A 55031-nucleotide genomic window follows, 5' to 3' on the forward strand; every position below is an offset into this window, starting at 1 on the left:
ATGGTTCCACAGCCGCGCCGTCCGGGCACCGGCTGATGCCGGTCGGTGCGTGGCGGGCGAACCTGCCGATCGCCTGGTGGAAGGCGTCCGAGTACGCCGCGTGACCGCTCGGGAGGACCCGCCGGCTCCGGGGCGAGGGCTCGCGGTTCGGGTCGGCGGTCAGGTCCATCACCCGGGCGATCGGGAATGATGGGGGTCATGAGCAACGATGCAGGGGTGGCTGTGCTGGAGGTCGGCGGCAGTCACGTGGCAGCGGCGGTGGTCGCGGCGGGATCGTGGGAGGTCGCGTCACTTCAGCGTACGCCGCTGGACTCGCAGACCACGGCCGACCGGATCGTCGCGCAGCTCGCGGAGGCGGCGGCACAGTTGCCGTTGGCAAACGGGTTGGCGCTGGCGATGCCCGGGCCGTTCGACTACGCCGCCGGGGTCGCGTGGTACCGCGGGGTCGACAAGTTCGACTCGCTGTACGGCTTCGATCTCGGTCAGAGCCTGCGCTCGCTGCTGGACCTCGACCGCGTCGTCTTCGTCAACGACGCCGAGGCCTTCAGCGTCGGCGAGTGGACGACCGGGACGCTCCAGGGCCTGGAGCGTTGCTGCGGCGTCACCATCGGCACCGGCATCGGTACGGCGTTCCTGGCCGACGGCCGCGTCGTCCGCACCGGCGACTCGGTCCCACCCGGCGGCGAGCTCTACCGCACCTCCATCCACGGCAAGCCGCTCGAGGACTGGATCTCCTCCCGAGCCATCCTCCGCACGTACGGCGAGGCGCCCGGCGTCAAGGAGATCGCCGACGCGGCCCGAGCCGGCGACGAACGAGCCCACCAGGTCCTCCAGGACGCCTTCGCCGTACTGGCCGAAGCCCTGACCCCGTGGCTCGACCGCTTCGCCGCCACCCGCGTCGTCCTCGGCGGCTCCATCTCCGGAGCCTTCGACCTGGTCAAGGAGGTCTTCACCTTCGACGTAGCGGTCACCGAAGACACCGAACACTCAGCCATCATCGGTACGGCGGTTCGTTCTGTTTCGTGACCTGTCCGACGGGCCGGATACGGTGCAGCGGTGAACAAGAAGCTCGCGGCACCTCGGCTCCGGAACGATCTCCAGCGAGCCACTCCGTCGGTGGACGAGATCGAGGACGAGGACCGGTTGCTCGATCTGGAGCTGGAGGACGTGGAGCTGCGGGATCTCGAGGCCGAGCACCTGGAGATCAGCGGCTGCCGGCTGACGCGGTGTGATCTCGGCGGGTCCGAGCTGGAGAAGGCAATCCTCGTCGACGTCGTGCTGGACCACTGCGATCTCGCCAACGCGCGCTGGTCGGACGCCTCGGCGACCCGCGTGCAGGTCAGCTCCTCCCGCCTCACCGGCTTCGCCGGCCCGGCACTCAACCTTCAGCACGTGGCCGTGCGGGACAGCGTGCTCGACTTCAGCTCGTTCCGGTTCGCCAAGTTCGTGCGGGCGGAGTTCACCGACTGCCGGCTGCAGAGCGCCGACTTCGTCTCCGCCGACCTGTCCGGCACCGTGTTCCGCAACTGCGACCTGACCGGCGCCGAGTTCTCCCAGGTGAAGGCGAAGGGCGCGGTCTTCGTCGACTGCACCTGGGACGGCACCCGCGGCATCACCAGTCTCGGCGGCGCGACGATCGCGAACTCCTCCCCGATCGACGCACTCGCCGTGACGCTGGCGATGGCCGCGGCCCTCGGGATCACCCTCGGCGACCCCGACGACTTCAGCCCGAACTGATCAGCTGTTGTACGGATCCACCAGCAACTTCAGCGTCCCACTCACGTTCGCGGTCACCGTGACCGTCCGCGACTCCCCCGGCAGCAACCAGAAGTAGTTGTCGCTGTAGATCGCCGGCAGCACCCGCTCACCGTCGCGGTCCCGCAACGACAACCGGATCAACGGCGCGACGGCCTTCCCGTCGTTCCGGATCACCGCGGTCAACTTTCCACGAGCCGTGGTCGTCCTCACGGTCAGCCGAGCCTTCCCCAACGCGTTCAGCTGCTGTACGTCGGACGCCGCCCGGTACCGCCAGTACGTGTTCTCCGACAACACCTTGCCCCGGGCATCCGTCAGCGTCAGCCGCAGCAGGTGCAACGCCGGCAACTCGTCGCCAAAGGCAACCACAAATCCATCAGCCTTGCCCGAGGCCTCCGCCGTCAGGGCCTGCTGCCTCGTTCCCAGCCGCTTCCCCTGCAGGTCGTACAGGTCCGCGGTCACCGTCGCCGTCAAGGGCGACGTCGTGTGGTTGATCGCGGCAACCTTCCAGCCCGGCTGACTCGCCTGGACGTGGATCGCCTCGCACCCCTTCCGCGCCCCGTAGTAGCTCCCGTTCACATCGAGGTCGTAGTCGTAGGTCTGCCACACCGTGCTGTGCCACGCCGGGTGCGACATCCACAGCAGCAACGCCGACGCGTCCTCCCACAGGTGCGCGTTCCAGGCCTCGAACATCGCCCGCATGTTCTCGTAGTTCACCAGCTGCGCCTTGCGGGTGAACTCCTCCAGCCCGCTCGACGACCCGAGCCGCTCGTCGATCGCCCCCAGGTAGGTCTCCGGCTTCTGGTTCCCGTGCGTCGACCAGTCGTGGTGGTACCAGGGCGTCCCGATCGGCCACCCCTCGTCCCCGTCGCCGACCAGGTTCCGCATCGACTCCACCACCGGAATCGTCGGCATCCCGATCTCGGTGTGGAACCCGAAGTTGAACGTGTCGTAGGTGTTCGCGTCGAAGTACTTCGCCGGGTCCACCCAGTAGTACGGCCCGTGCCCGGACACGAACCCGGCCGCCGAGTCCGGCAGGTACAGGATCTCGTCGTCCTCCTCCCGGACCGCGGCGCTGATCCCCGCCTCGATCCCCGGCGGCGGGTGCTGCTCGTTGGCGCCGCACCAGATCACGATGCTCGGGTGCGTCCGGTACCGCACGATCGTGTCCCGCGCGATCTCGACGTACCCGGGCAGGTCGTCGGAGAACTCACCGGCCTCCCAGAAGTCGTTCCAGACCAGGATCCCGTTCTCGTCACAGGCCTGGTAGAACTCCTCGCGGGTGCTGGAGCCGATCCAGTTGCGGATCATCGTGAAGTTCATGTCGCGGTGCAGCCCGACCAGCTCTCGCATCCGTTCCGGCGTGACCCGGCGCAGCAGTTCGTCGTACCCCCAGTTGCCGCCACGGCAGAAGATCTGCACCCCGTTGACGCTGATCTTCAGCGGCACCGGCGCGTTGCTGACCTCCTGCACGTCGGCCCAGTCCTCGCCGTCATCAGAAACCTGTACGACGAACAGCACGGCGTACGCCGTCTCCCAGAGCAGCTCGATCCGGTCGAACGTCCTGGGCGCCCCGAGGTCGACCTGGATCCACTGGTCGTCGCTGTACTGCGACGCCCAGCGCGACCGGTCGTCCCCGTCGATCGCGTTCGCCGCCGGGCTGCCGTCGTCGGACGACGCGGTCGCCGTCCCGGTGCGCGCGAGGTCGGCACCGGCCGCGGAGTCCTTGATCGCCAATGTCCACAGCGAGTAGCCCCACCCCGTCGCCCGGCGCTTGCCCTGGATCCGCACGAACCGTTTGGTCTGCTGGGGGATCTCGACGGTCTGCGCCGCGGAGTTGGTGGCCGGGTCGACCGTGATCGGCAGGTCGTAGCTGTACCCGAACTCGCGGATCCCGAAGGTCGTCCGGCGGCTGTCGCTGGTCCGGCCGCCGATCGCGACGGTCGTGGTCAGCGCGTGCAGCGCCGGGTCGCCGTACCCGTTGGGCCACCAGAGCTCGGGATTCGTCACCGTGACCGCGTCGAACGCGACGTTCGCGCTCTCACCGGCCTCGAGCGTCACCGTCTTCGTCAGCGTCGTACCGTCGAAGGCCGCTCGGACGTTGACCGTCCGGTCGACGCTCGCGGCGTTCCGTACCGGGACGGTGACGGCGACGGTCGCCATGGAACGGTTCGGGACCTTCGTGACCACGCGCGCGTCACCGAGTACGGCGTCGCCCGTGGAGCGCAGCCGGACGTGGTTCCAGATCCCGGCGGCCCGGTCGCGGACCGCGGGCATCCAGTCCCAGCCGGACGCGGAGAGCAGCGTCGGCGAGTCCTGCCAGAGCTTGCCGGACTGGACGAACGCCTGGCCGGCGTCGCCCTTGTCGCCGGGCTGACCGGGGTGCGGCATCGGGGTGATCTGCACGGCCAGCGCGTTCTTGGCCTTCAGCGCGGCGGTGACCTCGAAGGCCGCCCGGGCGAACGGCGACTTCACCGTGCCGACCTGGACACCGTTGAGCCAGGCGTCGGCCTGGTGGTTGACCCCGTCGAACTCCAGCCAGACCCGCCGACCGGCGCTGACGTCGAGACCCTTCGGCAGGTCGAAGGCGCGGCGGTACCACCAGCGGTGCCGGCTCAGTGCCTCCGGGATCTCCAGGTTGTTCATGCCTTCGACCGGGTCGGGTAAGTGGCCCTGCTCGACCAGAGTGGCCAGCACAGTGCCCGGTACGGCGGCCGGAAGCCAGCTGGACGTGTCCTGACCGGCCTTGCTCAGTGCAGCGCCGTCCTGCGTAGCTGCGAAGTCATCCATCGTCAGGGACCAGCCGGACTCCAGCGGGACCGTGCCGTCGGGGTCTGCCTTCAGCGCGGGCGGTGTGCCGTGGTGAGTGCCCCAGGAGGTCCACCCGGTCGCAGGCGGACGGCTGCCGCTCGCAGTGCCGTACACCTGGAAGCCGTTGAGCCCGAGCGGGTTGGCGTTGGCCTGCTTGGTACCGGTCAGCCGCACGTAGCGGGCGTTGACCGGAGTGGTCAGCGGGACCTCGACCTGGCCACCCGGGCTGTTCGTGGCCTGGTGCACCGTGCGCCACGTCGTACCGTCGGTGGAGGTGTCGACCCGGAAGTCCAGGGCCGAGCTGGACAGGACCTCGTGGCCCTGTGTCTGGCCGTACGGGTTGCCGCCGGACAGGTCGAAGGCAGGGTCACCAGCCGTGCCTTCGAAGGTCAGCGTGACCGCCTCGACCCGGCAACGCGCCTGGAGGTCGACAACGATCCACTGCGGGTCACCGGTCGCGGCCCGCCAGCCGGAGCCCTTCACACCGGTCTGCGCCAGCCCGTCGACGGCGAACTGGGCCGGCGTCGCGGCGTACGCGGTCGAGGACACCCGGACCGGGCGGTTGAGGGCGAGGTCGGTGCTCGCGACGTCGGGTCCCGCCACGGCTTGCTCGATCGATCCGACGGAGATGCTGGCCAGCACCCCGCCGGTCCCGGCCATGAACGTCCTTCTCGACAGCGTCATCTCTACTCCCAGGGGCGGTGGGCTTACTTCAGTCGATCAAGTATGTTCCCACCCGGGCCGCTGTCCAGACCTAATTTATGAATTTTTCAGAGCTCGAGCGGAACCGGCCGGCCCCAGGTGTCCTCGGCGTCGTCCGCCGTCGCCCGCAGCTCCAGCTCCGCACACTCCCCCGCCGGTACGGCGAACGTGAACTCCCCACGCTCGGCGTCGGTCGAGGTCTGCGCCAGCTCCGACCAGTCCCCGCCGCAGCGCTTCTCCACCTTCACGCCGACACCGCCGTACGGCTCCAGGCCCTTGGCCTCCGGCGAGTACCGCAGTACGACGTACGTCGCCTCCACTCCGCCGTCGTCCTGCGGCAGGCTGGCGATCGACTGGATGTCGGTGCCGAGCCGGATGTCGACGTCCACCGCCCGGAAGTCCACGCCCTGCGGCCCTCGCCAGGTCCGCACCCCGAGCGGGTCGCCGTCGTACACGTGCACCTTGGCCAGGTCCGACTCGACGAACTCGATGCCGTCCAGGTGCTGACTTCCCTGCCAGCTCTCCCACATCCCGGCGTCCGGGCAGGTCGACTTGGCCATCAGGAACGCGGCCGGCGTGAACACGTGCCCCTTCACCAGCCCCGAGTCTTCCTTCGTCACCATCAGCGGAGGCTCCTCGCCGTCACCACGTCCCGCCTCCGGCGGCGCACCCTCGAGCAGCAGCTCGCACTGCTCACTCCCGGCCCGCTCGTCGACCGCGTTCCCGTGCCCGGCCGCGACCCCCGCCATCGCAAACGCCAGCACGAACAGCCCCGCCGCCACGCGCTGCCTCACGCCACTCACCTCCACGCGCCCACCCGACGCACCTACCCTGGCACACGCCACCCCCAGGCCGCTGCACCCACGCCCCCGTGTGATCCCAGCCCTTCGGGCAGCAGTGGGCGATGAGCACCTCTCCCTCGACGGCAGCTCTGACATTTGATCAGGTGTAACGTGACTCACACGCCCGCGCCGTTCGCGCCGGGCGACGACGCCCCGGGGGTGACTCGCCGTGGATCATGGCGTGCCGGAACAGTTGATCAGTACGGGTGGTGCCGCGTTGATGATCGCGGTGGACGACTCCACCGCGGGCATGGCGGTCGTGACCCTGACCGGTGCGTTGTCCCTGGCCGCCGCGCCGCGGGTCCGCGACACGTTGATGAAGTGCGTCGCCGAGCAGCCGTCGGCCATCGTCGTCGACCTCAGCCTGGCCCGGGTGGAGCAGGCCTACGTCCTGAACGTCTTCAGCATGGTCGCCCGCCGGGCCGAGCTGTGGTCCGGCGTACAGCTCATCCTGGTGTCCGGCGCCGCGCTCGAGGGCGGCCACAGCCGCGCCGCCAGGGCGCTCGGGCAGTTCGTCCGGATCTGCCCGACGCTGCCGCAGGCCCGCGCCGCGGCTCGGCGCGCCCCGCTGCGCCGCCTCGCGGTGATGATCCTGCCGCCGTCCGAGGTCAGCCCGCGCACGGCCCGCACCTACGTCACCGACGTCTGTACGACGTGGGGCTGCACCACCCTGCTCGAGGACGCCGTACTGGTCGCCAACGAACTCGTCTGCACCGCCCTGCACCGTTCCGTCGGCGACCTGGTCCTCCGCCTGGAGCTCCGCCGAGGCCTCCTCACCGTCGCCGTCACCGACGACTGCCCCGACCCACCCGACCTCACCGAGTACCCCGGCGGCCCACCCGTCGACCCGATCAGCCTCCGCCTCCTCACCGAGCTCGCCAAAGCCTGCGGCTCCTCCCCCACCCGCAACGGCGACCGCATCAACTGGGCAGTCCTCCGGGACCCCACCCTCCACCCCGAAGACCCCACCCTCGGTTCATTGCACCGCCCCCAGCTCCCACCCACAACGCACCACACCGGCCGCAGCCGCCTCATCCCGTGGCAGAACCACCCCTAGTCATTGCCTGAAGCAACCACTGCCTACAACCGGTCGCCGGGCTTCCAGTTGTCTTCGGGCTGATTGTCGTTGCGCAGAGTCGGATGGTCGGACTTGAGCTTGGCAATGAACTTCTGTGCATTCTCAATCGTCTTCAGGGCGAATGTCTTCTCGTACGGCTCGACCTGAACCCTCCATTTCTCGACATGCGTCCGCACCGTGTTCCGTTGGCTCTTCAGCTTGTCCCGTGTTCCCGACAGGTTGTCAGCCACATCTGCTCCTCGATATTGATTTCGAACAGTCAGCCTTCATTCAAGTAGCTGAAGCCCTTGACGAAATCCGACACGGTGTCGAAGCAAGTCTTCAGCGCGGCACCGCGCGGCGTGTCTTCCTTGCCCATCCACAGCATGGAGAGTTCCATGCACCAGATGCCGAGCGGCTCGACATACTTGCGATACATGTAGTCATCCGGGAGATCGCCGAGCACGATGTACGTGCTCAGTATTGAGCGAGCTTTCTCAACGATCTCGTCCGCCGCCTCGGTCGGCGACGCGAACCTACCCTCCAGAATGCCTCGTTGCAGTTCGCCGATACGGTCGGCCGCCGCCTGCAGTTCTTCGTTCGTCTTGTACACAGAACCTTCCCCCCTGAAAACTAACCACCACATTGAAGACTCGAGTGCCGCCCCAAGAACTTCCTCGGTGGCCGGCAGATCTCCGTGACGGCGCGTGAGCCGAACTATGCCGCCCTCGGGCCACGCCTGCCAAGGGCTCGGGTGGTCACACATTTAATGGACCAGCGATATTTCCGGATATGCAACACCCGTTTGTATGAGCGGCGCAGGAACGATTCCGGGAAATGTAACGTGCTGGCACCCGTGGCCGATGAACGACCAACAACCGGAAAGCTGACCCGTGCGGGACTGGAGGACCCGGCTCTTGAACCGGGACACTTCCACCGGTTGAGCCTCGATGGGAGCTCAGCGGGGTACGAGCTGCGCCGGCCGTCCGCGGGCCTCGACGCCATCCACACGGGCCAACCGTCCCCAGCCGCGCCCGAACCATCCTCGGCGGCCGAAACCGCCCCAGACACCACAATGGCCGCCCCGTCACCGGGAGCGGCCAATTGGTTGTTCTACAACACCTGTCTGGTGGAGCTGAGGGGATTCGAACCCCTGACCTTCTCATTGCGAACGAGACGCGCTACCAACTGCGCCACAGCCCCAGACCGTGTCACCGATGTTCCTGGCGACCGCGAAACTCTAACACGGTGACGGGGTGGAGCTGAAATCGGATACTGCCTCGCGGGAGAGACAGATCTGCCCGCCGCGGTGAGGCGGCGGGCAGGCTGACGACGTCGCGGCGTCGGCGTACGAAGTACCGGCTTCAGTCGCCGACAGCGCGCTTGATCTCTGGCTCCACGACCGGCTCCTCGACGATCTCGTCGGGGACGATCGGCGGGGCCGTCGGCTCCGGCTCGACGATGCGGGCCGACGAGAAGACCTCGGGTCCGGACAGGTTGATCGTGCGGACCGTCCGGTCGGGGGCCTTCTCCTTCAGCACGTACGTCGGCAGCGTGACCGGTACCGGGTCCCACAGGCCTTCCGACGAGATCGGCTTCGGCTCGGGCTTCGGCGGCTCGGCGACCGGCAGCTTGACCTCGACCGTCATCTCGTTGTCCGGCGACGACGGCGGGGCGACAGCCGGGCCGCGGTCGTGGCGGGCAGCGGTCCGCGCCCGGCGCTCGGCGACGAAGGCCGCACGCTCCCGCGCCTGCCGGCGCAGCTGGACACGGGTCAGTACGACGAACGCCACGATCATCCCGGCCGGGATGGAGACGCTCCACCACAGCAGCATCCCGAGTCCGGCCAGTGCGGTCATCGACAGCAGTGAAAGGGTCAGGATCGACAGCACCCGCCGGCGGCGCATGGCGGCCACCCGGCGGGCTCGGTTCGGGACGTAACGGTGCGGCGGCGGCTCGGCCTGCGGCACGCCGGCCGCGCTGACCGTCGCGCCGTGCGCCGACGTACCGGTCACTGTCGTCCCGGCCGGAGTCGTCACCCCCGTACCGGGAGCTCGTACGGCGTACCCTCCGTCGGTTCGCGACAGCACGCGCGCGGCAGACGACGAGTACGCCTCCGCCGAGCGGCGCCTGCTGGCCTCGTCGTTGCGCTTCAGCATCATCGGGACGAGGTAGGCAGCCCACGCGGCGACGATCGCCACATAGATCAGCCCTGTCGTCCCCATGCGACGACGCTAAGACCCCGGACGGGTCAGGTGGGGTACGTGGGACGGTGTGTCGCAAGAAGACTCGTGTGACTGGTGTGAACAACCACGGAGCGTGATCAGGTCAGCCGGGCCACCAGCCCGGGCCCGACCTCCTCGGCGTTGAGGGCGAAGATCCGGTGGTCGCGCCACTCGCCGTCGATGTGCAGGAACCGCGGCCGCTCGCCCTCGTAGCGGAAGCCGAGCTTGTCGACGACGCGCAGACTGGCCTTGTTCTCCGGGCGGATCGCCACTTCCAGCCGGTGCAGCCCGAGCGTGAACCAGCAGTGGTCGGCCGCCATCGCCACGGCTGCCGGGACGATGCCGCGGCCGGCGTACTGCTCGTCGACCCAGTAGCCGAGGTTCGCCCAGCGCGCCGAGCCGTAGGTGATTCCGGACACGGTCAACTGCCCGACCAGCGGCCACTTGGCCCGGGCACCGGCGCCCGCTGCCCCGCCGTACGTGATGACGAACGGCAGCATCCGCCCGTACCGGGCCTGCCGGTTCCAGTCGCGCGCCATCGCCCGGAAGGTGCGTGCGCCGTCGTCAGCGCCAGGCGGCTGGGTCGCGTCCCACGGCCGCAGCCAGCTGATGTTGCGCTGCCGGGCCGCGCTCCACTCGGTCCCGTCACCGGCCCGGAGCGGCCGCAGCCCGACCTGCCCGTGCTGCAGCTCGACCGGCCAGTGGACGACTGCCATCAGGCGTCGTCCGTCCGCACATGGTCACCGCCGGCGACCTGGTCGACAGCGTGCCGCAGCAGCGGCTCCAGCACGGTCAGGCCGTCCTTGACTCCCCCACGGGAGCCAGGGAGGTTCACGATCACGGTCTTGCCCGCCACTCCGGCCACACCACGCGACAGCGCGGCAGTCGGCACGCCCTGCGCGATGCCGTAGGCCCTGATGGCCTCGGCGATGCCAGGGATCTCCTTCTCGATCACTCCGGCGGTCCGCTCGGGTGTCTCGTCGGTCGGCGAGATCCCGGTCCCACCGGTCGTCACCACCACGTCGTACGCCGACTCGACCGCAGCCAGCAACGCCTCACCGACCGGAGCGCCGTCCGGCACCACCTGCGGCCCGTCGACGCTGAAGCCCCAGGCAGCCAGCCGCTCCGCGATCAGCGGCCCGGTGGTGTCGGAGTAGATCCCCGCGGCCGCGCGGTTGGAGATGCTGACGACAAGGGCTCTCACGCGCGCTCCCAATGACCGGTCTTGCCGCCGTCCTTGGTCTCCACCCGTACGTCGGACAGCACGGCGGCCGGGTCGAGTGCCTTCACCATGTCGATCAGCGCGAGCCCGGCGACGCAGACGGCGGTCAGCGCCTCCATCTCCACACCGGTCCGGTCGGTGGTCTTCACCACGGCCTCGATCAGTACCGCGTCGTCGGCGACCTCGAGCGCGACCTTCACGCCGGTCACCGCGATCGGGTGGCACAGCGGCACCAGGTCGGGCGTCCGCTTGGCGCCCATGATCCCGGCGATCCGGGCCACCGCGAGCGCGTCACCCTTCGGGACGCCATCGCCACGCAGCGCCTCGACCACCTCGGCCGACACATAAACCTTGCCGGAGGCAACAGCTCGCCGGGCGGACCCGGTCTTGTCCGACACGTCGACCATCCGGGCCGCGCCGGAGGCGTCGACGTGGGTCAGCCCACCGGCGCCTGCACCGTCCTGCGTCATCCGGTCTCCTCGTCCAGCAGCCAGAGCTCGACCCGCTCGCCGGCCCGGACGGCGGTGACGTCCTCGGGCACCACGATCAGGGCGTTCGCGCGACTCAGCCCGCCGAGCAGGTGCGAGCCGTGCCCGCCGACTGTACTGGCCATCCACCCCTCGTCGCCGGAGGTGGCCGCGGCGCGGACGAACTGGCGCCGCCCGGCCGGTGAGTTGAACCCGTCCAGGCTGATCCCCTGGACCGGCGTCCGCCGGTACGGCATCTGGCCCATCAGCTTGCGCAACGCGGGCCGGACGAACACCTCGAACGACACGTACGCCGACACCGGGTTGCCGGGCAGCGTGAAGATCGGCACCTCGTCGTCGCCCATCACGCCGAAGCCCTGCGGCTTGCCCGGCTGCATCGCGACCTCGGGGAAGTCGATGGTGCCGAGCTTGGTCAGCACCTCCTTGACCACGTCGTACACGCCCTTGCTGACGCCGCCGGAGGTGATCACCAGGTCGGCCCGGACCAGCTGGTCGGAGAGCGTGTCCATGATCTTCTTCGGGTCGTCGTCGACGATGCCGACCCGGTAGACCACCGCACCGGCCTGCCGCGCCGCGGCCGCCAGGGTGTAGCTGTTCGAGTCGTAGATCTGTCCGTCGCCCAGCCGCGTACCGGGCTCGCGCAGCTCGGCACCTGTCGACACCACGACCACTCTGGGGCGCGGACGCACCCGCACCCGGGCCCGCCCGACAGCAGCCAGTACGGCGACCTGCCGCGGGCCCAGCACGGTGTCGGCCTCCAGCACCTTGTCGCCGGCCTTCAGGTCCTCACCGAACCGCCGTACCGACGCGCCGAGGGCCGGCTGCTGAGCGATGCGCACGTGCGCCGCTCCCCCGTCGGTCCACTCGACCGGTACGACGCTGTCGGCGCCGCGGGGCATCGGTGCGCCGGTCATGATCCGCACGCAGGTCCCGGCGGTCACCACGATCGGCTCGCTGCGTCCGGCCGCGATCTCGCCGACCACCGGCAGCGTGATCGGCTCCTCCTGCGAGGCCCCGGCCAGGTCGGCCATCTGCACGGCGTACCCGTCCATGGCCGAGTTGTCGAAGCCCGGCAGGTTCACACCCGACACGACGTCCTCGCAGAGCACCAGCCCGAGCGCCTCCATCAGCGACTGCTCAAAGGGAGGCAGGGCCCGAACCCTGCCGAGTACTACGTCCAGGTGCTCGTCAACGCTGCGTCTCACGCAGTTGACTCTAGTCGCTCGGGATGAGCGCCCCAGACCATCCTCACGTCGGGCGCCTTCTCCTCGTTGGCGCTGCCGTCAGTACGGCGTACTTCGGTGAAGCCGTGGTGGCTGTAGAAGGCCTGGGCCCGCGTGTTGGTCTGGAAGGTCCACAGCGCGAGCCCTCCGGGCCGCAGGTCCTTGGCCAGGTCGACCAGCGCGGACCCGATGCCCTGTCCGGCGACGGACGGCTCGACGTACAGCTGGTCGAGGTCGTCACCGTCCAGCGTCAGGACGGCGACGATCTGGCCGTCGTCCACCGCGACCCAGCTCTGCCCGTCCGGCAGCAGCACGTTGCCGAACCACGCCCGGACGGCGGCCTCGGTGTGGATCGCCGGCGGCAGCTGCGCGCCGTCCGCGTGCCGGGCGGCCCACCACACCCCGGCCGCCTCGTCGGTGTCCCACGGCTCCAGCGGCCGGATCAGCAGGTCCTCCAGCATCGGCTGCGCTCAGCCGCGGAGCTCGGTACGGTCGGCGATCTCGAGGCGCTCGCCCTCGGGCGCGCTCACCTCGACCTCGCCGACCACGACCACGTCCTTGCCGAAGGCAACATCACCGCGGACCTCCAGCCGGTCGGCGCGGACCAGCGACGGCGGACCGGCCGGGAACCGCGCCTCGAAGTCGGCCAGGATCTTGAAGTGGTCGGCGTCCAGGTCGACGTACGGCTCGTCGCCCTCGTGCGTCGTGGTCAGGTCGCCGGACTCGTCCAGCTCGTAGACGTCCGAGCGCAGCACCAGCAGGTCGTTGGTGGTCTTCACCGGCTTGAACCGGCTGCGGTCCACGATCACCGCCTGCGAACCCTCGAAGGTCTCGATCGCGGTCCCCATCCCGGTCTCCAGCTGGATCACCTTCGGCGAGGTGGGGTCGGCCGGGTCGACGGTCTTGCGGTTCACGAGGATCGGCAGGCCGAGGATCCCGTCGTGGCCGTCCATCAGCTCGGCCAGCCGGTCCAGGTCGATCCACAGGTTGTTGGTGTTGAACGTCTTGTGCAACTTGGTGTCCTGGAAGGAACCGACGTCGTCGGGGTGCACCTGCGCGCTGTCGCGCAGGATCAGCCGGCCGTCGGACTTGCGGACCGCGACGTGCCCGCCCTTGCGGTCCGAGCGGGTCCGGCGGCAGACCTCCATGCCGAACGGGACGTCGTGCTCGGCCATCCAGGCCGCGATCCGTCCGTCGGGAGTCGCGCCCAGGTTGTCGGCGTTGGAGATGAACGCGTGCCGGAAACCGTGCTCGCGCAGCGTGTCGAGCATGCCGGACGCGACCAGCGCGGTGAACAGGTCGCCGTGCCCGGGCGGGCACCAGGCCAGCTCGGGGTCGGCCGGCCACTCCGCCGGGGTCAGGTCGTCGGCGAGCAGCTTGGGTTCCATGTTCTGCTGGAAGTCCAGCGGGATCCCGTCGACCGGCAGGTCGCCGTACTCGCCGAGCACGGCCAGCGACTCCTCCTTGGTCCGGAACGAGTTCATCAGGACCAGCGGCAGCGGGACGTCGTACTCCTTGCGGGTGGCGAGGATCTGCCGCGCGATGATGTCGAGGAAGCTCAGGCCGTCCTTGACGGGCAGCGCCGACTTCGGCCCGGTGACCCCCATCGAGGTGCCCAGGCCGCCGTTCAGCTTGATCACCACGGTCTCGGCGAGCGCCGCGCGCATCGCCTCGGCGTCGGTGTCCAGGTGCTCCAGGTGCGGCAGGTCCCCCACCGGCTCGATCTCGTCCTCGCGGATCGTGCCCTGCTGACCCGCCTCGAGCAACCGGTAGTAGTGCGAGAAGACCCGGATCGCCACCTCGGCCGCGCCGGCCGCGCGCATCTTCTCCTGTGCCTGCTGAAGCCCTGCCTCACTCATGTCCCAACACTAGGGGACGGTGTGTGAGGCGCCGATGGCGAGTGGCGTGCTTCATACAATCCAGGGGTGATCCCCACCAAGGCTGCCGTGCGGCAGTCACTTCTGGACGCCCGTCGCTCGCTCCCGGCCGGTCAGGGCGTGATGGACGCTGCCCGGGCGACCCAGCAGGTCCAGCAGGCCGGACGAGTGGCGCTGTACGTGTCGATGGGCCCGGAGCCACAGACCGGTGGGCTGATCGACTGGCTGCTGGCCACCGACCACGAGGTGCTCCTGCCGATCCTGTACGCCGACAACGACCTCGGCTGGGGCCTGGCGCCCGGTGCGGCCGACCTGGTCCCGGGCCGGCTGGGCATGTCCGAGCCGCGGGTCGACCTCGGGCCGGAGGCGATCGCCACGGCGGACCTGGTGATCTGCCCGGCGCTCGCGGTCGACCGGACCGGCGTACGGCTGGGGCGGGGCGGCGGCTCGTACGACCGGGCGCTGGTCCGCGTGCCTGCCGGCGTACCGGTGTGGGCGGCGGTCTACGGCCACGAGATCTTCGATCACCTGCCCTGCGACCCGCACGACCGGCCGGTCCACGCAGCACTCACACCCAGTGGCCTAATCCAGCTGACCTGAGCCCTCTCCGCTGGTTGGATGGGCGGATGACTACGGAACGTACACCTCAAGCAGCAGAGGCCTCCGCAGCCGCTGGGCGCGAGCTGGGCCTGACAGTGACCGAGCCGACCGTCCTCTACGACCTGTTCTCGGCCGTCGTCCACCTCACGCCGTCTCCGGTCGTGGCACGCATCCCGCTCGTGCTCCAGCTGACTCCGGCGGAGGCCGGCGACCGCCAGCAGCGTGAGCTCGACGTGGCGCAGTGGGTGTACGAGCAGGGCGGGCAGGTCGTCCGGCCGAGCCCGCTGGTCCCGCGGCGCCCGGTGCAGCGCGACGGCTTCTCGATGTCGTTCTGGGAGTACGTCGAGCACGACAAGTCGACCGACCCGGACTACGAGCAGGGCACGGTCCGCTCGGTGGCGCTGCACGCGCTGCTGGCCGAGTACCCGGGTGAGCTGCCCTGGTTCTCGCCGGTGACTCCCGCCGTACCGCAGGCGATGGAGCAGCTCACCGCGGACACGCCCCTGCTGAGCGCGGAGGGCGTGGACCGGGCCCGGCGCGAGTGGGCGGTCCTGGAGCCGCTGTGCTCGACAAGGGAGGCGTGGGAGGCGGCCTTCCCGGCCTCGCAGGTCCAGCCGATCCACGGCGACGCGCCGTACTACAACATCATCCCCACGGCGCAGGGCGTGCTCTGGTCGGACTTCGAGGACATCACCCTCGGACCGATCGAGTGGGACCTGGCCGGCGTCCCGCCGGAGTACACGCAGCTCTACAACAAGGCAGCGGCCGAGCAAGGCCGGCCGCTGCTGGACGAGCGGGCACAGGTGGCGGCAAACCTGGCCCGGGCTCTCCAGCTCCTGGCCGTCCTGCCGCTCACCCCGCAGATGCCCGGCATGGCCGACGCGCTCGCACCGATGGTCGACGACTGGCGGAGCGGGCCGTTCGCCCACGGGCTCGTCTAGCCGCTACCGCTCAGGCTTGGTGAAGGTCAGCGTGTGCTCACGTCTGGCCTCCACCGCGCCCTTGCTGAACGCCCAGGGCAGCGTCTCGCCCTTGACCCACAGCTCGGTCTGGTCGGTGTAGTTGCCGCTGAACGCGTGGCCGGAGACACCGGTCAGGTTGATCCAGCGCGACTTGTCGAAGTTGGACAGGTCGACCACCATCCGCATCGACGGGGTCGACGTCACGCCGTACCCCTGGGCGGCGTCCCAGCCGGTCGCGTTCACGACCGAGGCACCGCCGCCCAGCTCGTACGGGCCGCGGTTGAAGAGCTTGTCGACCACACCGATCCCGGAGTCGCCCAGCGTCTGGTTGGTCAGCGTGAGCTTGTGCAGCCGCCCCCACTGCCAGTTGCCGGGCTCGCGGGCCATCTTCGTGGTGATCTCGGCCCGGCCGTCCACCAGCGCCTCGCGGAGGATGTCGTCGCGGCTCTCCCGCTGCGGCGTCCGCAGGTCGTCCCACCAGGTGCTGTTCGGCTGGACGAGCAGGTTGCGGATCACCTCGAACCAGCGTGAGTTGCCGTCCGGCCGGACCGACTCCGGCATCTGGTCGTGGAAGGTCAGCGCGAGCAGGTTGCGCCAGACGATGTTGAAGTACGCCGCCGGCGCGGAGTCGGCCGGCTGGGTGAAGTCCCAGCCCTTCAGCGTGTCCTGGCCCTGCTTGTCGAAGTCGTCGGAGATCCCGATCCGGAGCAGGTACGGGACCAGCGTCTCGGCGTTGCGGTTCTTGGTGTCCAGCTGGATCGAGCTCATCGCGTCGACGTCCAGCTTGCCCGCGGCCTGGATCCGCTCGAGGATCTGCTGGGAGCGGTAGCCGTAGTCCCAGTCGTTGGTCAGGTGGAACCGGTACGACTTGGGCACGACCGCCTGGTTCGCGGTGACGATGATGCCGTCGGCCGGGTCGAACTCGGTCGGCATCGCCTGGAACGGGATGTACCCGTCCCACTCGTAGCGCGGGTCCCAGCCGGGGACCGGCCAGTCGCCGGTGCCGACCCGGCGGATCGGGACCTTGCCCGGCGCCTGGTAGCCGATGTGACCCTCGCGGTCGGCGTACACGAGGTTCTGCGACGGGACGTCGAACAAGGTGGCGGCGGTCCGGAACGCGGTCCAGCTCTGCGCCTTGTTCATCGCGAAGATCGCGTCGGCGGTCCGGCCCGGGGTGAGCGCGGTCCAGCGCAGGGCGATGCCGTACGGCTCGGTGCTCTTGCCCTTGGCGGCCAGCTCACCGGCCTGCTCGGCGTCGTCGTCGACGTCGGAGATCAGCGGGCCGTGCCGGCTCTCCCGGACGATGATCCGCTCGGGCTCGTCCCGGCCGGCGACCTTGAACTCCTCGGTGCGCAGCTTCAACGGCTCGACCTTGCCGTTGTAGAGCGCGCCGTTGCCGGACAGCCGCTCCAGGTAGAGGTCCTGGACGTCGGGGTCGAGGTTGGTGAAGCCCCAGGAGATCGCGCTGTTGTGGCCGATCACCACCCCGGGCAGACCGGAGAAGCTGAAGCCGGACACGTCGAACGGGCACTGCGGGCTGAACTTGTTGCAGTGCAGACCGACCTGGGTCCAGACGCCCGGCATGGTCGCGCCCAGGTGCGGGTCGTTGGCCAGCAGCGGCTTGCCGGTGGTGGTGTGCTCACCGGAGACCACCCAGGAGTTCGAGCCGATGCCGTCGCCGCGGCCGAGCAGCAGCGGCAGGCCCTTGGCGACCTTGTCCACGCTGTCCAGCGACTCCAGCAACTCCTTGCTGAACATGGCCCGGGCCGGCGCCTCGTTGTCGACCGGGGCGGTGGTGAACTTGTCCTCGTCGTCGACCGCGCCGCTGGACAGGATCGGCTCGTTGCGCTGGTACGGGTAGGCCGGGTAGAGGCTGTCGATGGTCTTGGCCGGCAGCGACGCCGCCAGCTGGGTCCGGGTGATCTCCTCGTCCATGTTGCCGCCGAGGTCCCAGGCCATCGCCTTCAGCCAGGCCAGCGAGTCGGCCGCCGTCCACGGCTCTGGCCGGTAGTCGTTGCCCTTCAGCGACAGTACGGCGTACTCGAGGCTGAGCCCGGAGCCGCTGTGCTGGTCGAGGTAGGAGTTCACGCCGCGGGCGTAGTCGTCCAGGTACTGCCGGGTGGCCGGGCTGAGCAGGCCCAGCTCCTTCTCGGCGACCCGGCGCCAGCCGAGCGTCCGGACGAACTTGTCGGTCTCCAGGGCCGGCTCGCCGACCAGCTCGGCCAGCCGCCCGGAGGTGACGTGCCGGCGGAAGTCCATCTCGTAGAACCGGTCCTGCGCCGCCACGTACCCCTGGGCGGAGAACAGGTCGGCCGGGTTGTCGGCGTAGATCTGCGGGATGCCGTTGGCGTCGCGGACCACCTCGACGTCGGCGTCCAGGCCGGTCAGCTCGATCGTGCCGTCGTAGGAGGGGATGGAGTGGCGGACGACGAAAATGCCGGTCCCGGCCACCACGATCAGGACGGTGGCCAGCGCAATTCCGCTGATGACGAGTAACCGAAGCAGGCGACGCACGGACCCAACCGTAGAGAATGCCGACGCGCACCCCAAATGCTGATACCGGTCCTTAACGCTCCGTACTCACACAACCGGGGGCGCGGACGTTCCACGGCCATGTCCAACGAGCTCGAGTTCCTGCCGTCCCGGCCACCGATCTGGGGCGGTGAGCTGGTCCACGTCCGGAACGTCATCGCGGGCTGCTGGAACTTCTCCGTACGCCGGGCGTAGGCGTGTCCTCCGTCGGCGCGGTCAGCGCGTAGACCGCGACCGCGCCGATCGAGTAGCGATGCTCGGCGAGGCGCCCGAGGTCACTCGGTGGCCAGTCGAGGTTGGTGTCGAACACGAGCCAGCGGACGCCGTACCGGGTCCACAGCTGGCCCAGGAGCCGCTTGGTCGGTCGCTTGAAGGCCCGGTCGTTCAGCTGCAGCAGCGGCTGGTCCCAGAAGGGTCCGTTGACGGCAGCGTCGCTGTCCTTCCGGCTCTGCGCGGTCGGCGTGTACGCCCAGCCCTCGACGAGCACCCGCCGCTCGGCGTACCCGGCGAGCCAGAAGTTGCGGGCGTCGCACTTCCGGTCGCTGTAGACCGGCGTGCAGTGGGAGTTGGTGGCCAGCTTGTCTCCGGCGGCGGAGTGATCGCGGATGTAGCGAGCCGCCTCGGCGCCTCCGGCCGGCACCTGCCGCCTGGTCTGCCGGCACTCCGGCCGGTCCGGACCGGCGACGCAGACCTGGTCGGTGAGGGTGGTGACCATCGTCTTCGGGACGTTGACCGCGGCTACGCCCAGGACGATCAGCACGCCCAGGCCGAGTGCTGCTGTGCGCTCCGCCGTCTGTCTGAGGACCAGTGCTGTGAGCCCGGCGACCAGGAGGACGACCAGCCACGGCCAGATCACCTGGAAGCTGACAGCCTGCACACCCTGCCTGCTGCGCGGTCTCTGCGGAGTCAGGGACGCCACGACCTGCGCCAGCACCATCCCGCCCGCCAGCGCCAGCAGGACCCGCGGCGCGATCTGCCGGAGCCGGAGTCCGCTCAGCAGCAGGGTCAGCCCCCAGGCCGAGGCCGCGATGGCGAACGGGAAGGCGGCGCGGAGGAAGTAGAGCTGGCTGAAGCCCGGGTGGCGGAGCAGCGCGGCGGCCGCGACGCCGGTGAGGACGAAGCCGGCCAGGAAGACCGCGGCCGGGTCCTTCCACTTGCGGTCCCGGAGGAAGCCGAGCATGCCGAGGCCGGCCAGCGACCAGGAGACGAGGAGCGTGGCGCCCGTCGTACCGATGACTACGGCGGCGGCGGTGTGGTCGTTGTAGCGGCTCTCGAAGCCGACCGAACTGGCCATCGCCCGGAAGGCTTGCCCCGGCCCGAACGCGACTCCGGACGAGCCGGCGCTGAACAGGACGAACTGGGCGAAACTTAACGCGGCCAGGACGGCCAGACCGAGTCCTACCGAGGTCCGGTCGAGTCTTCGCTCGGTCACCAGCTTCACGAACGCGGCCAGTGCCACGGCCGCCACGAGCATCGGCACGAAGGACGCCTTGGCTCCGGCGAGCGCTGCCAGGCCGATGACCAGGATCAGCCAGTTGCCGCGGTTCGGGTCTCTGCGGAGCAGGCAGACGATCGAGTAGACGACCGGGAACGCCAGGACGACGGCGAAGGCGTGGGTGAGGCTGTACATGAGCACAGCACTCGAGTACGCCGCCTGGCTGATCAGGTCGCGGCCGCCCCAGCCGTAGACGTCGAAGCTGGTCACCATCAGCAGCAGCCAGGCCGCCAGCGGCCCGGCCCACGACTTACGGGCCAGCCGGGTGGCCAGTGCGGCGACGGAGAGGATCGGTACGAGGGCGGCCGTCACCGGCATGAGGCGGCGGAGCAGGAGGTCCAGCTCGATGCCGGTCTGCCAGTTGGCCGCGGCCAGCTCGGCGTGGAGGAACCAGTGGTAGTTCAGCTGCTGGCCGGTGACGAACGGGATCTGACCAGGTAGGTGGTGCTTCAGCTCGGCGGCCAAGGCCAACTGGTACGGCATGTCGCTGTACTGGAAGGCGGCGTCGGGGAACGTGATCGGCTCGATCTGGAGACCGGCACGGGTGATCACCCACAGACCCAGGACCCCGGCCGCGGCGACCGACCAGGCCCACCACAGCGGCATCGGAGGCCTCTTGCTGCGCCAGTACGGGCGGAGGGGTTCGAGCGCTGTGAAGGCTGTGACCGTCAGCAGCGGTACCGCCAGCGGGAGGAAAGGGAAGCCGATCGCCCGGCCCGGGAGGTAGGTCAGGATCGACAGCGCGAAGCCGAAACCGGTCCCGAAGGCGAGATCGGCCGCGAACCCGTCCTGATTCCCCCGCAGCAGCCGCCAGAGCAGGACCCCGGGCAGCATGATCCCGAGGCCCAGGTACGCGCTGTACGCCAGAATCGCGCTCCACGGTGTCCCGTAGTGCGCCAGCAGCCCCGCGGCCCCTGCCCAGACTGCCGCGCCTGGCAGCAGACCCCTCCCCAGTGGTCCCACGCCTGGGGAGACGCTCCCCGAGGGCCGTTGGGTTGCACGGTTGCAGCAAGTGGCCAAAACCGGTCCAGACCGCCGGAGTTGGAATACTTCGGCGCTCTGGCGCATTATTAGCAGTCGAGTAGTAGGAGTGCCAGACGGCCTGAAGGGGAAGAACGTGCCGACGTACCAGTACCAGTGCACCGACTGCGGGGAAGCGCTCGAGGTCCGGCAGAGCTTCACCGACGACGCCCTGACGGTCTGCCCGAACTGCCAGGGCACGCTGCGCAAGGTGTTCAACGCGGTGGGCGTGGTGTTCAAGGGTTCCGGCTTCTACCGCAACGACAGCCGCTCGTCGAGCACCAGCACGATCAGCGCGAAGTCCGACGCGTCGGCCTCGTCGGGCAGCTCCTCGTCGTCCTCGGACTCCTCGAAGTCGTCGTCCTCGTCGTCCGGCTCCTCGGACTCGGGTTCGAGCTCGTCGTCGTCCTCGTCCTCGTCGGGCAAGTCGTCGGGCTCCAGCAAGACCAGCGCCGCCTGATCCACCGCGGCCCGAGCGAGCCTGTGGACAACTGAATCGGCATTTCGGGGAAAACTCGTACCTTCCCTGGCATGACGAACTTCTGGCACGACCTCATCCGCGCCGCCCGCTGGCACCGCCGGCTCCTCGCCGGCCTCTTCGCGGCGGCCGCCGTGTACTTCGGCCTCGCTTCCTTCTCGCCACCGGCCGCGGCCTCGACCGCGGTCCTGGCGGCAGCGCGCGACCTCCCCGGTGGCGTCACACCGTCAGCCGACGACCTCCGGGTGCTGCGACTACCGCCGGCGTCCGTGCCCAGCGGTGTTCTGCGACCGGACACCGACCTGGCCGACCGCATCCTCGCGACGCCTGTGCGCGCCGGCGAGCCACTCACCGACGCCAGGTTCCTCACCCCCACAGCGGTTCCAGCCGGCCAGGTCGCCTACCCGCTCCGCCTCGACGACCCCGACATCGCCGCTCTCCTCCGCCCCGGCGACCAGATCGACCTGTACGCCGCCTCGGCGACGGCCGACCTCTCCGCCGCCCGCTTGGCAACAGCGGTCCGCGTCATCGCACTCCCGGCTCCGAGCCGATCCTCCGGAGGCGCGCTGGTGGTGCTCGCCACCTCTCCTGCCACCGCCGCGAGGCTGGCGCAGTCCACCACCAACACCCGAATCTCCGTCGCCCTCACCCGGGACACCAGTTGAGCGCCCGCCGCCTCGACGGTCACTGAGCGAACATCTCCGGCCACGATCCGCTGCCCTGCGGCGCGGTCCCTCGCCAGCCTCCGGGCAGAGTCCTACGTTGGCCGGGTACAGATCGCCGCGGGTCCACCGGGACCCTCTCGTGGAGGCAGAAAGAGATGCTCAAGGGCTTCAAGGAATTCCTGATGCGAGGCAACGTCCTCGACCTGGCGATCGCCGTCGTCATCGGCACCGCCTTCGCCGCGGTGGTGAAGACCGTCGTCGACAACCTGGTCAGTCCGCTGATCGCCTCCCTGGGCGGCGCCAACGTGGACGGCCTGGCCTGGCAGATCGTCGACGGCAACAAGGCGTCGATCATCAACTTCGCCGCGATCATCAACGCGTTCATCGTGTTCTTCCTGACCGCGGTCGTCGTCTACTTCGTCCTCGTCGTCCCGATGAAGGCCATCCAGGACCGCCGCGCCGCCGCGGCCGCCGCCAAGGGCGAGGCCGAGCCCGAGCCGGAACCGCTCACCATGGACCAGCAACTCCTGGTAGAAATCCGCGACGCCCTCAAGGCCCGCCAGCAGTAGGTCGCTCGGGTCGCCTACGCCTGGCTCGTGGTCGGGTACTGCATCCACGTGTAGGCGACCGGTTGGTCCTTGTTCCACTCGTCGGCCAGATCAGCAGCCACGTACTCGAAGCCGGCCCGGCGGTACGTCCGGATCGCCACATCGTTGTCCGGCCGCACCCTGAGGAACACCTCGGAGTACCCGGACTCCAGCGCCGGCCCCAGCAACGCCTTCACGAACGCCGTCCCGATCCCCCGCCCGCGCGACCCCGGCCGCACGATGATCCGGGCCAGCTCGACCTCGTCCTCCTCGTCGTCCAGCCACAACTCGCCGTACCCGACCGGCTCTCCACCCACGTAGTACAGGTAGGAACACACGTCGTCGGCCACCTTCGGCCAGCTCCCCGCGAGCTCAACCGGAAACGGGAACGTGTTCCGCCCCGACAGCAAGGAGACGTCCTGCGCCGAGGCCGCCCACCCGGCCACCACCGCAGCCTTCCCCGACTCGAACCCGCGCAACTCCATGCGCCCAAGCATCACGCGATCCCACCGGAACATCCACGCCTTATCCCCGCCCGGCGAACGCGGCGAGCGTCGCCACCAGCCGGTCCCGGTGCGGCCCGAAGTCCGGCCGCGGCGGCTCCGGGGACCCGGGCAGCTCGACCGCCGACGGCATCAACCGCAGCAACGCGTCGACCGTTCTCCTTTGGTGCGAAGGGTTTTCCGGCACCGAAGGCAGCACCCCGACCGGCAGTCCAGGACGCCACGGCCCCCGATACTCCCCCAACGACACCAGCTGCGCGTCGGTCACCCCACGCAGCGTCTCCCCCGCCAACAACCCATCAGCCACCGCCCCCGAAGCCCCGCGCTCGAGCAGCCCCCTCCGAGCCCGAGCACTGACCTCCGGGTCATCCCCCGTCGCCGGCCAGGCAAGCAGCAACCGCCCGATCGCCTCCGGATACTCCACCGCGAGCCGCACCGCGACCGTGCACGCGTTGGAAGCCCCCACCAGCGTCACCGGCTCCGCCCCGAGCACCCCACTCGTCAGCAGCCCACCGAACTCCGCGATTTCCTGCCCCCACCCCACCGCCCGCCGCACCCGATCCGGCGCGACGACCGTCAGCCCCGCCTTCTCGAGCCCAGCCACAATCCCAGGCCCGTGCCAGAACATCTCGGCATCGGTCCCGTCCCACAATCCACCATGAACCAGCAGCACAGAAGCCGCCATCACACCCCCACGGCCCTAGGACCCGTGATGCGGAGGTACCTCACGCAAAATGCGCTCGTCGTCGTCACTACCGCTCTCCCGCTCCCCCCAGCTCCGCGCGTCATCATCCCGCGTCTGCTCAGGAAGCAGCGGCTCATCATCCTCGTACGGCGTACTCATACCTCCAGATTACGGCCCCTCCGGGCAAGTACTTCAGTCCTGCCCCGGGATCCGCGGCAGGTTCTGCTGGCTGCCGCCCTCGATCTGTCCCTGCCCCGGCCCCGGCCCAACCTGCGGCGCCAGCAGCGGCGCGATGCCCGGTTCGCTCTGCCAACGGTCGGCGCCCAGCACCGACCACGCGGTAAGGATCGACAGCGTCGGCGTAGCCAACCCACCGAGCTGCAACGGCTCCGCCTGCTGGAAGCCGAACGTCACCGTCCAGTTCGCCGGGTCCGGATAGAACTCCTGGACCGAGTTGTAGTAGAAGCTCAACCATCCACGCTGCTGCAGGTGCGTCATCAGCCGGTAGTTGGTCGCGATCAGCTGCACCTCCTGCAGGTCGCGCCACAGCAGCTGCATGTCGCGCCGCGCGGCGGCCTTCCGGCCGGAGTTGACCGCGGCGTTCGCGGCCATCATCCCGAGCACGAAACCGGCGCCACCGAAGAAGAACCCACCGCTGCTGTTGTACCGCCCGTCGCCGCCGTACAGACGTGCGTAGTGCACCGACGTCTGCAGGTACGCGACCTCACCGGGCTCGAGCACGATGCCGTACAGCGGCAGCGCCTGCGGCGCACCTCCGCCGCGCAGGAAGCGCGCCCAGTCCTGCCCGAGCTGCCACTCCTCCTGCTCTCGACGTGCGAGCTCGGCCGAGTCTTTTCTCTTGCCCACGTCCGTCCTTCCTTCGGCTGCACCCGGCATCATCCCATTTCTCCAGGGTGAACAGCGCGCACCTGTTACAGCTCTGCTGCTTTTGCCACTCGATCCACCTCGTGACCGGATAGACGCGCCTCCGTGACACTTCTGCCACGGTCCGCGAGACCTCGGTCGACCATCATGGTGCTCCTTGCCTACCCGGAAGGACCGAGTCGTGAGTGCATCAAGGACACGGGGCCTGATCGGAGCGTCGTTAGTGGTAGCCGTCCTCGGAGTCACCGCCGCCTGCGGTGACGAGAGCGGCTCCTCGGGACCCGCCGCCCAGCCCACCCCTACGCCCACCCCCACCCCTACCTTGCCGACGGCCAGCGCCACCCCGCCCACCCCCAGCGGAACGCCGAGCACGGACTGCCCGGAGACGATCACCGCGGTCCGCAAGTCCGTCGACGCGGCGGTCTGGGGCAAGGGCACGGCGAAGTCGGCCTTCCAGCCGGTCAGCGTGACGATCTGCCAGTACGACGCCAAGGCGTCCGGGCAGGACTACGCGACGGTGACCACCAAGCGGACCACGAAGCAGGCGACGGACCTGTTCGCGCTGGTCAACTCCGCCAAGCCGCAGCCCAAGAAGCCCGGCTTCTGCACCAAGGAGCTCGGCCCGACGTACGTGCTGCGGTTCACCGACAACGACCGTGGCGTCCTCTCCTACACCGCCGAGGCGTTCGGCTGCCACCGACTGGTGGCAACCTCGTTCGAGGGCCAGGGCAAGCCTGGTGACCTCGCCGCGCCCCGGGCCACCACACCCGAGCTGCTGAAGTCGCTCGGCCTGCGCTGACCCTGCTCCGGACGCGCCCCCCGAAGCCGTCCGGGACGGGGTCATCCCGCCCGCCTTGCGGGTCCCCCTGGGGTTGACCCGCAAGGTGGGTGGCAGAGCCTTGCCCCAGCACCTCGTTGGCCGCACCCTGATCGGCAAGAGCCCATCAGGGAGGCCGTATGCGGCTGGTCGCACTGGTTGCCGCGCTACTGCTGGCCGGCTCTGCCTGCTCTGACCCACCCCAAGACGCCGTACCCGACAACGCCCAGCAACAGTGCGACGGCCTGGCCGGCTTCACCTGTACGACGCTGAGCGTGCCGCTCGACCACTCCAAGCCGTCCGGCCCCCAGCTGGAGCTCGCGGTCGCCGCCGCGAGCAACGTCGACGCACCCCGCGGCGTCCTCCTGATGCTCACCGGCGGCCCTGGCCAGCCAGGCGTCCCACTGCTCCCTCGCATCCGCTCCTACCTCGACCCGGCTGTGCTGCGGGAGTACCAGCTCGTCATGTTCGACCAGCGCGGGACAGGCACCAAGGGCATCGACTGCCCGGAGCTGCAGCGAGCGGTCGGCGGCTCCGACTTCCTCACGCCACCGGCGGACGCCGTCGATGCCTGTGCCCGCCAGCTCGGCCCGAGCATCAACTTCTACGGCACCCCCGACACGGTCGAGGACATCGACCTCCTGCGCCGCTCACTCGGCCGCGACCAGCTCACGCTCAACGGCACGTCGTACGGCAGCTTCACGGCAGCGCAGTACGGGCTGAAGTACCCGGACCACGTCCGCTCGCTCGTGCTCGACTCCGTCGTCCCACACCGCGGTTTCGACCCGTTCGGAGCCGACCTGATGGCCCACACCGGCGAAGTCCTCGCCGCGACCTGCACAAGCGACCCAGCCTGTACGACGGACCCGGTGGCCGACCTGGCCTGGCTGGTGCAACGCGGCGAGCTCGACGGCGTACCAGTGAACGGCACGAGCCTGATCGAGTCGCTGTCGATCCTCAGCCTCAACTCGGTCAACCCGTCCCTCGAAGGCGTCCCGAAGGTCCTGCACGACGCCCGCACCGGCGACACCGCCGCACTGAAGGAGATGTTCCAGCGCGCGACCAGCCGCGGCACGCCGTACGACGAACTGTCGGCCGGCCTCCACCTGGCCACCCTCTGCTCGGACCTGCGCTTCCCCTGGAAGCCGGACACCCCGGTCGCCGCCCGCCCCGGCCTGCTCAACGCCGCCGTCAGCAAGCTGACCCCGTCCCAGCTCCACCCGTACGACGTCGAGACCGCACGCAACCAGCTGATCATCGACGGCTGCCTGCACTGGCCGGCGACGCGCGTCTCGACCTACCCGACCGGGCAGGAGCTGCTGCCGCGGACGCTGATCCTCCACGGCAGCAACGACCTGTTCTGCCCGACCGCGTGGGCCGAGTGGGAGCGCGACCACGCCCGCCAGGCGCAGCTGGTCGTCGTACCGGGAAGTGGTCACGGCGTGCAGGGCAGTCAGGTGGACCAGACCGGAAAAGCCCAGGTCAGGGCGTTCCTGCTGGGCTGAGACGCAACTGAGCGACATTGTCTGCAGCACCTTGAGCAGCTCGATGCGTCTAATAGTTGTGAGGTGTTGTACGCCCAGTTGGGGAGTTGCCGGTGGAGTTCGAGGAGTACGCGTCCGCGCGCGGGCAGGAGCTGGTGCGGCTCGGGTTCACCATCTGCGGCGACTACCAGCGCGCCGAGGACCTGGCCCAGATCGCGCTGATGCAGGCGTTCCGGTCCTGGCGCAAGGTGCAGCGGACCGACGACCCGCACACCTACGTCCGGCGGATCCTGGTCAACTCCTACCTGTCGATGACGCGCCGGCGCTCCTTCACCGAGGCACCGGCGGCCGACCTCGACCCCGACCGCACGGTGCCCGACCCCGCCAACGACATCGTGGCCTCCGACGACCTGTGGCGCGCCCTGGCCACGCTGTCGGCCCGCGAGCGGGTCGTCCTGGTCCTGCGCTACTACCAGGACCTGGACGACCGGACGATCGCCGACCTGCTCGGCATCAAACCGTCCTCGGTCCGCAGCGTCGCGAGCAGAGCGCTCGGCTCGCTGCGCAAGGCGAGGCAGTCCCACCGCGTCGACGAGCGCCTGCCATGAGCACCGGCCGAACCACTGACGTCACCACGTACGGCGTCGCCGGCCCGAGCACCCACCACGTCGTGGACGTCAGCAGGTCCCGCGTCCCCGGCCCGAGCACCCACCATCTCGTTGAGAGGTTGCCGTGAGCACCACCGAGCTCGAGGAAGATCTGCGCGCGACATTCGACCGCGCCGCCGCTTCCGTCCCGCCCGCCACCGACCTGGTGTCGCGGGCCACCGTCGGCGGCCGCCAGGCCCAGCGGCGTACGTACGTCGCCGCCGGCGCGGCCGTTGCCGCTGTCGCGGTGATCGCCGCGGCAGGGTTCGCCCTCAGCGGCGGCCTGGGCGGATCGACCGCTCCGCAGCCCGCCGCGACCACCCCCGCACCAGCCGTCTCGAGCGCGACCCCCGTCGTCGCCTCGCAGCAGCTGGCCGGCACCTGGCGCCCGCTCAAGCTGGACGGGTTCAGCGCGCTGAAGACGTCCCGGCCGGACAACCCGACCCTCACGTTCAACCCCGACGGCACCTGGACGGGCTCCGACGGCTGCAACGGCCTCGGTGGGACCTTCAGCATCGGCCAGCGCGGCGAGTTCACCGGGACGGCCGGCTCGCAGCGGCTGATCGAGTGCGCGAACGTCCCACACACCGCGGTCCTGCAGACGGCAAAACGGATCACGGCCGACCGGACGACGCTGAAGTTCTATGCCGGGGACGGGCGAGAAGTTGCGATCTACGCTCGCGCACGGTAGCGGGATTTGCTTGCGGAACGTAGTCAGCTCTTGACTATCCGGAGTCCTTCCTTGAAGGATCTACGCAGGCCTGTCCACCAATAAGGGGAGCTTAGTGCGACTCTCAGCTACCGTCCCACTGCTCGCTCTCGGCTCAATGTCACTCGTCGCAGTCGCTCTACCCGCCGGATCCACCCCGATCCCGGCCGCGTCCGCGACCCCCGCGTCGGTCGCTGTCTGCAACCACAACGACCCGATCACCACCGCCGAGCACTCGAAGCGACTGGCCCAGCCGACCAGCGCCAAGGACACCCGGCCGCTCGGCCAGGCCCTCGGCGAAGGGGTCGCGGCCGCGGTCCGCTCGATCGAGCCGCTGGACGCGACCGGCCGCGCGAAGTCCGGCCTGCCGTACGGGCTGGGCGCCGGCGTCATCGGCGTACTGGGCACGCAGGAGACCGGCTACAAGGTCGTCCTGGACGACTCGGTCGTCGACGAGAGGAAGTACCAGGCCGCCGTACAGAAGAACGTTCCGGCAGCCGGTCAGCCGATGCTCACGGTCGAGCGCAGTTGCCGCTCGGCGCGCTCGGTCGCCGCCGCCTGGAAGGCGGTCGGCGGCCGCGCCTGGTCCGCCGACGCAGCGAAGACCACGTTCACCGCCGACCTCGACCCGGCCACCGAGAACGTCGTCGTCGAGTACGACGCCGCGACCACCTCCCCGTCCGGCGCCGAAGCCCTCGCGAACCTCGACGGCGTCGACGCGGTCGCGACCGGCGTCACCCGGACGACCCGCTTCAACGACACCCCCAAGGGCGGCCACTGGGGCGGCGCGCGGATCACCTCGGCACTGAAGAACTGCACGGCCGGTTTCTCGGTCGTCCGCAAGTCGAACAACACCCGCGCCTCGGTCACCGCCGGCCACTGCGGCGGCCCCGGCACGGTCTGGCGCAGCGGCTCGAACTACTACGGCACCACGTCGGTCCGCACCAATTACCCCGACTACGACCAGGCCCTGATCACCGGCAGCTCGTACGGCGCCAAGATCTGGACCGACGGCCCCGGCGACTCCGCCGACACCCGCACCGTCAAGGGCGGCGGCGACCCCGCCGTCGGCGCGTCGGTCTGCCAGTCCGGCTCGTTCAGCACGTCGTTGTGCGGCATCACGGTCCGCTCCCTGAGCGCCAAGTACTGCGACTCCGACGGCTGCACGACGTACGTCATCCGAGCCACCCGCAACAACCAGATCGCCATCATCGGCGGCGACTCCGGCGGCCCCGTCTACTCCCGCCCGTCATCCACCACAGCCACCATCCGAGGCATGGCCTTCGCCGGCTCCGGCTGCAGCGCCTCCCGCTGCACCACCCTGTACGCCGAACGCTACAACTCCATCGCCGGCCACCTCGGAGTCCGAGCACTGACCGGCTGATCCTGTAAAATCAGGCAGTGCCGAACACTCGCCTCCACACGGTCGACCAACTGCTCGACATCCTCGACGAGGTGGTCGCGGCAAGCGGCCGTGGTGACCGATCCCAGAAGTCGGCCGCCGGCTTCTGGACCGAGATGCTGACCAAGCCGGGGCATCCGCTGGGCACTCGCCTCCCAGACGAAACGCTGGTCGACTGGCACGAGCGCGGTTTGCTGGACGAGTTGCACGGAGCCCGAGTGCTGGACATCGGCTGCGGCTCGGGCCGGAACAGCCGCTGGTTCGCCGACCAGGGCGCAACCGTCGAAGGCATCGATCTGGCCGCCCCGCTCCTCGAGTCGGTCCGATCGACGATGCCCGAGTCAGTGCGCCTGACTGCGACGGACTTCTTGCGCGACCCACTGCCGGCCGGCCAGTTCGACGTCGTCTACGACTCGGGCTGCTTCCACCACATTGCTCCGCACCGCAGACTGACCTACCTGGAACGCCTCGCCTCAGCGCTCCGCCCAGGAGGCCTGTTCGGCATCATCACGTTCGCGGCCGGATCCGTGGACACCCCCTCGGATCGTCAGGTTCTCACCGACGGCGACAGCGGCGGCGGCATGACCTTCGGCCTCGGCGACCTGCAAGAGATCTTCGGACACCTCACCCCGGTCGAGCTGCGCGCCGTACGCACCGACCGCGAAGCGACCTTCGGTGCGGACTTCCTCAACGCCGGACTGTTCAGCTCCGCAGCCCGTCATCCAACTGCCGGCTGAGCACCCCCACCCGATTCCGCTAGGCTGTCCCATCGTGCGCCCCCGTAGCTCAGGGGATAGAGCGTCGGTTTCCTAAACCGTGCGTCGCAGGTTCGAATCCTGCCGGGGGCACCGCAGAAACATGCAGGTCAGGGGCCGAATGGCCCGGACCTGGCATCGTGTGGGCACTACCAAAGCCCACACACAAGACCACAAGTGCCCTCCTCCCGCTCTAAGTGGCTCAGGTCCGTCCGGGCCAGACCGCTTGTCCGCCAGGGCCATCCCCACGTACTCTGGCAAGCGCATCACCGCTGCTAGCTGGCTCGGCCTAGGCCGACTAAGTGACCTCATTGCTAGCCCCCTGCTGCACCGACGGAGTACCGAGAGGTCGGAACAGGTAGAGCAGACGTCTGTAGAGCGTCGGGCGGGACCCGTAAGGGTTCTGGCTCGGCGCTTTTTCATGCCCTGCCCAGGACCCTCCTTGTCCCCAAAGGAGGCCACCGTGCCCAAGAAGAAGACCAAGAAGCCCGTTCGGCTCATCAGCGATGAAGCCGCTGCCGGACGACTCGGCGTGAGCAAGACGACCGTGCGCCGGATGCGTCGAGACGACGAACTGCCAACCGTGTACGTCCGTGGGGCAGCGCGTATCCCAGAGCGAGCCGTTGACGAGTACATCGCGAGCAACGTCGGTGGCATCGCGAAGGCGGGTGCGTGAGATGCGTGCTCCTGACCTCCGTCTGATTCGGGTCGGTGATCCCACACCCACGCCAGACGGCTTTTCCGTCGAGGTCACCGTCTCGGCCGACGTGCGAAGCGTCCGACTCGTTGCCGCCACCTGCGTGACGATGGCTCCCCCGTTCTACGGACCAGAGTCACTCGAAAACCCGGACATGGTCGCCTCCCTTGAAGGGCCACCGAGCGGCTCACGCACTCCGCGAACAGCCGTACTCTCAATCGGCTTTCTGCAGCCGGACACCTCCTATTGGTTCCAAGCTGAGATGCGTGGCGGGTTGAACTCCACCGTGGTGGAGCGGAGTTCGGTCTACGCGGCCCGCACTGCCGCCCCCGCCCACCCCACGCCGACGGGCTAGCCAGCAACCGCACTGCAGAACGCGGACTTACCCCTTACCCACCTTCCCGGCCCGCAGCCGTTCGCCGAACCTGCTACGGGCTGAGTACGAATTTTGCTCGACTAAGCAATCACATTCGTCTTGCCTAATCGAATTCGCGACCTCTTCGGGTCTGAGTTATCGGGGGAAAAATCTTCTATTGCATTTAATGGCACGCATTCTGTTTGCTTATTTGCAGCACACCAACCAAGGAGGCCAAATGCCAGACCCAAGCGGTCGCCCTCGGGAGTTCGACAAGAGAGTCGTCTCGTACGTAGACGAAGACACCAAGGGATGGCTCGCCGCGATGTCGAAGGCGACCGGGGAATCCGAGGCGTGGGTTGTACGGGCAATCCTGACTGCTTGGCGAGCCGGGGAAACGACGCTCGGTACGAATCAAGTGGTCGGCGTATGAGCAGGCGAAAGCCGCTCTGGGAGCTAAGCCCGGAGGAACAGCACGCGACCTTTCCGGCGCTCTTCCCAGACCCGGCGATGGTCGCAGAACGAGAACAGGCCTACGAGGAAGCGCAGGAGAGATGGAACGCGCACGTTCGAGCCGGCCGATCGAATCCGCCGCTGACACCAGAGCAACAGAAGGAGGCAGCAATGAATGACCTGGACCGTCTCGCAAAAGAGACGCGCCATTCCCGCCAGGACGCCGAAGATGCACTCGCGGTGTACCTCAACCGGCTCAAGCGCAACGAGGAGATCGGCAGCGCTACGGAAGGTGACCTCCGCGCCAAGTACGGGATGAACGGGCAACCGCGTCACCTCGCGGATCGCCAGGAGAGGGGCAACTGATGGGCGTGTTGGACATCGACCCAGCCGCAGCACAGCAGCGACTCGACAACACCGAGGGCATGAGCCCTAATCAGCGGCGCGCGGCGCAAGAAGAGATCAACGAGGCCCGCGCCTGGTACGAGCAGCAGGGGCTCAAGTTCGTTGAGGAACGGGAAAGATACGTCACCGACACGAGCGCTCGCATCACCAACACCTACGCAACCTGCCGCACCGGGTACGAGGAGTTCGCGCAGTGGCTGCGAGACACCGAGCCGACCGCCAAGGAAGCCCGCAAGCGTCTGGATTCGCTGCATCGCGAAGAGCTCAACATGAACCGCCTCACCGAGGGAGTCAGCCGCGCGGCAGAGGATGCCGAGCGAGTGAAGGCCGACCCCGTGGGTTTCATGACCAGCCTGCGGAAGAAGTACAACCTCTAGCAGTTGCCCCGAGCTCTCAAGTCATTGCCCTTGACCACTAGGGAGCTCGGGGCAACCCGCCACTTAGAAAGGCGCTCCCAATGAGCCCCACCAGCGTGCGCCCCGCGCGCACTGAAGTGCAAGTCAGAACACCGGACGACGTCCTCCATCTGCAATGGACCCACGCAGTCGTTGCCCGCGACTGGGCACCGAGACAGCCGACGGTCAACTGCGTCTGGGAGATCGTGCACGCTGTCACCTCTGCACTCGACCTAGAAGCCCTGCTCCTGAACGCACTTCGAGTACAGGTGCGCTACCGCCTGGCGGCCGCTGGCCTGCCGACTCAGGCAGTCGATGGTGCCTGCCCAGCTGACGAACTCATCTGCCAGGCGCTGAATGATCCGGCGGGCTCCCTCGCCTTGTATCCGCTGCGTAGCTGGGCGGCGGCCTCATGACTCCGGCGTCGTGGGTGGGCTCTGAGGGCGGCTCATCCGAGCCGGTACTTCCGCCCACGACGCCGGGCTATCGGCAGCACGAACTGCGCTGGGAAGGCTTCTCCTGCTGGTGCGCAACCGGAGCGCAGTCGTTCAAGTTCATCGATCCATCGGCCGGCCGAGTGCTGTTCGTCAAAGAGAAGGTCTATTTGGACGAGGCTGCGCACGGTCGGGACAAAACGATGAAGTATCGCTGCCTTGAATGCTGGCGTGCTGGCAAACCTATGGAGATGTGCTGGCACAAGCATCCCGAGTACGACTCGTTGCTGTATGGGCTCGACCAGAAACTAACCGGCAAGGTCTGGGTTCCCGAAGGCGAGAGGGATGCGGACAGTCTGCGCGCGGCCGGAGTCGTGGCGGTAGCCCACCATCAAGGGGCTAGCCACCCGATGACTCCGGACCAAGCACAGTGGTTGTGCAGGGCAAAGAAGGTCATCATCGTTGCTGACCGCGACGAGGCTGGGAGTTATCTGGCGTTCGCACATGCCCGGCATCTGCTCGGCCTAGCGGTCAACGCGACGGTCGTATGGCCCGCCGTGGGCAAGGACGCCACCGAGCACCTGTCAGCCGGTCTAGGGCTGAAGGACTTTGTACCAGCCGACGTGTACGTGCTCGCCAAGGAGGCGGCCGGTTGGCAGCAGTCGGGAAGTAGCTACATCCCTCGAAACAAATATGAGGTGACGCACGTACCCGGTGGCATTCGCGTGCGACGCATGAAGGAGGCAAGCCGTGGGCAAGAAAAAGAAAGCCGCTGAGTTTGAGGCTGCGGCCGAAAGTGTCGGCCTGCAGGACGAGCTTGTCTCCAAGTACGTGAGAGACCTCAGGGCCAGAGAGCAGGCTCGGGAGGTAATCACTGCCGAGCGCGCAGCAGCGCTCTACACGCAGCCACCAGGCATGGAGAGCCTGGAGCAGCTTCTAAAGAAAGATCGCCCACCCCTCAAGTACACAATTGAGGACCTGCATCCGCTGGGGTCCAACACTCTAATTGCTGCGCAGTACAAGGTCGGCAAGACCATGCTGATGGCGAACTTGGCCAAAGCGTACGCGGATGGGGACAGGTTCCTTGGCGAGTTCCCGATGAACCCTGGCGGTGGTCGATTGGCTGTATTCAACTACGAACTCAACGAAGACATGCTGATTGACCAATACCTCAAGCCAATGGGGATTGTGAACTCTGACCGCATTGTGGTGTGGAACCTGCGGGGTCGGAACTTCGACCTACGTAGCAGGGACGCTTTCAACGACGCGGTGCGGTGGCTCAAGAAGATGGGCTGCGACGCAATCATCATGGACCCGTTCGGTGCGGCTGCACGGCTGCAGAACGAGAACGACAACAGCGAGGCGCGCAACTGGCTTCTCGGATGCTTAGACCCGCTGAAGTACGAGGCCGGTATTCAGGACTTGTGGATGCCCGCGCACACCGGCCGGGGCGAGGCTGAAGAAGGCGGCGAGCATGTGCGCGGGGCAAGCTCGGTAGACGACTGGGCGGACGTGCGCTGGCTCTACACCAAAGCCATGGTTAGCGGCGCGGACGGGACGGCGCAAATGCAGCGCTTTCTCAGTGCTCGCAACAGCCGGGGCGTGGACGTAGGCGAACGGCAGATTGACTTCGACAAGGACGACAACATGCTCTACGTGCTGAAGGCGCACAGTCGCGCGCAGGCGCGTTCCGCGGGCGCATCGCATCAAGCGCTAAGGACTGTTGCTGATAGCCCTGGTATCAACTCCACTGCATTGCGGGCGGCAATGGATGGTGACACCAAGGTTCGAAATGCGGGGATTAAGGCGGCAGTAAGCAACGGGTGGATTCGGGTCGAGGCAGGACCGAATAGGTCCTCTTTGCACTCGATAACTGAAGCCGGAAGCAAGGTTCTCGGTGCCAGATGACGCCGGTGTGTCTGGTGCGTCTGCGTATGTCTGGCGGTTGGCAGACAGGCAGGGCCGGTGTGTCTGCTGCCCTATAGGGCAGACACACCCTGCACACCACCAAGCAGGTGTATTCAGTGTGTCTGGACCGACTACAGCGATATCAAGAAAGGGAATTGAGATGGAGACTGCACAACCCGTAGCTCAGAAGAGGTGCTCCGACCCGTGGCGGACGGGATGTCAGAACTCCGCACGTGTTGGCCCAACCGGCAAGCGGTACTCGTGGTGCGTGGACTGCAACCAGAACCGGGACCATGCCAACGAGACTCGGAACGACCGGGCGATCACTTCTACCTGTGAGCACTGCGGTCGGACCTACACGAACAGGACGCCTCGTTGTCCGCGCTGCCTACTTGGCGAGAACGGTGAGCTACTGGTCGGTGTGACTTGGGCGGACATGAGAGACGAACTCCTCTTCGGCCATTGCGTGTACTGCGAGGCGCAGGCAACCACTCTCGATCACATTCGACCTAGGGCAAAAGGCGGGATGGACAACGCCGCCAACCTCGTTCCGAGTTGTTCCAGGTGTAACAACGGTCGAGGCGGCAAGCATCGAAGGCTCCTCACCGAGTGGGACCCCGTCCGTGTCGAACGCGGCCGGAAGTGCAGCGGGAAAGTCGAGGCAGAGTGGCAGCGGCTTCAAAGGGAAATTCACGAGATGGGAGCGGCGTCATGAGTAAGGGAAATCGGGCTCGACGTCGAGCCGCTGGATTGCTGCCTGAGCCGGCCAAGTGCTCCGCTCGGACTCAGAAAGGCGACCCGTGCAATAACTCACCTATTCAGGGTGCCGCTGTGTGTCGAATGCATGGCGGAGCGGCAGGCCAAGTGAAGCGCAAGGCTCAGGAGCGGTTGGAGAAGGGCGTCCTTCCCCTGCTAGGGCTTCTCTACAAACTGGCCACGGACGAGTCCGTACCGCCTGCGGTGCGACTGGCCGCGATTCGAGACTGGCTGGATCGTGCGGGCATCACGTCCAAGCTCGAGATTGAGATCGACGTGCCCTGGAAGGACGTTCTCATCTCGGGCATCGTCGCGGAGGTTGACGAGGACCAAATCGAGCGTGCTCAAAGCTACGTGCGTGGCCTCGCCCCACCACCCCCACGAGAGCTAGAGGGTTACGTCGATGCCGAGGTGGTCGAGGAGGATGCCCGCACTCGCGCAGAAGCGGAGCGCATCAAGGCTAGACCTGCGAGCGACTGGGCTCGACCGCCCGGCAGCGAGCCCGTACCTGTACCTCGTCGCCAACCGAGCGGCCCGCGCAGTCGGCAGGCCGACGTACGCACCGACTGAGCCGCCACAGACCAGCCGTAGAAGCCGGAACAGGGTCGGTGTCGGGCATGGGGCCAGGTGGGCGTCGTCGGCCCGCAGATCGGCTACGGAGCTGGTCTCGTGGTCGGCGGCATGGTCGGCAGCTTGACCCCGGCTGCATCCCCGCAGCTCAAGGCCGTACAGCCGAACGGTTGCGGCAACCGTTGCCACCTGCCAGCACTTCCAATCGGCCCGGTTCGTCGAGATGGAGCTTCTGGATTCATTGCCCTCCACCTAATCCGAACCTAACCGTTGCTCGCCCACGACCACACAGAACCGAAGGAGAGTCCAATGTCTATAAGGAAGACAGCCCGGTCGGGCGCGAGCAGCACAGCCGGTGTGCGGTGGCGAAAGCTGGACGACGGCAGCAAGGTCTACGAGGCCCGATGGCGCGAACCGAAGGAGCTCGGCGGCAGGCTCCGCAGCAAGTCCGGGTTCCCCACTTCCAAGGCGGCGGCCGACCATCGAACCGAGCAGTTGGAGAACCTGCGCAAAGGCACCTACATCTCACCGGAGCGGCAGCGCACGACCTGGGAGACAGTCGCTGAGGACTGGTTGGCCAGCAAGATCGAGGCGGGATGCACCCCACGCACGACGCAGTCGAGCGACCGCATCCTTATTCGCTGGTATTCGAAGTGGAACAACCGGCCCATCTCCTCGATCAAGACCGCGGACGTGGAGGCCATACTCAAGGCGCTGGCCAAAGCGGGCCTCGCTACTCAAACACGGCACAACGTGTTCAATGTCGCGTCCGGCGTCCTGGGCTACGCGGAAGACCTTGAGTACATCCATGCCAACCCGGCTCGCAAAGCCCGCAAGCGGCTGCCCAGCAGGGAGGCTGCTCTCCGCACCGCCAAGAAGAAGGTTCGATTCCTGACAGCGGAGGAGGTCGGCCGGCTCGCGGACGCGGTGTATGAGATGACGATGCTCGCGCAGGCAGGTCGGGGCTTCAGGGCCGATCCACAACGGGCCGTCGAGGAGTCATTGATGGTCCGCTTCATGGCTTGGAGCGGTCTCCGTCGCGGCGAGGTTGCAGCCTTGCAGGTAAAGGACCTCGACCCACTGCGCTTCACTGTCCGTGTCGAGCGGTCGGCTCAGTGGATCAATCGCGAGTTCATCATCGGCCCACCAAAGAGCGAACGTGGTCTCCGTACCGTCCCCCTCGCCCCCACGTTGATGACGATGCTGACGGCCTACGTTGCCGCTCGCAACCTCCAGCCCGAGGACTATCTGTATGGCGGGGCAACTCCACGAAGGCTGGAGAACTTCTACCGTCGCCGATTCGTGCCAGCCTGCAAGCGAGCCAAGCTCGGCAAGGTCCGTATTCACGACCTACGGCACACCTACGCGTCTCTCATGGCGCATCAGGGGCACAAGGTGGCTGAGGTCAGCGAGTGGATGGGTCACTCTAAGACGTCGACCACGCTGGATATCTACACCCACCTGTTCAAGGACGACGAGCAGCACGCACAGCGGGCCGCCGCTCTCGACCTGGCGTTCACGGGCGGCAACGTCGTGCCGCTGCCGACACCGAAGTCCGACGCGGTCTAGCCTCGCTCGGTTGGTCTAACCGTCGTACGCCCCTGTGCTGGCCTGCTCGGATGCAGCCACCGGCGCAGGGGCGACCACGCTTACGACCACACAGCGGGTCGCTACTGCGCCTCGTACTCCTGATCCAAGCCCTGAACCTCGACGTATGCCTCGCGACCATTGGACGCGTCGAACGGACGCATGAACAGGTAGTAGTCCATGCTCCTCAGCCCTTCCACGACCAACGAGTGATCGAGCTGGACCTTCTCGGCAACCTCGTAGCTAGTGATGGTCTTGCCGCCCGACTCTTCCAACAAGTCGCGGCAGGCGACCCAGATGCGCCGCAGGATCTGCGGTGCCGTCTCTTCACTCATAGATGCCCCTCCCCCTTGTCGCGGGCAGCCCACCCAAGCTGTGCGCCCGCAGTCTCGTCCGGCGACCCTACCGACGCCCGCCCCCTCTGACTAGGGGACACGTCGGAGCTCTGAACATTCCCGGCGATCCTCTGCAAGCTAGCTCCAGTTCGAACAAACGTTCGAGTCGACCAGCAGCCAGGAGGCGCACCATGAGCACCACCACCGCAACAAAGAAGGCCACCAGCACCCGCAAGGCAGCACCCGCCAAGCCTGCGTCGACCAAGCCAGCCCCGAGGGGCAAGGCACCCGCCAAGCGGGCCGCCAGCAAGCCCACCGTTCTCGCCGCAGCGGCCGCTACCGGCAAGGTGAAGTTCTACCGGCAGCGCGCTAACAAGACGCTCCGCAACCTGCCGTACTTCGCTCCGGGCACTGACACCCGCAAGGCGGCCGAGGCTGTGCAGAAGAGGCGCGAGAGCGGCGACACCATCGGCGCGATCGCGGAGGACCTGAACGCTAGCGTCGCCACCGTTCGTCGGATGATCACCGGCCTCCTCCTCGCGCAGGCGGTCGAGGCTGGAGAGCACGACAAGGCGTGGGACGGCACCGAGGGCGCGGAGATCATCGTGAACGGGGCGAGCAAGTGACAGCCCTAACCCCAGCGACCGCCGCCAAGCTGGCCGAGACCTGCGGGGGCGAGCACGTCGCCCAACTGGCGGCGAACAGCGAGTGTCCCGTCTGCGGGGCGCACGCCGACATGACCGAGGAGGATGCACAGGCAGTCCTCACCGGCAGAGTCCAGTCTGACGGGGACGCAGTACAGGCCTCCGAGAACCTGGCGCAGCTCATGCGGAACGCAGGCGTCTTCGAACTACCAGACGGGAGCGGCTGGTACGCGTCGGCCTGGGAGCGACACGACGATCCCGAGCAGCAGCCATAGGCACCCACAGCCAGTGCAGCACCCACCGACCCCGGTAGCGATCAATCTCCGCTACCGGGGTCGGACCATTGACACGGACGTTCCGGCCTACGTAGGGAAGACGCGTGAACAACACCTTGAAGCATCAGCGCGCCCTCGGCGTCGTCTTGGAGCAGTTCGCACAACGAGGCATCTACCTGACGCCCCGGGAGAAGGGCGGCAGCTATCGGCTGGACACCAAAGGGCAGAAGCACCGTCTCCGGATCCTGAGCCGATTCTCCAAGGACGGCACGTGGCAGTTGGATGACTGGCGTAAAGAGGTCGCCGACGACTCGTACACCGCTGTTGTGCTGGTTGACTTTACCGAGCCGACCCCGCTGTTGTTCATCATCCCCGGAGACGAGTGGCGTTCCGACGTCCGCGCGAACGCGATCGACGGTCGGGACAGCGGCCACCAGGCAATCTCGCGGGATCGCGTTGTGCAATGCCTCTACCGGTGGAGCGTGGTCGACGTGTAGCTGCACCCACCGGCTCGCCGTGGTCGCCTGCCGTGGTCGCTAGCCGCCGGTCGACGCATCCCCGCAGTCCAGGCGCGAGGCTGGTTCGGTTGGGCACACCGATACCCACCCTCTCCCCACGGCCTCGAACCGGTCTCCGCTGTGTGCCGATCTGAGCCAGGACAGAGAGCTACTCGGCCCCACACCCGAGGCAGCCGGTATTCCAGCGTTCTAAGCCCGACTACGCCGATTCTGTGGCCGAGGTAGGCCGCTTGCTGCCAGCCAGCCGGGGCCGGTGCGGGCTGTCAGGCGCATAGCGGCGGTACCACTCCTCGCGCCGCTCGGCAGTAGACAGTCCTCCCCACACACCCCACGGCTCCCGGCTGGCAAACGCGAACAGCAGACATTCCTCTGTTACTGGACAAAGTCCGCATACGGCCCGAGCTCGCTCGTTACCTACAACGTCACTCTCGTCCGGGAACATATCGGCCGGCTCATCCACACAGGCAGCGGCATCCCGCCAATTGAGGCCGCCCGGAATCAGAACTAGCGCACGGCTTCCTCGGATGGTCAACTACCGCCGCCAGCCGTTGTAGGAGCCACCGACCGGAGGTATGGGCTCGGTCGAATCTTTGAGAGCGCGAGCCTGTGCCTCATCCTGCCGGGCTGCTCGGCTGTTGGCCTGACCGGGCCTCTCCTCGTACTCGCTGGGTTCGTGGATCGTTTCGTTCGGCATGGGCCCTCCTCGGTTGGTTGTACTACCCAGCGTGGGGAGGAAGCCGCGGAATGTTCAGCGGCAGGATTGTCGGAGCCGAGGTCTACTGTCTCCGTCGTGGAATCAACCTGGGAGACAAGAGACCTGCCGGTCCTGGAAGCGATCGTCCGGCTGTACGACGAGACCGGAAGCGCGATGCGACCGTCGGCCATTAATGCCGCTGCCGGACTCTCTGAGGACGACCTTCAGCGAGCCTTGCGGGCGCTACGCGATAACGAGCCGCCGTTCGTGACAAAGATGAGCGGGTCCCTCGGCGGCGGAATCATGTTGGTTGGCGCACCGACAGGTCATGCCCGGCGAGTAGTTGGCGCATGGCCGACACCGGAGGGTCTAGCCGATCGGATCGTTGCCGCTCTGAACGAAGCTGCCGACAACGAGCCGGACGAGGCGAAGAAGACCAAGCTCCGGCGGGCGGCTGAAGCGGTAGCCGGTGTCGGCCGGGACATACTCACTGATGTGACGGCTCAGGTGATCACAAAGGGGATGTACGGCGGCTAATCAGCAGGCAGGGCGGGCGCGATGCAGGGGTCAGCACGCACGCCCTGCCCGATCAGGTGAGGTGTCGGTGACGGCTGAACTCAGTCATCGAGCCATTCCGCACCGGACGCGTCGCGGTGGTAGCCCTTGTGGTGACCATTGACGCAGGCGCTGCCGGTCATGGGGTTCTCCCCGTCGCAGCGGTCGGCGGGCCGGAACGTTGGCCAACCTGTCTCGTTGGGTTCGCCACCCCACTCCACCGCGAGGTGCGAAGCAGTTCTTGATGCCATGAGTGAACCGTAGGAGCGCCGCAACAACGGCGGCTAGAACATTGCGATTAGTTGCCGTCGGCTAGTTCATCTTGCGCCTTGATGACCAGCGCGCGGGCATCCTTCCCGTAGACCGCTGGCTGCCTCAGATGGTCGAACATCCGCCCGTACATGGCCACCTCTTGCGGTGCGGTGATCTCAATACTCGCGGTTGGTGTCTCCAGACTCACCAGCTTGTCATCGAAGACCCAGAAGCTCACCTGGCCAACCACAGCCCGCTCTACGTTACGCGGAACGATACCAATCGCAACGTTCGGCAAGCTCATGACCGACAGAAGGCGGTCCAGTTGACCGGCCAACGTGTCCACGTCACCGAAGCGGGTATATAGAGCGGCCTCTTCGAGGACGACGGCGAACGTCTTGCCGCCGTCGTAGAGAACCGATTGGCGGTTGAGACGAGCAGCCACAGCCTCGTCAATGTCGTTGCGTACGTCGAGGAATCCGAACCAGAACTGAAGCATCGCCCGCGTGTAACTCGCGGTTTGGAAGAAGCCGGGTATGACGTGGTGCTCATAGATGAGGAAGCGTTCAGTTCGCTCCTCAAGTGGCACCGGCGCGAGCATCATCTGCTTCATTCCCGCTCGTGCCTGCCGCTTGAACTCCAGGTACATCGACTCGACTGTGTGGGCCTGGGCGATCAGATCTTGGATCTGGCCCTCTGCAGAGCAGGCAACGCACCACAGCCGAATGTCCTCGTTGGAGGGTGCCTGTACGCCATGCTCTAACTTCGAGACACGCGTGAAATGCCAACCGGTCGCGGTGGCCAGCTCGCGACCGGTCAGCCCGGCATCCTTGCGCAGTTCCCGGAGCCGCAGGCCCAATGCCTCCTGCGCCTTCCGGGTGGCGCTATTCGGGTTTGTACTCACTGTGCGGTATCGCCAACCCCCACACCTGCTCGAATGCGTCGCGGCACATCTCGACGACAGTCGGATCCGTGGTGGTCGTAAACGCCGTGTTCATGCCCGATCCGGCGTAGTGCAGGAATACCACTCTCTCGTCATCGAGCAGGTAGTAGTCATTGCCGGGTAGGCAGAGCTCGGAGACCTGACGTCGCGGCACCCACCGGACGTCCTCACCGGCTGCGTCGATCGGCGTGAACACGTTGTACACCCAGCGCTGATAGTCGCTGAGGGGTTGCGAAACGATCTTCACACGCCGCACCGTTCTCCCAGCGGCGACATGTTCACCGAGCGTCGTGCACCACTCCTGGAGCCATTCGAAGTCGTCTGGCTCGCCGCGCTTCCACTTAGCCATGTGCGGCAGTTCGACCTCGGTGCCGTACGCATCGCGGGTCTCTAGGTGCACCGAACTTCGTCTGAACTCCGCCAGCAGTTCGTCAAAGGCAGCCTCGGTGATCTCCTCCACGCCGGCCGACCTACGGCTTCGTGAAGAACGGAATCATGCGGTCCGGGATCTCCACCGCAGTCTCACCGTCGGGGAGGTTGAGCGTTGCGAGCGCGTCCGGGTCGCTCACGACCCAGCCCTGCACGACCCAGCTTCCACGATCAGTCTTGTAGAGGGTCGGGCTGTTCTTCGGAGCCGACTCCGGGTCGCCCGCAACGAGTGTCAGTTTCATGATGATCCCCTGTTCGCATCGGTTGCTTGAGCTTGCGCTGCCAAGTCTCGGATTCCGCGAAGTTGCCTGTCACCAATGTTGCGAAAAGTTGCTGGCTTGAGTGTCCCACGCTAGAACCACCTGCGCCTCTCGACCGCCGACACCTGGCACCCGCTGAAGCCCACTTGGCGACCACAGATCAGGTAGTATCAGACCAGATCGGGGACGTCCTAGCCGCACGCTCGAACTCGGCCGCTACCTGGCGATTCCCTTATTTATAAGGCGAAACGCGGAGCGGTCTGCTCGGTTTCCTAAACCGTGCGTCGCAGGTTCGAATCCTGCCGGGGGCACCCCACAAACCTGCGGGTCAGGGGGTCGGAACAGCATGAGCACCGAGAGGTACCCGGAGCTCGACGCCGATGAGCGCACCACGCTCGGCCAGTTCCTCGATCAGTACCGGCACCGCGCGCTGTCGCGCCTCGAAGGGCTGACGGACGCGCAGGCGCGCACGAAAAGCCTCCCGGCCACCGACCTGACGCCGGGTGGGATCGTCAAGCATCTCGCGCACATGGAAGACCATTGGTTCATTGCACGCGTCGGCGGAGGCGAGCTTCCTCAGCCGTGGGCGTCGGCGCCGCTCGACAGCCAACCGCAGTGGGACTTCGAGTCCGCGGCCGACGACACCGTCGGAGAGGTTTCCGCGCTCTACCGAGCGGCGTGCGCCCGTAGCCGACAGGTCGCCGACCGGCTTCCCTCACTCGACACGACCGCGCCTCGCCCGTCGTTCGGGAAGGGCCCGGTGACACTTCGCTGGGTCATGGTGCACATGCTCGAGGAGACGGCCTGCCACGTCGGCCACCTCGATCTGCTCACCGATGCCCTTACCGAGCAGACTCACTGAATCACTCGTACGCCGTGCCAGGCGGTGACCGTCGAGAAGACCGTGCGGCCGAGGTGCTCGTTGATGCCGTTCAGGCCGGTGAAGAGCGATTGCGGTGTGGTGCTGGTGATCAGGTGCCGCCAGCTTCCTTCGCCGGTCTCGAGGGAGGGGTCGGGGCCTGCGATGAGTTTCACCCGGGCGGGGAGGTCTGTGGCGTCCCAGACCGTCTGGCCGCTGGCTGCGTTCGACACGAGCTCTACGGCGTACTTGAGGTTGGCGGCGTGCAGGTTGGTCAGCCCGGGGGCCCAGTCGTAGTACGGGGCCCACTCGACGGTGCCGGCTCCGGTGAAGGTCGAGCGCAGGACGCAGGGGGTCCCGCTCAGGTTCTCCAGCACCTGGTGATGGATCGCCTCGAGGTTGCGGTAGCCGTTGTACCGCTGCTCGTAGACCTCGGGGGTGAGCATGTCCAGCGTCACGCGCGGGTCGCGGCCGTGGACACGCCACTGCCATGTCGCGATCAGGGTGTCCTGGATGTAGTAGCTGACGCGGGTACCTGACGCTTCCGCGGTGACCGGCACTCCGGCCGGCAGGGTCTCGAAGGACGGCGTGACGGTGTCCGCCGTCGTCGCCAGTCCCGTCGTCATCGCGGTCAGTACGCGTGACCGCAGCGACGCGTCGTCGTCACGTGGCGGCACCTTCGCGTCATCGGTCTGCTCAATCATCTGCCGGCGCTTCCTGTCCAGTACGGCGAGAGGCCTCCCGCGCCCAGGAGCGAAGGAGGCCACCTCGACTCAGCTTCGTCGTTGGTGCTTGGCGATGCGCCCGGCGTACCGGTGCTTGAAGCCCGTTTCGCTGTCGTCGGTGACGATCACGTCGTAGAAGCCGTAGCGATCCGTGGGCCAGTCGATCCGGTGCGACCTGCCGGCCGGCACGGTCACCTTCTGGGTCCTGCCCTCGTAGTCGTTGCGCGTGAGCGTGAACTCCAGTTTGTGCTTGCCTTCGTTCCGCAACGTCAGCCGCAGTACCGGCTCCCTGCCGTGGCTCTCGAGCTGCGCGGCCACCGACGCGACGCTGTCGGCGTGCTCGGGCCTGCGGATCACCGTGCCGGCGAACGTCCGGACGAACCGGTCGGGACCGTAGATCGAGAAGGCGTAGCGCCCGTCAGTGGCGTTCGCGTCCCACTCGTAGGTCCGGTGCCGGCCGGGCAGCACCGTGTACGGCGTGGCCTCGAAGGGGTAGTGCTCATCGGGATACACCGACATCGACACACCCGTCGACGTACTGCCGCCGTCGTTCGACAAGGTGGCGACCACCTTGCCGGACGCCCGGTGGACCTCGACGGAGGCGTGCTGCTGGTACGGCACCGGCTTCGGCTTCACCCCACCGTGGGCGGTGTGCGGGACCGGCATGGACTGCTCCAGGGCCGAGGCCGGCGGCGCCATCGGCGGCAGCGTCGCGTCCATGTGGAAGCGGTCGCGCTCCGCGGCCGGGTTCGGCAGCGCCGGGACCGAGAAGTCCGGGTTGGCGAAGTCGAATGCGCCGGCCAGGTTGTTCAGCAGGCTCCGGCGCCACTGCGTGATGTTGGTGTTCCTGACCCTGAGGCCCTGGGTCTCGTGCAGCCAGTCCTCGATGAACTGCTGCGTCGACGTGTGGTCCATGACTCCGGAGTACGAGTGCCCGCCGCGGGTCCACGGCGAGATCAGCACGGCGGGGACCCGCGGGCCCGGGCCGATGTGACCGGCCGGGTTGGCTCCGGAGGCCGGCAGGAACTCGTCCTTGGTCCCCTCTTCGGGAACCGGCGGCAGGACGTGGTCGAACAGGCCGTCGGCCTCGTCGAAGTTGATGATCAGCAGCGTCGAGTTCCAGACCTCGGGGTTCGACGCCAGCGCCTCGACCACGCGGCTGACGTACGAGCCGCCCCGCTCGCCACCACCGGGGTGTTCCTGGTAGGCGTCCGGCGGGATCAGGTACGACACCAGCGGCAGCGTGTCCTCGGCGCAGTCGGTGATGAAGTCCTGCAGGTACGCGTTCAGGTACGCCGGGCCGAAGTCGTCGGTGTTCGGCGGCGTGGGCTCCGGAAAGATCTGCTTGCCGTCGGCATCGAAGTGGTAGCCGCCCCGCGCGGCGGCGGTCTTCGCGGGCTCGGTGCCCTTGCCGAACGGCACGTCGCCGGTGGAGGTGAACCAGTCCCTGACGCCCTGGAACTTGCTGAGGATGTTGAGGCCGTAGTTCGTGCCCGGCGACCGGCTGATGTACACGTTCCACGACGCGCCGGCGGTTTCGAGCTGCTCGACGAAGCTCGGCCACGTGTACGGCGAGTTGGTGCCGTTGTTGTTGTACGCCGACTGGAACCCGCGCCCGGCAACGTTGCCACCGCTCGGGTCGATGGTGCCCGACATGAGGTAGTACCGGTTCGGGTACGTCGCGCTGAAGATCGAGCAGTGGTAGTGGTCGCAGACCGTCCAGGCCTGCGCCGCCGCGTAGGCCCACGGGATCTCGGCCTCGGTGAAGTACCCCATGGTCCGCGGGGTCTTGGCCTGCGCCCACTGGTTGTTCGCGCCCTTGTTCCACGCCTGCTGGCCGTCGGGCCAGCCGTGCGGGAGGTCCCACCCACCCAGCGCGTTCATCTTCGCCGAGTCCATCCGGAACGGCAGCAGGTAGCCCTCCGGGCGCGAGGAGTCCGGCTGGTGGAAGACGCTGGTGCCGTCCGGCAGCTGGAGCGCCTGCTTGTCCCCGAAGCCACGCGCCCCGGGGATCATGCCGAAGTAATGGTCGTACGACCGGTTCTCCAGCATCAGGATCACTACATGCTTGAGGTCCCGGATGGTGTGGGTGATGCCGTGCGGCCGGCCCTCCGTCGCCGCCTGCGCGGCCGCCGTGTTCGCCAGGCTGCCGAGCCCGACGGCGCCCGCAGCCGCTGCTGCCGCGCCGCCCAGCACGACCGAGCGCCGCCGGATGCCGCTCGGGTCCTGGTTCGAATCGTCGAGATCGTCTGAATGTTCTCCTGAGGTCACGCCTGTACCTTCCTCGTCGCGCATGTGCTGCCACCCGCTACCGCGGAGGTCCCCGTGCGACAGTTCTCCGCCCAGGTGAACGGCCGCCCAATAGCGCCGGAAGCCGGCGGCTCACTGCGCCGAACCCGGCGGACACCCGCCGGAGACGGCGGAGGCGTCCGCCGCGAGACCTCCGGCCGTCACCATGAGCTCGCGAAAAACAAGTTCAGGGACGCGTCGTGGATTGCTAGGTTCCTGGGCGTGCAGCGAGTTGTCCCGTTTCCTGAGACCCTCAGAGAGCTGATCCAAGGTGCGTATCCTCCCGCCAGGCGCAGGCCACGACGCCGCTGTCCTGTTACAGACCCGAGGAATCCGGGCGTTCGGTGACGGCGTCGTCAGTGTGGTCCTCGCCGGCTATCTCGCCGCGCTCGGACTCTCCGGCACCCGCATCGGTGTGGTCGTCGCCGCGACACTGCTCGGCTCGGCCGCACTGACGCTCGGTGTCGGGCTCCGCGGCCATCGGGTCGGCCGTCGCCGCCTCCTGCAACTGGTGTCGCTGGCGATGGTCCTGACCGGGCTCGGCTTCGCGGCGGCGAGCGGGTTCTGGGTGCTGCTCGTGGTCGCCTTCATCGGCACGCTGAACCCGTCCAACGGCGACGTCAGCATCTTCCTCCCGACCGAGCAGGCCCTGCTGCCGGGCACGGCGCCCGACTCCGAACGCACCGCCTTGTTCGCCCGTTACACGCTGATCGGTTCGCTGGTCGCGGCGTTCGGCGCGCTGTGCGCCGGCGTGCCCGAGTGGATCGCCGCACGCGTCGACGTCAGCGGCGAGACCGCGCTGCGGTGGACGTTCGTCGGGTACGCCGTACTCGGCGCAACGGTCCTCCTGCGTTACCGCTCGCTGTCGCCGGCCATCGAGCCCCGGGCCGAGACACCGGCCGTAGCGCTGGGTCCGTCGCGCGGCATCGTGTACCGCCTCGCCGCACTCTTCAGCCTGGATGCGTTCGGCGGCGGATTCGTGCTCACCGCCCTCGTCGTGCTGTGGTTGCAGCGACGCTTCGACCTGTCGATCGCCGTCAGCGGCGCGGTGTTCTTCTGGGCCGGTCTGCTCTCGGCGTTCTCGTCCCTCGTCGCCGTCCGCATCGCCCGCCGGATCGGGCTCGTGCGGACGATGGTGTTCACCCACCTGCCGGCGAACGGCTTCCTGATCCTCGCCGCGTTCATGCCGAACGCGCCGCTGGCGGTCGGCGCTCTGCTCGCCCGGGCCGCGCTGTCGCAGATGGACGTTCCCGTGCGTACGTCGTACGTGATGGCGGTCGTCACGCCGGCCGAGCGCCCGGCGGCGGCAAGCGTGACGAACGTGCCACGCAGCCTGGCCTCCGTCGTGCCACCCGTGCTCGCCGGCTGGATGCTGGGCCGGTCGACGTTCGGCTGGCCGCTCGTCATCGGGGGCACACTGAAGATCTGCTACGACCTGCTACTGCTGCGCCGGTTCCGCGACGTCCGGCCGCCTGAGGAGCAAGCACGCGCCGCGGCATAGCGGCTGCTCACCGGCGCCGGAAGCCGGCGGATCACTGCGCCGAACCCGGCGGAGACCTATTCTGGGAGCCATGTCCGAGTCGCCGTACCCTGATCTGCCGTCCGTCGCCGCCGTGGCTGCTGACATCGCCGGCGTGCTCGAGCGATTCACGCGCGGCGAGTCCCATGCGTTCGCCTTCGGCGACGGTGGGGTCCCCGAGGCCGTCATCACCAGCTATGACCAGTACGACGACCTCAGCGGCGAGGAGACCGTCGGCAGCTACGAGACGGTGGTTGCCCCCGAGGTGCTCGTCCGGCAGTTGCCGGAGATGGTGGAGGCGATCCGCCGCGGGACCTTCGGTCCTCCGGTCCTCGTGGGCGGCAAGACCGACCCCGTGCTGGTGGTGTTGTCGACCCAGCAGTACCGCGCCCTGCGGGGTGACGACGAGCCGCCGCCGGGCGTGATCGACGACCCGACCGTCCGCACCTACGACTCGGTGCCGACGCAGGGCAGTACGCCGTTCAGCGTGGACGAGTGGGCCAAGGACGACCCGTTCACCCAGCAGATGCTCGAGGAGATCCGGCAGGAACGCGGTCCGGCCGATGGCTGAGAACCCGCCGGAACGGCCGTTCCAGGTCCTGCTCAGCGAAGGCGCCGTCCAGGACCTCACCCGGATGCGGGACGCGGCGGCCGCGGAGGCCCAGCAGTACCCCGACGACAAGACGCCCGCGCACAACGCGAACCGGACGCTGTTCAAGAACGTCCTGCGCGAGCTGCAGGATCTCGAGACCGGGTCGTCGAAGGGGCACCACGTGCTCGGCGCGCACCGCGGGATCGGTGACGGCCGTGACATCGTCGTGTCCAAGGTCGGCGACGGCACCGGGAAGCCCAACCACCGTCTGACGTTCCGTGAGATCCCCGGCCGGAACGCCGGTGGGAAGGACGCCCGCGACGTGATCGCGATCGGTGCTCGCCACGGCACCGAGCACAACGCCTACCAGCAGACGGCCATGCGCCTCGGCCGGTCGGCCGACAAACTCCCGCAGCTGGACCGTTTCGGGGAGGCACAGGTCGGCAGCGGCGGCAAGGCGCACCAGCGCCACCCCGTCCTGGACGCGAACCGTGCCATCGCGCACGCCTTCAAAGGCCAGAAGCCGCTGTCCGGGTCCCGTCGGCTCAGCGAGGCCGGCTTCGGCAGCCGGGCCGCTTCGGGCGGCGCGACCAAACAGGCCGGCAAGCAGGTCGGTCAGACCGACCCGCAGCGCGGCCAGTAGGTTCGCTTCCCTGAACCTGCTCCGGCGGGCGATCTCCCGCAGCGTGCTGGGCGGGCCGGTGAAGCGCTCATGCGCTGTACGGGCGGAGTACGGGCAGCGAGGTGCGGTCCGGGATCCTTATCTTCGCGCTGTGAACAACCCATCGCTCAATCTCATCGGTCGCGTGCTCCGTAAAGCTGCTGTCCCCGCCGTTGGTGCGGCGGCCGCCCTCGCGATCACCGTCGCCGTCGCCACGCCGGCGGTGGCCAGCGGCTCCTACACCGGCCGGGCGTTCGTCTACGGCACCGGCGCGGTGCCGGACGACTTCGACGACGAGGGTGTCGTCAACGTCTCCACCCACCGCTCCTCGAACGTCACCTGTCTGTGGCAGACCGTTCTCTGGGCCAACGGTTACCTGCCGTCGTCCGGGATCGACGGCGTCTTCGGCGACCGGACCGATGCCGCGACGCGGAACTTCCAGCGGGACAAGGGCCTCGGCGCGGACGGCTCCGCGGGCCGGAACAGCTGGACGAAGGCCGGCGACAGACTTACGCAGGAGGACAACCAGCTCGGATGGCTGTTCGTGGTGTATCGCGGAGTGAAGGGCTCCAGGAGCCCGTACGGCGCGAGCGAATTCGTCCTGCAGCGTTCGCCCGACGGGAACTACCGGTTCTACGGCCCGGCGAGCAGCAGGCGCGGCGCCCCGATCTGGGCCAACTACAACACCCGCGCCTGCTGACTCACCCAGACGTCAGCAGCGGAAGTACCAGCTCTACGCGAGTGCACGCGACCTTCCTCGGCTCGGCCGTGCAGGACTCACCGGCGGCCGAGTACGACGAGGACCGTGCTGGCGATCACCGCGGTGAGGGCGGCTGCGACCAGTGCGCTGATGCCGAAGCCGCTGGTGAAGGCTGAGCGGGCGGAGTCCAGCAGGGTCTCGGCTTCGGCGGGCGGAAGGTGTGCCGCGGCAGCGACGGCGGCGGTCAGGTTTTCGCCGGCCGGGCCGGTGGTGGCGTGCATGTCGGCGCGGTAGGCGACGGTGATGATGCTGCCCAGGATGGCGATGCCCAGGCCGCCGCCCAGTTGCGGTGCGGTGGAAGCGATCGCCGACGCCGCGCCGGCCCGGTCGGCGGGAGCGCTGCCGACCATGATGTCCGTGGCGAGCGTCATCATCGGGCCGAGCCCGAGTGAGATGAGCACCATCGCTCCGACCAGCACCGGGAGCGGGGTGTCCGGTGCGATCCAGCCGAGCACCACGAACCCGACGGTCGACAGCAGCATCCCACCGCCGATGATCCGCCCCGCCGGGACCTTCCGCCCGAGCCGGGTCGCGCCGAGCGAGCCGATGATCACGCCGAGCGCGGGCGGCGCGGTCCACAGGCCCGCGGTCAACGGGTCGAGCCCCGCCACGAGCTGCAGGTGCTGGGCGGCCGCGTAGTTGATCCCCCAGGAAACGAAGATCCCGAAGACGAGCGTGACGGTGGCCGTGGTGAACGCCCGGCCGGCGAAGAGCCGCAGGTCGATCATCGGGTCGGCCATTCGGCCTTGCCGCCGGACGAACAGCACCCCGCAGGCCAGCCCGACGGCGATCGCGGCGAACGCCGTCAGCTCCGGACCGGCTGCGGCCAGCTGCTTGAGCCCGTAGACGGTCGCGAGCACAGCCGCGATCGAGAGGGCCGCGCTGGGCAGGTCGAGGCTGCGCTCACCCGGCGCCTTGTGCTCGGGCAGTGTCACCGGACCGAGCACAACGAGTACCAGCATGAGCGGAATGGGCAGCAGGAACGCCGAGCCCCACCAGAAGTGGTCGAGCAGCCAGCCGCCGAGCAGCGGCCCGATCGCCGTACCGGCGGAGACCGCGGCGATGATGATACCGACCGCTTGCGTCCGCTGGCGTGGCTCGGTGAACAGTACGACGGTGAGCGCCAGCACCGACGGCATGAGCGTTGCTCCCGCGACGCCGAGCAAGGCCCGGACCGCGACGAGGACTTCCGGGGTGGGTGCGTAGGCGGCGATCAGCGACAGCACGCTGAAGCCGATCGCGCCGCCGATCAGGAGCCTGCGCCGCCCGATCCGGTCGCCCAGCGCGCCCATCACGACCAGCGTGCCGGCGAGCAGGAACGCGTACCCGTCGACGATCCACAGCATCTGCGTGCTGGACGCGCCCAGCTCACGCCCGATCGCGGGCAGGGCGAGGTGGGTGACGGTCAGCTCGAGCGAGGCCAGCAGGGCGGGAACAACGAGGACGGCGAGGCCGATCCACTCCCGCCGGCCGGCCAGCCGGGGTCCGGTGATGTCGGTGGTCATGGCCGACATCCTCGAACCTCAGGTCAACCTGAGGTCAAGTCAGGCTTCCCGGGGGGAACCTGAAGCTACTGGGCCTGCCAGACGTGCGGGCAGACCGAGCAGCGGTGCTCCGGGCCGTGGCCACTCGGGCGGCGGCAGATGTGGTGGTCGTGGGCGCTGACGCCTTCGAGTGTCATCTCGGCGGTCGCACCACATGTCTGCGCGCGCTGCGCGTGCGCGCCTGTTCCCTCGGTCACACAAGGAATCCTAGCGTCTGCTCACCGCCGCCGGACCGCCGTACGGCGAGGCGTCCGCCGGGAGGCGCAGTGCCGGTACCAGGCGTACGCGAGCAGCGCGCAGATGGCGCCGTTGAGCACGCCCGCGGTGATGTCGGTGACGTGGTGCATACCGCGGTAGAGGCGCGAGAACCCCACGAGCAAAGGCATCGCGAGGCAGACGACGACCGTTGTCCAGCGCAGCCAGGGGCGTTCGATGCGCAGCGCGAGCAGCGCGAGGGCGACGTACAGGCCGGTGGAAGCACCCGTGTGGCCGCTGGGGTAGCTCGCGGTCGGTGGGGACGCGTCGAGCTTGTCGACCTGGGGGCGGTCCCGGTCGACGACCTTGGCGGCGACCAGGAAGATCAGGCCCTGCATCGCGATCGCCACGGGAGCGACGAAGGCCAGGCGCAGGTCGCGGGTTCGCCACAGGATCAGGGACGCGACGACGATGCAGACCGCGATCACGCCGACGGTGTTGCCGATCTGGGAGCAGATCGCGGTGATCGTGTCCCAGGTCCCGGTGCGGTCGGCGGCGAGGTCCTTGTTGACCGCCTCCTCGGAACGGCTGAGCCCGTGCAGTGGTCCACGCAGCGAGAGCCCGAGGCCGATGAGGATGCCGCCGAGCGCTACGCCGGGTGCGACGGTCCTGGTGAGGAGGTCGACGCCGTCCTGCCGATGAATCCGGTCCATGAAGCGAACATAATGCCCAGACCGAGTACGTGCCCGGCGAGAATGTCGGACGGGAAGTGCGCACCGATGAAGAGCCGGTCCAGACCGACGACCACCGGTACGACGACCGCCAGCGCGACGGCGATCCGGCGCTGGTTCGCGGACAGCAGCGGCCAGAGCAGGAACACCAGTACGGCGGCCGCCAAGGTGATGTTCAGCGTGTGCCCGGAGGGGAACGAGTAGCCGTGCGCGTGCGGCACCGCGTCGTCGACGACCGGCCGCGCGCGCTGCGCGATCGGCTTGGCGATCCCGCCGATCGACCACCCGACCATCATCGTGACGAACGCCCACACCGCGCGCCCCTTCAGCTGCTTGGCCTTCCAGGTCCAGACCGCAACAGCAGTCGCCACGACGTACACGAAGATCGGCAGGCTGACGACCTGGATCACGGTGAGCACCGGTATCAACCCGTGCCGGACGCTGAACCCGGTCGCTTCCCGGATCGCCGCTTGGTCCGCCCTGACCAGCGGATCGAACTGCTGCCGCACCGCCAGCCCGAGCAGCACCACCGGCAGCGCGAACACCAGCATCGCCAGGACCCCACGAAGCAGCCGCCGTCTCCGCGTCTGGACGACGGCGACCGCACCAGCCCACCGCGTGCTCATGCCCGCCCTGTACCCATCGGGCTGGTTTTAGCTCGCAGGCCTGACCAGCGGCGCGGGAGAGCTCACGGAACCCGAGACCGTAGTAGAGGCCGCGTGCCCGCGGATGCCCCGGCGCACCCAGGCAGACGACCGTGGCGTGCGTCGCCCCGGCCGTCCGCGCCCGCCGCATCGCGTGCAGCATCATCGCGCTGGCCAGCCCGAGTCGCCGGAAGTCCGGATGCGTTCCGACCGGCTCGAACTCGACGGCCCGGTTCGCCTCGTCGAACCACATGATCGCCGAGCTCGGCGAGGTCCCGCTGGTTGAGCTGGGTCCAGTCGCCGGTGTCGCCGAGCGCCTCCTGGTCGGGCTTGTACCCGTACGCCGCCCAGGGCTCCAGGGCGAACTTCTCAGCGGTCGTCGGGGGCGCCGTCCTCTCCAGACCGTCCGCCACACCGTCGTACCAGTCGATCACCTCGTCGATCAGCTCGAGGTGATCGGGGTGGATCTGGTAGCTCAGCGAGGCGCCGGTGATGTCCCTGCGTGTCCCTTTCCCCAGATCCAGGCCAGCTCGCCGTAGGAGGCGCCGGCACTGATCAGCTCCGGCCGTACGGCGGTGACTCGCTGGGCCAACCCCTGCATCACCGGGATGTCCGCAGCGCTCAGCAGCTTCGTCATGGCGCGGTCACGTCGAGCATGAAGCGTTGGGCAGGAGTCAGCCGGTCGTAGGTCTCGCCGCGGAGGTAGGCCTGCTGGTTGAGCTGCTGGGGCAGGTGGCGGTGCGCGAAATAGGAGTGCATGGCTCGGCGGGGTCTGTTGGTGTGGTTCCGGGTGCCGCCGTGCCAGAGGTGGCTGTTGAAGATGACGACCGTGCCGGCCTTGGCGGTCAGCTGGATCTGGTCGGGGTGGGTGGCGGCGGGGTCGGGCATCTCGTCGGCGGGCATCGTGCCTCGGCGGTGCGAGCCCGGTACGACGCGCGTCGCGCCGTTCTCGGGGGTGAAGTCGTCGAGCAGCCAGATCGAGTTGCAGACCTCGTAGGCGCCGGGCGCGACGGGATGGCCGAAGTCCGCGTGCAGGGACTGATGGCCCTGGCCGGGCAGCGCCGCGCGGCTGTTGAGCGAGGAGAGCCTGAACTCGGCGCCGAGGACGTGCCGCATCGCGGCCAGCACGCGGGGGTGACTGAAGCAGACCTCGAACATCGGGTCCTTGTTGATCAGGTCGGCGAGGCGGTCGGCGCCCTGCTCCTGGTGCACCTCGAGACCGGCCTCGGCGCCCTCGGCGGCAGTGAGCTCCGCCATCCGCCGGTTGAAGGAGTCAACCTCTTCGAGGCTCAGAACGTCTTCCAACGGGAGGAATCCGTCGCGGTCGAGCTGGTCCTTCTCGTCCTGGGTGAGTTCGCTGCCGGTCACGCCGAGGTCGCGCAGCGCGGTCGCCATGTCCATCGGGTGCTCCTTGTCCGAGACGGAAAACGATTCCAGCATCGAGCGAACTAGGCTGGCAGATCAAGCAGGTTACGTACGGGGAGAGGTTGACGCAGGGTGTTGATGGGTACGAGGGCCGGATGCTCGTAGCAAAGCGGTACAGGCTCGGTCCGTCGATCGGGCGGGGCGGCATGGGTGAGGTGTGGCGTGCCGTCGACGAGGTGCTGCAGCGGCCGGTG

Annotated in this window: 63 protein-coding genes, 3 tRNA genes and 2 pseudogenes (1 of these 68 cut by a window edge); 36 read left to right on the forward strand and 32 right to left on the reverse strand. The window is 68.1% G+C overall.

All coding sequences use genetic code 11. The features are described 5' to 3' along the window. Positions 1-198: 198 nt before the first annotated feature. Together ACLQ2O_RS22505 and ACLQ2O_RS22510 are read left to right on the forward strand one after the other, a co-directional pair. On the forward strand, positions 199-1026 hold the full coding sequence (locus tag ACLQ2O_RS22505; RefSeq protein ID WP_425834470.1) for an ROK family protein: 828 nt from the start codon (positions 199-201) through the stop codon (positions 1024-1026). Between the two features lie 30 nt (positions 1027-1056). Further along, on the forward strand, positions 1057-1737 hold the full coding sequence (locus ACLQ2O_RS22510; RefSeq protein WP_425834472.1) for a pentapeptide repeat-containing protein: 681 nt from the start codon (positions 1057-1059) through the stop codon (positions 1735-1737). Here ACLQ2O_RS22510 and ACLQ2O_RS22515 read toward each other — a convergent pair whose 3' ends face one another. Next, positions 1738-5250, reverse strand: a complete 3513-nt coding sequence (locus ACLQ2O_RS22515) for a discoidin domain-containing protein (RefSeq protein WP_425834474.1) — start codon at positions 5248-5250, stop codon at positions 1738-1740. Positions 5251-5336: 86 nt separating this feature from the next. Next, a complete protein-coding gene (locus ACLQ2O_RS22520) occupies positions 5337-6062 on the reverse strand; it encodes a hypothetical protein (protein WP_425834476.1) in 726 nt (241 codons plus the stop codon). 229 nt (positions 6063-6291) lie between these two features. Here ACLQ2O_RS22520 and ACLQ2O_RS22525 point away from each other — a divergent pair, with 229 nt between their 5' ends. Continuing rightward, positions 6292-7167 carry an STAS domain-containing protein gene (locus ACLQ2O_RS22525; RefSeq protein WP_425834478.1) on the forward strand — a complete coding sequence of 292 codons (876 nt, stop codon included), beginning with the start codon at positions 6292-6294 and terminating at the stop codon, positions 7165-7167. 23 nt (positions 7168-7190) lie between these two features. On the opposite strand, the gene ACLQ2O_RS22530 is transcribed toward ACLQ2O_RS22525, so the two are convergent. The 10 genes from ACLQ2O_RS22530 to ACLQ2O_RS22575 form a co-directional block, all read right to left on the reverse strand. Beyond that, complete coding sequence (locus tag ACLQ2O_RS22530; protein WP_425834480.1) at positions 7191-7418, reverse strand: hypothetical protein; 228 nt, start codon at positions 7416-7418, stop codon at positions 7191-7193. A gap of 29 nt (positions 7419-7447) precedes the next feature. Further along, positions 7448-7780, reverse strand: coding sequence for a hypothetical protein (locus ACLQ2O_RS22535; protein ID WP_425834482.1), 333 nt, complete (start codon positions 7778-7780; stop codon positions 7448-7450). Between the two features lie 514 nt (positions 7781-8294). Then, positions 8295-8370 (reverse strand) — tRNA-Ala (locus ACLQ2O_RS22540). Positions 8371-8531: 161 nt separating this feature from the next. Next, on the reverse strand, positions 8532-9392 hold the full coding sequence (locus tag ACLQ2O_RS22545) for a hypothetical protein (protein WP_425834484.1): 861 nt from the start codon (positions 9390-9392) through the stop codon (positions 8532-8534). Between the two features lie 98 nt (positions 9393-9490). Continuing rightward, entirely contained in the window at positions 9491-10108 is a 618-nt protein-coding gene (locus ACLQ2O_RS22550; protein ID WP_425834486.1) for a GNAT family N-acetyltransferase, read from the reverse strand. Beyond that, complete coding sequence (locus tag ACLQ2O_RS22555; protein ID WP_425834488.1) at positions 10108-10596, reverse strand: MogA/MoaB family molybdenum cofactor biosynthesis protein; 489 nt, start codon at positions 10594-10596, stop codon at positions 10108-10110. The genes ACLQ2O_RS22550 and ACLQ2O_RS22555 overlap by 1 nt, the downstream gene beginning before the upstream one ends. Continuing rightward, positions 10593-11084 carry a cyclic pyranopterin monophosphate synthase MoaC gene (moaC, locus tag ACLQ2O_RS22560; RefSeq protein ID WP_425834490.1) on the reverse strand — a complete coding sequence of 164 codons (492 nt, stop codon included), beginning with the start codon at positions 11082-11084 and terminating at the stop codon, positions 10593-10595. The genes ACLQ2O_RS22555 and moaC overlap by 4 nt, the downstream gene beginning before the upstream one ends. Next, positions 11081-12307 carry a gephyrin-like molybdotransferase Glp gene (glp, locus tag ACLQ2O_RS22565; protein WP_425834492.1) on the reverse strand — a complete coding sequence of 409 codons (1227 nt, stop codon included), beginning with the start codon at positions 12305-12307 and terminating at the stop codon, positions 11081-11083. The genes moaC and glp overlap by 4 nt, the downstream gene beginning before the upstream one ends. Continuing rightward, a complete protein-coding gene (locus tag ACLQ2O_RS22570; RefSeq protein ID WP_425834494.1) occupies positions 12304-12786 on the reverse strand; it encodes a GNAT family N-acetyltransferase in 483 nt (160 codons plus the stop codon). The genes glp and ACLQ2O_RS22570 overlap by 4 nt, the downstream gene beginning before the upstream one ends. A gap of 9 nt (positions 12787-12795) precedes the next feature. Beyond that, positions 12796-14184 carry a UTP--glucose-1-phosphate uridylyltransferase gene (locus ACLQ2O_RS22575; protein WP_425834496.1) on the reverse strand — a complete coding sequence of 463 codons (1389 nt, stop codon included), beginning with the start codon at positions 14182-14184 and terminating at the stop codon, positions 12796-12798. 66 nt (positions 14185-14250) lie between these two features. Between ACLQ2O_RS22575 and ACLQ2O_RS22580 the strand changes: the two genes are divergently transcribed. Both ACLQ2O_RS22580 and ACLQ2O_RS22585 read left to right on the forward strand, forming a co-directional pair. Beyond that, a complete protein-coding gene (locus ACLQ2O_RS22580; RefSeq protein ID WP_425834498.1) occupies positions 14251-14802 on the forward strand; it encodes a 5-formyltetrahydrofolate cyclo-ligase in 552 nt (183 codons plus the stop codon). A 26-nt stretch (positions 14803-14828) separates the two neighbouring features. Then, positions 14829-15743, forward strand: coding sequence for a phosphotransferase (locus ACLQ2O_RS22585; RefSeq protein WP_425834500.1), 915 nt, complete (start codon positions 14829-14831; stop codon positions 15741-15743). A 3-nt stretch (positions 15744-15746) separates the two neighbouring features. Here the strand turns inward: ACLQ2O_RS22585 and ACLQ2O_RS22590 are convergent, their stop codons facing one another. Together ACLQ2O_RS22590 and ACLQ2O_RS22595 are read right to left on the reverse strand one after the other, a co-directional pair. Then, entirely contained in the window at positions 15747-18278 is a 2532-nt protein-coding gene (locus tag ACLQ2O_RS22590; RefSeq protein WP_425834502.1) for a penicillin acylase family protein, read from the reverse strand. A 172-nt stretch (positions 18279-18450) separates the two neighbouring features. Beyond that, on the reverse strand, positions 18451-20754 hold the full coding sequence (locus ACLQ2O_RS22595) for a hypothetical protein (RefSeq protein ID WP_425834504.1): 2304 nt from the start codon (positions 20752-20754) through the stop codon (positions 18451-18453). Between the two features lie 154 nt (positions 20755-20908). On the opposite strand from ACLQ2O_RS22595, the gene ACLQ2O_RS22600 reads away from it, so the two are divergent. The 3 genes from ACLQ2O_RS22600 to ACLQ2O_RS22610 all read left to right on the forward strand — a co-directional run bounded on the left by ACLQ2O_RS22600 (position 20909) and on the right by ACLQ2O_RS22610 (position 22523). Beyond that, complete coding sequence (locus tag ACLQ2O_RS22600; protein ID WP_425835267.1) at positions 20909-21271, forward strand: FmdB family zinc ribbon protein; 363 nt, start codon at positions 20909-20911, stop codon at positions 21269-21271. A 71-nt stretch (positions 21272-21342) separates the two neighbouring features. After that, on the forward strand, positions 21343-21954 hold the full coding sequence (locus ACLQ2O_RS22605; RefSeq protein ID WP_425834506.1) for an SAF domain-containing protein: 612 nt from the start codon (positions 21343-21345) through the stop codon (positions 21952-21954). Positions 21955-22136: 182 nt separating this feature from the next. After that, positions 22137-22523 carry an MscL family protein gene (locus tag ACLQ2O_RS22610; RefSeq protein ID WP_425834508.1) on the forward strand — a complete coding sequence of 129 codons (387 nt, stop codon included), beginning with the start codon at positions 22137-22139 and terminating at the stop codon, positions 22521-22523. Between the two features lie 14 nt (positions 22524-22537). Here the strand turns inward: ACLQ2O_RS22610 and ACLQ2O_RS22615 are convergent, their stop codons facing one another. From ACLQ2O_RS22615 to ACLQ2O_RS22625, 3 genes are all read right to left on the reverse strand, one after another. Continuing rightward, entirely contained in the window at positions 22538-23026 is a 489-nt protein-coding gene (locus tag ACLQ2O_RS22615; RefSeq protein WP_425834510.1) for a GNAT family N-acetyltransferase, read from the reverse strand. Positions 23027-23066: 40 nt separating this feature from the next. Beyond that, a complete protein-coding gene (locus ACLQ2O_RS22620; RefSeq protein ID WP_425834512.1) occupies positions 23067-23729 on the reverse strand; it encodes a hypothetical protein in 663 nt (220 codons plus the stop codon). A 192-nt stretch (positions 23730-23921) separates the two neighbouring features. Next, positions 23922-24596 (reverse strand): hypothetical protein, encoded by a 675-nt coding sequence (locus ACLQ2O_RS22625; protein ID WP_425834514.1) that lies wholly within the window; start codon positions 24594-24596, stop codon positions 23922-23924. Between the two features lie 199 nt (positions 24597-24795). Between ACLQ2O_RS22625 and ACLQ2O_RS22630 the strand changes: the two genes are divergently transcribed. From ACLQ2O_RS22630 to ACLQ2O_RS22715, 18 genes and pseudogenes are all read left to right on the forward strand, one after another. Further along, positions 24796-25413, forward strand: coding sequence for a hypothetical protein (locus ACLQ2O_RS22630; protein ID WP_425834516.1), 618 nt, complete (start codon positions 24796-24798; stop codon positions 25411-25413). A gap of 158 nt (positions 25414-25571) precedes the next feature. Then, positions 25572-26936: an alpha/beta hydrolase gene (locus ACLQ2O_RS22635; protein WP_425834518.1), complete on the forward strand. Its 1365-nt coding sequence runs from the start codon at positions 25572-25574 to the stop codon at positions 26934-26936. A gap of 92 nt (positions 26937-27028) precedes the next feature. Beyond that, entirely contained in the window at positions 27029-27523 is a 495-nt protein-coding gene (locus tag ACLQ2O_RS22640; protein WP_425834520.1) for a SigE family RNA polymerase sigma factor, read from the forward strand. Beyond that, positions 27520-27651: a hypothetical protein gene (locus ACLQ2O_RS22645; RefSeq protein WP_425834522.1), complete on the forward strand. Its 132-nt coding sequence runs from the start codon at positions 27520-27522 to the stop codon at positions 27649-27651. Before ACLQ2O_RS22640 ends, ACLQ2O_RS22645 begins: the two co-directional genes overlap by 4 nt. Further along, complete coding sequence (locus ACLQ2O_RS22650; RefSeq protein ID WP_425834524.1) at positions 27648-28253, forward strand: META domain-containing protein; 606 nt, start codon at positions 27648-27650, stop codon at positions 28251-28253. The genes ACLQ2O_RS22645 and ACLQ2O_RS22650 overlap by 4 nt, the downstream gene beginning before the upstream one ends. A gap of 136 nt (positions 28254-28389) precedes the next feature. After that, complete coding sequence (locus ACLQ2O_RS22655) at positions 28390-29655, forward strand: S1 family peptidase (RefSeq protein WP_425834526.1); 1266 nt, start codon at positions 28390-28392, stop codon at positions 29653-29655. Positions 29656-29672: 17 nt separating this feature from the next. Further along, positions 29673-30410, forward strand: coding sequence for a class I SAM-dependent methyltransferase (locus tag ACLQ2O_RS22660; RefSeq protein WP_425834528.1), 738 nt, complete (start codon positions 29673-29675; stop codon positions 30408-30410). 38 nt (positions 30411-30448) lie between these two features. Next, positions 30449-30521, forward strand: a tRNA-Arg gene (locus tag ACLQ2O_RS22665). Between the two features lie 370 nt (positions 30522-30891). Further along, positions 30892-31104, forward strand: a complete 213-nt coding sequence (locus ACLQ2O_RS22670; RefSeq protein WP_425834530.1) for a helix-turn-helix domain-containing protein — start codon at positions 30892-30894, stop codon at positions 31102-31104. A 1000-nt stretch (positions 31105-32104) separates the two neighbouring features. After that, positions 32105-32299, forward strand: coding sequence for a hypothetical protein (locus ACLQ2O_RS22675; protein ID WP_425834532.1), 195 nt, complete (start codon positions 32105-32107; stop codon positions 32297-32299). Further along, positions 32299-32715 (forward strand): hypothetical protein, encoded by a 417-nt coding sequence (locus ACLQ2O_RS22680; RefSeq protein WP_425834534.1) that lies wholly within the window; start codon positions 32299-32301, stop codon positions 32713-32715. Before ACLQ2O_RS22675 ends, ACLQ2O_RS22680 begins: the two co-directional genes overlap by 1 nt. An 80-nt stretch (positions 32716-32795) precedes the next feature. After that, complete coding sequence (locus tag ACLQ2O_RS22685; RefSeq protein ID WP_425834536.1) at positions 32796-33149, forward strand: hypothetical protein; 354 nt, start codon at positions 32796-32798, stop codon at positions 33147-33149. Continuing rightward, positions 33146-33943 carry a toprim domain-containing protein gene (locus tag ACLQ2O_RS22690; RefSeq protein WP_425834538.1) on the forward strand — a complete coding sequence of 266 codons (798 nt, stop codon included), beginning with the start codon at positions 33146-33148 and terminating at the stop codon, positions 33941-33943. The genes ACLQ2O_RS22685 and ACLQ2O_RS22690 overlap by 4 nt, the downstream gene beginning before the upstream one ends. Next, complete coding sequence (locus ACLQ2O_RS22695) at positions 33918-35075, forward strand: AAA family ATPase (RefSeq protein ID WP_425834540.1); 1158 nt, start codon at positions 33918-33920, stop codon at positions 35073-35075. Before ACLQ2O_RS22690 ends, ACLQ2O_RS22695 begins: the two co-directional genes overlap by 26 nt. A 436-nt stretch (positions 35076-35511) precedes the next feature. Next, complete coding sequence (locus ACLQ2O_RS22700; protein ID WP_425834542.1) at positions 35512-35790, forward strand: HNH endonuclease; 279 nt, start codon at positions 35512-35514, stop codon at positions 35788-35790. Then, positions 35787-35924: pseudogene (locus ACLQ2O_RS22705) on the forward strand (HGGxSTG domain-containing protein); the annotation flags it as partial. The gene ACLQ2O_RS22700 and the pseudogene ACLQ2O_RS22705, both read left to right, overlap by 4 nt. A gap of 15 nt (positions 35925-35939) precedes the next feature. Then, positions 35940-36401 carry a hypothetical protein gene (locus tag ACLQ2O_RS22710; RefSeq protein WP_425835279.1) on the forward strand — a complete coding sequence of 154 codons (462 nt, stop codon included), beginning with the start codon at positions 35940-35942 and terminating at the stop codon, positions 36399-36401. Positions 36402-36710: 309 nt separating this feature from the next. Beyond that, positions 36711-37970, forward strand: a complete 1260-nt coding sequence (locus tag ACLQ2O_RS22715; protein ID WP_425834544.1) for a tyrosine-type recombinase/integrase — start codon at positions 36711-36713, stop codon at positions 37968-37970. 101 nt (positions 37971-38071) lie between these two features. Here the strand turns inward: ACLQ2O_RS22715 and ACLQ2O_RS22720 are convergent, their stop codons facing one another. Continuing rightward, a complete protein-coding gene (locus tag ACLQ2O_RS22720; protein WP_425834546.1) occupies positions 38072-38323 on the reverse strand; it encodes a hypothetical protein in 252 nt (83 codons plus the stop codon). A 191-nt stretch (positions 38324-38514) separates the two neighbouring features. Here ACLQ2O_RS22720 and ACLQ2O_RS22725 point away from each other — a divergent pair, with 191 nt between their 5' ends. Beyond that, positions 38515-38949: a hypothetical protein gene (locus tag ACLQ2O_RS22725; protein ID WP_425834548.1), complete on the forward strand. Its 435-nt coding sequence runs from the start codon at positions 38515-38517 to the stop codon at positions 38947-38949. 397 nt (positions 38950-39346) lie between these two features. After that, positions 39347-39739: a hypothetical protein gene (locus ACLQ2O_RS22730; RefSeq protein ID WP_425834550.1), complete on the forward strand. Its 393-nt coding sequence runs from the start codon at positions 39347-39349 to the stop codon at positions 39737-39739. A gap of 220 nt (positions 39740-39959) precedes the next feature. On the opposite strand, the gene ACLQ2O_RS22735 is transcribed toward ACLQ2O_RS22730, so the two are convergent. Further along, positions 39960-40292 carry a WhiB family transcriptional regulator gene (locus tag ACLQ2O_RS22735; RefSeq protein ID WP_425834552.1) on the reverse strand — a complete coding sequence of 111 codons (333 nt, stop codon included), beginning with the start codon at positions 40290-40292 and terminating at the stop codon, positions 39960-39962. 258 nt (positions 40293-40550) lie between these two features. On the opposite strand from ACLQ2O_RS22735, the gene ACLQ2O_RS22740 reads away from it, so the two are divergent. Further along, positions 40551-40991 carry a hypothetical protein gene (locus ACLQ2O_RS22740; protein WP_425834554.1) on the forward strand — a complete coding sequence of 147 codons (441 nt, stop codon included), beginning with the start codon at positions 40551-40553 and terminating at the stop codon, positions 40989-40991. Positions 40992-41071: 80 nt separating this feature from the next. On the opposite strand, the gene ACLQ2O_RS22745 is transcribed toward ACLQ2O_RS22740, so the two are convergent. From ACLQ2O_RS22745 to ACLQ2O_RS22760, 4 genes are read right to left on the reverse strand one after another with little or no spacing between them, the layout of a single operon-like run. Further along, positions 41072-41260 carry a hypothetical protein gene (locus ACLQ2O_RS22745; protein ID WP_425834556.1) on the reverse strand — a complete coding sequence of 63 codons (189 nt, stop codon included), beginning with the start codon at positions 41258-41260 and terminating at the stop codon, positions 41072-41074. Positions 41261-41307: 47 nt separating this feature from the next. Further along, positions 41308-42165 (reverse strand): helix-turn-helix domain-containing protein, encoded by an 858-nt coding sequence (locus ACLQ2O_RS22750; protein WP_425834558.1) that lies wholly within the window; start codon positions 42163-42165, stop codon positions 41308-41310. Next, positions 42146-42664 (reverse strand): DUF6879 family protein, encoded by a 519-nt coding sequence (locus ACLQ2O_RS22755; protein WP_425834560.1) that lies wholly within the window; start codon positions 42662-42664, stop codon positions 42146-42148. Before ACLQ2O_RS22755 ends, ACLQ2O_RS22750 begins: the two co-directional genes overlap by 20 nt. A 10-nt stretch (positions 42665-42674) precedes the next feature. Further along, the gene (locus ACLQ2O_RS22760; protein WP_425834562.1) at positions 42675-42875 is read right to left on the reverse strand and encodes a hypothetical protein; all 201 of its coding nucleotides are present in this window, start codon (positions 42873-42875) and stop codon (positions 42675-42677) included. 268 nt (positions 42876-43143) lie between these two features. Here ACLQ2O_RS22760 and ACLQ2O_RS22765 point away from each other — a divergent pair. Together ACLQ2O_RS22765 and ACLQ2O_RS22770 are read left to right on the forward strand one after the other, a co-directional pair. Next, a tRNA-Ser gene (locus tag ACLQ2O_RS22765) sits at positions 43144-43204 on the forward strand. Positions 43205-43239: 35 nt separating this feature from the next. After that, the gene (locus ACLQ2O_RS22770; protein ID WP_425834564.1) at positions 43240-43755 is read left to right on the forward strand and encodes a DinB family protein; all 516 of its coding nucleotides are present in this window, start codon (positions 43240-43242) and stop codon (positions 43753-43755) included. Here ACLQ2O_RS22770 and ACLQ2O_RS22775 read toward each other — a convergent pair. Both ACLQ2O_RS22775 and ACLQ2O_RS22780 read right to left on the reverse strand, forming a co-directional pair. Next, positions 43749-44456 carry a hypothetical protein gene (locus ACLQ2O_RS22775; RefSeq protein ID WP_425834566.1) on the reverse strand — a complete coding sequence of 236 codons (708 nt, stop codon included), beginning with the start codon at positions 44454-44456 and terminating at the stop codon, positions 43749-43751. The two genes, ACLQ2O_RS22770 and ACLQ2O_RS22775, sit on opposite strands and share 7 nt — an antisense overlap. A gap of 69 nt (positions 44457-44525) precedes the next feature. Continuing rightward, complete coding sequence (locus ACLQ2O_RS22780) at positions 44526-46748, reverse strand: alkaline phosphatase family protein (RefSeq protein ID WP_425834568.1); 2223 nt, start codon at positions 46746-46748, stop codon at positions 44526-44528. 289 nt (positions 46749-47037) lie between these two features. Between ACLQ2O_RS22780 and ACLQ2O_RS22785 the strand changes: the two genes are divergently transcribed. The 4 genes from ACLQ2O_RS22785 to ACLQ2O_RS22800 all read left to right on the forward strand — a co-directional run bounded on the left by ACLQ2O_RS22785 (position 47038) and on the right by ACLQ2O_RS22800 (position 50238). Beyond that, positions 47038-48267 carry an MFS transporter gene (locus tag ACLQ2O_RS22785; RefSeq protein WP_425834570.1) on the forward strand — a complete coding sequence of 410 codons (1230 nt, stop codon included), beginning with the start codon at positions 47038-47040 and terminating at the stop codon, positions 48265-48267. Between the two features lie 70 nt (positions 48268-48337). Then, a complete protein-coding gene (locus tag ACLQ2O_RS22790) occupies positions 48338-48856 on the forward strand; it encodes a hypothetical protein (RefSeq protein WP_425834572.1) in 519 nt (172 codons plus the stop codon). Further along, on the forward strand, positions 48849-49520 hold the full coding sequence (locus ACLQ2O_RS22795; protein ID WP_425834574.1) for a hypothetical protein: 672 nt from the start codon (positions 48849-48851) through the stop codon (positions 49518-49520). Before ACLQ2O_RS22790 ends, ACLQ2O_RS22795 begins: the two co-directional genes overlap by 8 nt. A 130-nt stretch (positions 49521-49650) precedes the next feature. Next, positions 49651-50238 carry a peptidoglycan-binding domain-containing protein gene (locus tag ACLQ2O_RS22800; RefSeq protein ID WP_425834576.1) on the forward strand — a complete coding sequence of 196 codons (588 nt, stop codon included), beginning with the start codon at positions 49651-49653 and terminating at the stop codon, positions 50236-50238. 77 nt (positions 50239-50315) lie between these two features. Here ACLQ2O_RS22800 and ACLQ2O_RS22805 read toward each other — a convergent pair whose 3' ends face one another. From ACLQ2O_RS22805 to ACLQ2O_RS22835, 7 genes and pseudogenes are all read right to left on the reverse strand, one after another. Next, positions 50316-51803: an MFS transporter gene (locus ACLQ2O_RS22805; protein ID WP_425834578.1), complete on the reverse strand. Its 1488-nt coding sequence runs from the start codon at positions 51801-51803 to the stop codon at positions 50316-50318. Between the two features lie 65 nt (positions 51804-51868). Next, entirely contained in the window at positions 51869-52039 is a 171-nt protein-coding gene (locus ACLQ2O_RS22810; protein WP_425834580.1) for a hypothetical protein, read from the reverse strand. A gap of 21 nt (positions 52040-52060) precedes the next feature. Further along, positions 52061-52750 (reverse strand): phosphatase PAP2 family protein, encoded by a 690-nt coding sequence (locus tag ACLQ2O_RS22815; protein WP_425835268.1) that lies wholly within the window; start codon positions 52748-52750, stop codon positions 52061-52063. Then, positions 52687-53394 (reverse strand): phosphatase PAP2 family protein, encoded by a 708-nt coding sequence (locus tag ACLQ2O_RS22820; protein ID WP_425834582.1) that lies wholly within the window; start codon positions 53392-53394, stop codon positions 52687-52689. The genes ACLQ2O_RS22815 and ACLQ2O_RS22820 overlap by 64 nt, the downstream gene beginning before the upstream one ends. Before the next feature lie 79 nt (positions 53395-53473). Next, positions 53474-53665 (reverse strand): annotated as a pseudogene (locus ACLQ2O_RS22825) (GNAT family N-acetyltransferase); the annotation flags it as partial. Between the two features lie 222 nt (positions 53666-53887). Beyond that, positions 53888-54049 carry a hypothetical protein gene (locus tag ACLQ2O_RS22830; RefSeq protein ID WP_425834584.1) on the reverse strand — a complete coding sequence of 54 codons (162 nt, stop codon included), beginning with the start codon at positions 54047-54049 and terminating at the stop codon, positions 53888-53890. Then, positions 54046-54813, reverse strand: a complete 768-nt coding sequence (locus ACLQ2O_RS22835; RefSeq protein ID WP_425834586.1) for a phytanoyl-CoA dioxygenase family protein — start codon at positions 54811-54813, stop codon at positions 54046-54048. The genes ACLQ2O_RS22830 and ACLQ2O_RS22835 overlap by 4 nt, the downstream gene beginning before the upstream one ends. Positions 54814-54932: 119 nt before the next feature. On the opposite strand from ACLQ2O_RS22835, the gene ACLQ2O_RS22840 reads away from it, so the two are divergent. After that, positions 54933-55031, forward strand: the start of a protein-coding gene (locus ACLQ2O_RS22840) for a serine/threonine-protein kinase (protein ID WP_425834588.1). Its footprint extends 1362 nt past the window's final position; the window shows 99 of its 1461 coding nt (coding positions 1-99); the start codon lies at positions 54933-54935; its stop codon lies off the right edge, out of view.

The sequence above is a fragment of the Kribbella sp. DT2 genome, assembly GCF_049844575.1.
Taxonomy (GTDB): Bacteria; Actinomycetota; Actinomycetes; order Propionibacteriales; family Kribbellaceae; genus Kribbella.

Excerpts from the sequence above, each read along its gene's own strand:
- ACLQ2O_RS22585 (WP_425834500.1), top strand. The coding sequence starts at position 14,829 with ATGACTACGGAACGTACACCTCAAGCAGCAGAGGCCTCCGCAGCCGCT.
- ACLQ2O_RS22715 (WP_425834544.1), top strand. The coding sequence starts at position 36,711 with ATGTCTATAAGGAAGACAGCCCGGTCGGGCGCGAGCAGCACAGCCGGT.
- ACLQ2O_RS22675 (WP_425834532.1), top strand. The coding sequence starts at position 32,105 with ATGAATGACCTGGACCGTCTCGCAAAAGAGACGCGCCATTCCCGCCAG.
- ACLQ2O_RS22725 (WP_425834548.1), top strand. The coding sequence starts at position 38,515 with ATGAGCACCACCACCGCAACAAAGAAGGCCACCAGCACCCGCAAGGCA.
- moaC (WP_425834490.1), bottom strand. The coding sequence starts at position 11,084 with ATGACGCAGGACGGTGCAGGCGCCGGTGGGCTGACCCACGTCGACGCC.
- ACLQ2O_RS22685 (WP_425834536.1), top strand. The coding sequence starts at position 32,796 with ATGAGCCCCACCAGCGTGCGCCCCGCGCGCACTGAAGTGCAAGTCAGA.
- ACLQ2O_RS22505 (WP_425834470.1), top strand. The coding sequence starts at position 199 with ATGAGCAACGATGCAGGGGTGGCTGTGCTGGAGGTCGGCGGCAGTCAC.
- ACLQ2O_RS22805 (WP_425834578.1), bottom strand. The coding sequence starts at position 51,803 with ATGACCACCGACATCACCGGACCCCGGCTGGCCGGCCGGCGGGAGTGG.
- ACLQ2O_RS22605 (WP_425834506.1), top strand. The coding sequence starts at position 21,343 with ATGACGAACTTCTGGCACGACCTCATCCGCGCCGCCCGCTGGCACCGC.
- ACLQ2O_RS22575 (WP_425834496.1), bottom strand. The coding sequence starts at position 14,184 with ATGAGTGAGGCAGGGCTTCAGCAGGCACAGGAGAAGATGCGCGCGGCC.
- ACLQ2O_RS22820 (WP_425834582.1), bottom strand. The coding sequence starts at position 53,394 with ATGAGCACGCGGTGGGCTGGTGCGGTCGCCGTCGTCCAGACGCGGAGA.
- ACLQ2O_RS22570 (WP_425834494.1), bottom strand. The coding sequence starts at position 12,786 with ATGCTGGAGGACCTGCTGATCCGGCCGCTGGAGCCGTGGGACACCGAC.
- ACLQ2O_RS22790 (WP_425834572.1), top strand. The coding sequence starts at position 48,338 with ATGTCCGAGTCGCCGTACCCTGATCTGCCGTCCGTCGCCGCCGTGGCT.
- ACLQ2O_RS22680 (WP_425834534.1), top strand. The coding sequence starts at position 32,299 with ATGGGCGTGTTGGACATCGACCCAGCCGCAGCACAGCAGCGACTCGAC.
- ACLQ2O_RS22745 (WP_425834556.1), bottom strand. The coding sequence starts at position 41,260 with ATGGCATCAAGAACTGCTTCGCACCTCGCGGTGGAGTGGGGTGGCGAA.
- ACLQ2O_RS22645 (WP_425834522.1), top strand. The coding sequence starts at position 27,520 with ATGAGCACCGGCCGAACCACTGACGTCACCACGTACGGCGTCGCCGGC.
- ACLQ2O_RS22635 (WP_425834518.1), top strand. The coding sequence starts at position 25,572 with ATGCGGCTGGTCGCACTGGTTGCCGCGCTACTGCTGGCCGGCTCTGCC.
- ACLQ2O_RS22795 (WP_425834574.1), top strand. The coding sequence starts at position 48,849 with ATGGCTGAGAACCCGCCGGAACGGCCGTTCCAGGTCCTGCTCAGCGAA.
- ACLQ2O_RS22770 (WP_425834564.1), top strand. The coding sequence starts at position 43,240 with ATGAGCACCGAGAGGTACCCGGAGCTCGACGCCGATGAGCGCACCACG.
- ACLQ2O_RS22700 (WP_425834542.1), top strand. The coding sequence starts at position 35,512 with ATGAGAGACGAACTCCTCTTCGGCCATTGCGTGTACTGCGAGGCGCAG.
- ACLQ2O_RS22545 (WP_425834484.1), bottom strand. The coding sequence starts at position 9,392 with ATGGGGACGACAGGGCTGATCTATGTGGCGATCGTCGCCGCGTGGGCT.
- ACLQ2O_RS22550 (WP_425834486.1), bottom strand. The coding sequence starts at position 10,108 with ATGGCAGTCGTCCACTGGCCGGTCGAGCTGCAGCACGGGCAGGTCGGG.
- ACLQ2O_RS22830 (WP_425834584.1), bottom strand. The coding sequence starts at position 54,049 with ATGACGAAGCTGCTGAGCGCTGCGGACATCCCGGTGATGCAGGGGTTG.
- ACLQ2O_RS22615 (WP_425834510.1), bottom strand. The coding sequence starts at position 23,026 with ATGGAGTTGCGCGGGTTCGAGTCGGGGAAGGCTGCGGTGGTGGCCGGG.
- ACLQ2O_RS22610 (WP_425834508.1), top strand. The coding sequence starts at position 22,137 with ATGCGAGGCAACGTCCTCGACCTGGCGATCGCCGTCGTCATCGGCACC.
- ACLQ2O_RS22815 (WP_425835268.1), bottom strand. The coding sequence starts at position 52,750 with ATGGACCGGATTCATCGGCAGGACGGCGTCGACCTCCTCACCAGGACC.
- ACLQ2O_RS22775 (WP_425834566.1), bottom strand. The coding sequence starts at position 44,456 with ATGATTGAGCAGACCGATGACGCGAAGGTGCCGCCACGTGACGACGAC.
- ACLQ2O_RS22835 (WP_425834586.1), bottom strand. The coding sequence starts at position 54,813 with ATGGACATGGCGACCGCGCTGCGCGACCTCGGCGTGACCGGCAGCGAA.
- ACLQ2O_RS22760 (WP_425834562.1), bottom strand. The coding sequence starts at position 42,875 with ATGAAACTGACACTCGTTGCGGGCGACCCGGAGTCGGCTCCGAAGAAC.
- ACLQ2O_RS22690 (WP_425834538.1), top strand. The coding sequence starts at position 33,146 with ATGACTCCGGCGTCGTGGGTGGGCTCTGAGGGCGGCTCATCCGAGCCG.
- ACLQ2O_RS22620 (WP_425834512.1), bottom strand. The coding sequence starts at position 23,729 with ATGGCGGCTTCTGTGCTGCTGGTTCATGGTGGATTGTGGGACGGGACC.
- ACLQ2O_RS22655 (WP_425834526.1), top strand. The coding sequence starts at position 28,390 with ATGTCACTCGTCGCAGTCGCTCTACCCGCCGGATCCACCCCGATCCCG.
- ACLQ2O_RS22515 (WP_425834474.1), bottom strand. The coding sequence starts at position 5,250 with ATGACGCTGTCGAGAAGGACGTTCATGGCCGGGACCGGCGGGGTGCTG.
- ACLQ2O_RS22720 (WP_425834546.1), bottom strand. The coding sequence starts at position 38,323 with ATGAGTGAAGAGACGGCACCGCAGATCCTGCGGCGCATCTGGGTCGCC.